Here is a 55,951-nt window from a genome sequence, read left to right as displayed (position 1 = left end):
CGCGGTCGACGACTTCGGCACCGGCTACTCGTCGCTGAACTACCTAAAGCAGTTCCCCATCGACGTGCTGAAGATCGACCGCACCTTCGTCGACGGCCTGCCCGAGGGCGAGCAGGACGCGCAGATCGCCCGGGCAATCATTGCCATGGCCCACAGCCTCAACCTGGCGGTGATCGCCGAGGGCGTGGAAACCCATGAGCAGCTGGAGTTCCTGCGCGAGCATGGTTGTGACGAGGTGCAGGGCTACCTGTTCGGGCGGCCGATGCCGGCCAGCCAGTTCGAGGCGCAGTTCGCCAACGAGACCCTGTTCATGTTCCAGTGACACCGCTGGACGCGATTGTTGTAGGAGCGGCCTTGTGTCGCGAAAGGGCCGCAAAGCGGCCCCAGGGTTTCAGCAGCGCGGCACAGATTGCCGGGGCTGCTCCGCAGCCCTTTCGCGACACAACGCCGCTCCTACAGGTATTGCGCAAAGACTGACCTTCGCGCCAGCAAAAAACGGACTTTTGAGTCAACTCCAATCCCCAGCCAGCCCAGACACGGCGCGGCATGCAACATGAGCCCCATTGGTCCGCGACTTGATGCCAGTTCATATGCCAGGCGCGGATCAATCGGTTAGAATGCCCCCCCAAATTACCCCGATCCTTGAGGACCGCCATGTTCAGCCGTGATTTGACCATTGCCAAGTACGACGCCGAGCTCTTCGAAGCCATGCAGCAAGAAGCCCTGCGCCAGGAAGAGCATATCGAGCTGATCGCTTCGGAAAACTACACCAGCCCGGCAGTCATGGAAGCCCAGGGCTCGGTCCTGACCAACAAGTACGCCGAAGGCTACCCAGGCAAGCGCTACTACGGTGGCTGCGAGTACGTCGACGTGGTCGAGCAACTGGCCATCGACCGCGCCAAGGAACTGTTCGGCGCCGACTACGCCAACGTCCAGCCGCACGCGGGCTCGCAAGCCAACGCCGCGGTCTACCTGGCTCTGCTGTCGGCCGGTGACACCATCCTGGGCATGAGCCTGGCCCACGGTGGCCACCTGACCCACGGTGCTTCGGTGAGCTCGTCGGGCAAGCTGTACAACGCCATCCAGTACGGCATTGACGGCAACGGCCTGATCGACTACGACGAAGTCGAGCGCCTGGCTGTCGAGCACAAGCCGAAGATGATCGTTGCCGGCTTCTCGGCTTACTCGCAGGTCCTGGACTTCGCTCGCTTCCGCGCTATCGCCGACAAGGTCGGTGCCTACCTGTTCGTCGACATGGCCCACGTTGCCGGCCTGGTTGCCGCTGGCGTGTACCCGAACCCTGTTCCGTTCGCTGACGTGGTCACCACCACCACCCACAAGACCCTGCGCGGTCCACGTGGCGGCCTGATCCTGGCCCGTGCCAACGCCGACATCGAGAAGAAGCTGAACTCCGCCGTCTTCCCAGGCGCCCAGGGCGGCCCGCTGGAGCACGTGATCGCCGCCAAGGCCATCTGCTTCAAGGAAGCACTGCAGCCTGAGTTCAAGGCTTACCAGCAGCAGGTCGTGAAAAACGCCCAGGCCATGGCCGAAGTGTTCATCGAGCGTGGTTTCGACGTCGTTTCCGGCGGTACCCAGAACCACCTGTTCCTGCTGTCGCTGATCAAGCAGGAAATCTCCGGTAAAGATGCTGACGCTGCCCTGGGCAAAGCCTTCATCACCGTCAACAAGAACTCGGTACCGAACGACCCACGTTCCCCGTTCGTCACCTCGGGCCTGCGTTTCGGCACCCCAGCCGTCACCACCCGTGGTTTCAAGGAAACCGAGTGCCGCGAGCTGGCCGGCTGGATCTGCGACATCCTGGCTGACCTGAACAACGAAGCGGTGATCGACGCCGTGCGTGAGAAGGTCAAGGCCATCTGCAAGAAGCTGCCGGTTTACGGTAACTGATTGGCGAAAGCCTGATGTGAGAAAGCCCGGCCTTGTGCCGGGCTTTTTCATGCCTGCGTGCTGGCGGGAACCGCTTCCGAATAGGCGGTGTGAACCAGACGGCCTAACCTGCCATCTCCTCTGACGAACGACCAGGAGGCCACCCATGGCCGATCACGTAGCACTGTCCTTCACCGCCACCTTGCAGGTCGCTGACGCATCGATCAATGTATTGGGCGACATGACCAGCGGGCCCGTAACGCTGGTGAGCCCGCATCAAGCGCTGGGTTACGTGGTTGAAGGCGCCACGACCCTCGGCATGTTGAATGGCACCGACAAGGACTGGCATCACGGCCAGGAGTCCGGGCTGATCACCTTCGAGCAAGCCGCCCAGCCAGTGGCGTTGCTGCTGTACTTCCGCCATGGCGAAGCGGGTTACCGCCTCTATCTGCGCAGCGGCCCCCGCCTCGGTGAGGGTGTGTTCACCACCGATGATGGCCGGGTGAGCGTACAGCCGATCAAAGCTAGAGATCCGAGCCTTTGGGCGCTGATCGATGCGCAAACGGGTGAGGCGTTCGACCTGACGCAGCTTGAAGATGGCCGCAGGGAAATTCAGATGGCCAGTGCAGATGGGCATCCACTGGAAGTGCACAATCTGTATCCGGTGGGCGGGTTTCTGGCCTGCTATCCGGCTGCGCAGCAAGGGACGTTGAGCCTGATCATTCAGGAACGCGGTGTCGATTGGCTCAAGCCGGCCTGATACGTCGTGCGCCACCCGTCGTCACGTATTAACCTGTGCCACCCCAGCACAACCCAGCACAGGCCCGGTCTTGACCAGAGAGCAACTCGAAACCCAGCAAATCCCGATCTACTTTGCCGCGGTGCTCGCTGCCGTTGCCTTCGGCCTGCTGGCCAGCGACGCCGCACAACACCTGCAAGCCCTGGTCACTCCCGCCATCGCCGTGCTGATGTATGCGATGTTCCTGCAGATCCCCTTCCTCGACCTGCGCCAGGGCCTGGGCAATCGCCGCTTCATGACCGCCCTGCTGCTCGCCAACTTCATCCTTGTGCCATTGCTGGTGTGGGGCCTCACCCGCGACCTGGCCGAGCACCCGGCGATCCTCATCGGCGCCCTGCTGGTGCTGCTCACGCCGTGCATCGACTATGTGGTGGTGTTCACCCACATTGGCAAAGGCGACTCGCGCCTGACCCTTGCCGCCACGCCCGTGCTATTGCTGGTGCAGCTGGTGCTGCTGCCGGTGTACCTGGCGCTGATGCTCGGCGACAGCAGCGACGTAGCCATCAACATCGCGCCGTTCGTGGAAGCCTTCGTGCTACTGATCGTGCTGCCGATGATCCTGGCCGTACTGACCAGTGCTGGCGCCCGCCGCTCCCCCGCTGTCTCGGCCTGGAATGGCGCCTGGGCATGGATGCCGGTGCCTGCGATGGCCCTGGTGCTGGTGGCGGTGATCGGGTCGCAGATCGCTGTGGTGTTACGGGATTTTGATCGGTTGCTTCCGGTAATTCCGGTGTACGTCGCCTTCATGCTGCTGGCGCCGGTGCTTGGGTTCGTCGCGGCGCGGCTGTTGCGCTTGCCAGTGGCCGAGGCACGCTCGGTGACCTTCAGTGCCGCGACGCGCAACTCGCTCGTAGTTTTGCCACTGGCACTGGCGTTGCCTGAGCACCTGCGCGGGTTGGCGGCAGCGGCAGTCATTACCCAAACACTGGTTGAGCTGGTAAGTGAATTGATTTACGTCCGGGCCATCCCGGCCCTCCTGCAAGCCCAATAGGCATCAACTCGAGCCCGAGCAGGAGCGGCCACACCGGAGCGCCGGGTCGGCCATAAGCCGTATTAGACACATCCAGCAAATCAGCCGATGAAGACTCAGTGCCCCTGAAGCAGGAAGATGATCCTGACGCGCGCATCAGCTCGCATTCGAGGAGCTCAAGGGCGAGTTCAATGATTTACGCCAAGGCCGGCTTGAATGCTGAGCGGCAACACAGCTCGCTTGGCCCGCCGAAATCAGCAAGGTGGTATGAAATGCGTGACATTGATATTGAAAGCGTTGCCAAAGCCATCGAGGCGGATGCTGGTGAGCCATTGCCTGACCTGCGCCAAGCGCTCAAAGAAGCCAAGATAGGCGCCGAGCGTGTCGCTACGCCAGTGGCGACGTTACGTGATTGGGAACAAGGCCGCTTCGTGCCCCCAGGTGGTGTTCTATGCCTGATGCGCTTAATCCTCAAGCATCCGGAACTGTCTCTGGAGCTGACTACGTCCTGAGCGCAGTTTTGCCTGTGTTTATCGCCGGCCACATGGCCGGCGATAAAGCTATGCTGTGTAACCAGTTGGTCCTTCGCCTCACAACGCCTTCATCTCCGCAATATCCCGCGCCACCTGATCAGCAGAATGGTCAAACATCGCCTGCTCCTGCCCATCCAGCGGCAACTCGATCACCCGGGCAATCCCCTCCCCCGCCAGCACACAGGGAACGCCCATGGCGATATCGGTTCGCCCGTATTCCCCTTCAAGAATCGCAACCGCCGGCAGAATGCGGTTACGCCGATTGGCGATCGCATCCACCATCTGCGCAATGGCCACGCCCGGTGCATCGCAAGCACTGCCGACCTTCTTCAAGCCCAGAATCTCACCACCACCTTTGCGTGTGCGCTCGACGATCCGCTCGATCTGTTCATCGGACAGGAAGTGCGACAGCGGCACCGAGCCGACCTGGCAGTAGCGCATCAGCGGCACCATGCTGTCGCCATGCCCGCCCAGCACCAGCGCCGTGATATCCCGGGCAGAAAACCCCGTCTCCTCAGCAATGAAGCATTTCATGCGTGCGGTATCCAGTACCCCCGCCTGGCCGAACACCTTGCCCCGCCCGAGTTTGCTCAGCGACCTAGCCCGATAGGTCAGCACGTCGACCGGGTTCGACACCACCAGCACCGTCGCGGCCGGCGCATAGCGATTGATGTCGTGCATGATGCCGTCGAGGATCGGCAGGTTGATGCTCAGCACGTCCTGCCGCGACTGACCAGGCTTGCGCGGCACGCCTGCGGTAATCACCACCAGGTCCGAGTCCTGCAGCATTTCGGCCTTGGCGCCACCGAGCACCCGGGTATCAGAGCCTGACTCGATGGCCGCCTGCCAGATGTCCAGCGCCTTGCCCTGGGCCAGTTCACCTTGCACATCGAGCAACATCAGCTCACGGCAGTACTCTTCCCGGGCAATGATCTGCGCCGCCGCCTCGCCCACGATCCCGGCACCCACGATTGATAGCTTGTTCACCTGACACCTCCCAGCGGCGCGCGCCACCAGGAGCACGCCTGCGTATACAGAGAAGTATTGCCTGCCAAGGCGAAAAGACCATGTGATGCGACCGCATGCTATTGACAGCATCCCACCGTCCCGGAAATACTTTGTAAAGATTCATATAGATGACCAAATAACAAGGTGAATCGCTCCATGACTGCACTGCCCAGCCCTACGCGTACGCCCGGCACGACACTTCCGTCCGCCAGCCCCATTCCTCCGAAGTTCGAAGTTTGCGCATCCAGTTGGCCATCTGCCCGCGACCGATAACGACTCGCTACTGCCCGCAGAACTCCTGTCATGCCTGCAATGCCTGAGTGCCGCTAGCGCGCCAGCCCAACCGAGATTCCCTGAATGACACCCTTAGATATACAGCTGTTGCTGACCGCATTGGTCAGTGTCCTGGTGCTGGTAGCGCTCATCGTGTCCCGCCTCAAGATGCACCCGCTGTTGGCCTTGCTGGTGGTGTCCATTGGCGTGGGCTTTGCCACCCGCATGGAGCCCGGCAGCATCGTCTCCCACCTGCTCACGGGCGCCGGCAAGACGCTGGGTGCGGTCGGGGTGGTGATCGCGCTGGGCGCGATGCTCGGCAAGATCCTGGCTGACGCTGGTGTCACTGAACAGGTCGCGGATGTGATCCTCAAGCGCACCTCGGACCGGATGATCCCTTGGGCGATGATGCTGGTTGCCTTTGTCATTGGCATCCCGATGTTCTTCGAAGTGGGCTTGGTGATCATGCTGCCGCTGATCTTCAGCGTGGCGCGAAAGCTGGAGAGCAAGGCCCGCTTCAAGGGCTCGGCGTATGTGTACGTCGGTGTGCCAGTGATTGCCGCGCTTGCCGCCATGCACGGCATGGTCCCGCCGCACCCAGGCCCCTTGACCGCCATCGCCGTGCTCAAGACCTCGGTCGGGCCTACCATGCTCTATGGCTTCCTGGCCGCGATCCCGGCCATGATCCTGGGCGGCCCGCTCTATGGCCTGTTCATTTCGCAGCGCATGAGCACGCGGCCCGATCAGGCTTTGCTCGACCAGTTCACACTGGCCGAGAAAGCCGACGATCAACCCCGCCCCAGCGTAGTGGTCGGCATGCTGGCCGCGTTGCTGCCGGCGATCCTGATGCTGGTGCATGCCGTCGCCGAGATGCTGCTACCCAAGGGCAACGCGCTGCTGGAATTGGCCAGCTTTCTGGGCAACCCATTGATTGCCATGCTGCTGGGCGTGCTGTTCGCTGGCGCTAGCCTGGTACTTGCCCGCGGCGGCGACGCCGAACAGCTGCGCGATGCGCTGGGCAAAAGCCTCAAGCCGATCGCCTCGATCATCATGATCATCGCCGGGGGCGGGGCCTTCCAGGAGATGCTGACCAGCGCCAAGGTCGGCGATGCCATTGTGCACCTGACCCAGCAATCGGCCTTCCCGCCGTTGATCCTGGGGTGGCTGATCGCGATGTTGCTGTCGGTGTCTACCGGCTCTGCCACGGTTGGCATCGTTGGTGCTGCCGGCTTGCTGGCGCCGCTGGCAGGTGCTGACCCGAGCCTGAACCTGCCGTTGCTGGCCCTGTCCATCGGCTGTGGTTCGCTGTTCTTCAACTATGCCAACCATGCCGGTTTCTGGATGGTGAAGGAGTCCTTTGGCATGACCATGGGCGAAGCCACCAAGACCATTTCGGTGGTGCAGTCCATCGTGGCGGTGGTTGGTTTGATCGTGGTGTTGATGCTGAATGCGGGGATTACGGTGGGCTGAGCCGGGAAAACCGGCCCAATCCATCAGCTTACTCAGCGTTTTTCTGCGACCAGGGTGTAGCACATGGGTATTTGTGCTGCGCCCTGCTCATAGACGTCGTAGACCTCCTCCCGATTGGAATGCGGGTATTCGTCGAATGCACGAAGGCTCAAGCCTGCGCCAGTAACGCTCATGAGCACATCGCTCAGCGGATGGAGATGCCAGTAAGACTGCAGCTCGTTGGGCTCGGCCTTGCCTTCGTAAACAATGGCGCCCGTTTCGACCAGCGGTTCAGCCTGGAAATACGACGTGCTGATGCGCCAAGGGTCGCTGGCTTCGGGGTCGAGCATTTCCAGGAAGGGGTGCGTTTCGTAGATCACTAGCGTGCCGCCCGGTTTCAGCGTTCTGGCAACATGGCTGAAGAACAGAGCGAGATTGGGCATCCAGTTCAGGACACCGATAGTGATCAGAGCGACATCGAAGCGCTCGTTGAGGTTTGCCGGGAGCTCGTGGATGTCGGCTTCGATGAAGTCCGGCGAGTAAGGGGAAATCTCGGCTAGCTCATGCGCTTGCTTGAGAAATTCCGAAGATTGATCGACACCCACCACTTCCAATGCGCCAAGGGCAAACATCGATATCGCTTCGCGGCCATTGTTGCAGCCCAGCTGGATAACGGACCTCCCCGTTACGCGTACCTGCTCCAACTGTTCCGTCAGGGTTGAATCCAGGCAAGAAAAGTCTTTGTGAGCCACGGCATCGATCAGCTGGCTCCAGGCCGCGCTTCGCCGATGGTGATCGGCTGATGCATTCCAGGCATCACGGTTTTTGGCGATGACATCCTTGTGAGAAACCATCTTTAACCTCATCTTTGGTTGTTGAGGCTTCTGACAGTAGCAGCTGCGCCAGCTATAGGCTGGCGACAGCACTGTTCCCATTCAATCGACCAGGTCGCTCAAGTCGCTGGGGTCGATCATCTTCCCGCATTGCTCACTGGCCAGCCGGCTGATGATCCGGATAGCCTGGTGGATGCCTGCAGTGTTGCGGAAGCTCAGGTGAGGGTTGTGTTCGCACTCCAGCACTTCATCGTGCTGGACCAAGGCTTCGCCGAGCAGTTCGAGGGTCCAGGCGTAGCTTTGGATAGTGGATAAGCGCTCCTGGTCAGTCATGGGGCACCACCTTTGAGTTGGAGGCGGGACGAGCCAGATCGCAGATTGGGTAGAAAAGGTGAGGTTTGGGAGCCGGCGCGGGGCGGCGGCGGAGAACGGATGCGAGGATCCTGAACGGATTTCTGGTGGTCATGCATGAGTTCCTTTCGTTGTGGAACTGCCACCGCTCGCGGCCAAGCAAGTTTAGGTGGCAGCAGTACGCGGGTTGGCCGACCGGGACGAAAGGAGCCCGGCACACCCGAAGGTGTCCCGCGCACCACCGCCATAACGCGACATCGCGGGCACAAAAAAAGCGCCTGCGATGAAGATTGGGCGCTGCTGCGCCTTTCGATTCCGACCGGCCAAGGTCGCATCGCCGATGCTTCGGCGACTGGGGGAATTTATCCTTATGTTCCTGCTTACGCAACCGTAGGCGGCTTGCGGGGTGGCCACACGCGTTGTAGGAAAGATTCTCGCCTCAGCGGGCACTTCGGAAATGCGGGATGGGGTAAACCACTGTCAGGACGGGACAGGTTCAAAAAAGGCCTACATCGCTGTAAGCCTTCATATGTGGGAGACAGGAATCGTACCAACACGAAAGTGTCTGAATTCAGTGGGCATTATTCTTAAGGGTACAACTCTTTATCCCTAAAATTATCCCCAGCCTATTTTCAGGATCCGGACCACTGCGAGAAAGGCATGACAGGATGATGGAAAACGTCTACCAATTCGCCAAATCCAGGCTCAAGCTCATCAGGCGAAAGGCAGCTATCGACCCATTGCGGACGTTCATTCAACCAATTGAAGCCACGTCTGCCCTACAGACTGCAATCGAGCCATGGCGAACGCGTGGATGTTGGAGCCGCTTCGCGGCCAATCGCCGGCAAGCGCTGCTCCTACAGATATGGCGCGGACCTGGAGGCTCCTTCTAATCTGACAGAATGGTGCCCGCGCAGGCTGGTTTCGTCCTGTAAAGACGGGCCCGATATGATGTATCCTTTAGAACCTTGCGCAATCTCAGGAAGGACCCTTTGAACCATTCATTTTCCGGTATTTTGGTTCGCTATCTCCTTAAAAAAAAGGACGGCACGGCAGTGGTAGCTGAGGCCCAGAGCGCAACTGGGACAGCGGTTACTACCGAAGTTGAAACTGCGGACTCAAAAGACGCGGCCCCTGCGCCACTACCGCTGCATTTACACGCAGCCCGAAAAGACGAGTTGCATGTCAACCTTTGGGAGACTGGTCAAGGGCACTTTTCGCCTTTTCTCGATATCGGCGTTATGGTCGGGATGCGTGCTGACGTTGAGGCCGTTGTGGTCGATCTTCCATGGCTGCTTGATGAAAAGCATGTCAGTGACCTTGGGTCGCGGCTGAATGGCGAGAAAAGCGTCGCAGCCATCTTCAACGAGGTTGTTCATTACGATGGTTTTGCGGAAGGAAATTTCGCAAATATTAGCTTTAGGAAAGATGGTCTCGATCACAAGCCATTTTCGCTTTTGAGGCTAAATTCGAACTCGTTTAATATTGAGCGAACCTACTGGAGTGAAGGTGGAAGCTGCAGTCGGCTGGTGGTCAAGCTTCCCGAGATGAATGAAGATACGGTGAAGAATGAAGATAGGCGAAAATCTGCATATATTCGCTTTCGTATAAGAAATATACCCCCATCAGTCTATTCGGTTAAGTTCAATCAAAAAGATCGAGCACTTATTAGTTCGACGAATGAGACAAGAATCATTGATTTTCGTATTAATGTTTTGCGTGGTGTGCCTGAAGAGCTAATAAGCACAAATGTGCCGCTGTCGTTCCCGAAATTTGAAAGGATTCACTGCTTTCTTACCACGTTGAGAGATGAGGAATGCGCGTCGGTAACCAATCATTATAAGGGATATAGGTCCCTGATGGATGAAGACGTCTGGAACGAATACATTCGCCTGGATAGCTCCGTCGCTATATCCGACTCGAACAATGTAAGGAATTATTTGGGTTATCAGTGGACCGCTTCGGCTGGAAAGGAGCCAGGTGCTTACGCGAAAGATCTGGTGGTTTTAGGAAGATTTACGAAGCTGCGCTCAAATTATTGGTCGATCGCCAGATTTATTTTCTTAGTAATTCTCTTCGGGGCGGCCGGAAGTGGCATATGGGACATTGGTACAGCTTGTGCGTTTGTCGATCATCCGTCTGAGACTGTCGACTGTTCGCGCAAATACAGTCTCCTAGCAACATATATTATCTGTGGTGTTGTAATTATCGGCGCTATGCCATTTTTACGTTATCTTTGGAATTCTGTTCGGCCTAAGCTTGCCGCTTGGTTGGAAGAATTAACCCGCTAGGGGTAATTCTGGAGCTGGCGGGCACGGGGATAAATTTGGGCTCAATTAGGCCATTGAAGCTGAGTTCGTCTTTCAATGGCCTGTAGTAGCTTTTGTATTCCTTCGCCAATTCAAAGCCATAGTGAGAAAAAAGCTTTTTGAAAGTGCCTCTTTGCTCTTCTGCGATGGAGAGAAGTGGCATATCGTTTTCTAGGTGTTCAAATGCTCGCTCAAATAGTCGAAGACCGGTGCCAGAGCCTTGGAACTCGGGCATGACTCGCAAGCAACAAAGCTTCTGCTCTATCCCGTCGTCCTTTATTATCGCCAAGCCCGAAAAGCGGCGCCGATAATATTCCATTAAGATGCATCTTTCGCCGGACAGTATTCCTGGCAATACTTTAGACTCCAGCCACTGATCGAAAAGCGGATAGTATCCGGATAGTCCGAATAGAGAAGTTCTTATAAAATCCCCTATTTGAGGGAAAGACTCCGGATTCGCAATTATGAAATCTCGATCAATAATTTTGGTCGAATTCAAAAGCAGGCGCAACTCCGAGTTAGTATTAAGTAATGACTGATTGGCCATGCTACACCTCGAGCTCTCGCTGTTTATGCCTGGCGAATTCATCACTCTTAATATATCGGAAAGACTGAGGAGGAGTAGTGCCAACTCCTAGTTCGGAAAGGCATTTTGGCTCTGCGTATTGTTTAACCTCTCCAACGGCAATCGCCACAGCTTGTTCTTTGCCATGGTAATACGAGTCGAAGAAATGCCTATCGATACCTGCGTGCTTCTTAGTGCACTCCCATATTTTAGAGGGCGAGTCAACGAGGATTCGAAGAATTTCGAACTCGCCAACAAGTTTTCCAACAGGTTTGGTGGCGTAAATAATAACTGTGCTAACGCTACTATCGTTAAATCCGACCTTTCTGAATTCGAACTTCTTCTCGCCGCTTAAAATTTTTCGAGCGTATTCAGGTTTAATCGATAATAATACTTTCATTAATTTCGCCCTTTTCCGCGATCCACCTAATTTGAGTTTCGTTGAGAGCAATAAAATCCCACCTAGTCCGGGTGCTAATATTGCATTCCTCAATGAGGCGGCCGCGAATGATTCTTTTTTTCAGGGCGGCACTATATGTAAAGCGTATTATATACGATCTTTGCTTGTTAGTAAAATATTCTTTTAATTGCTCAGTAGTGAATATGCTGTAAGGCTTGGTGTATTTAATGAATTGCGACTCAGTGGCGAAGGATTTTATCTGTCGCACTTCCTCTACCACTCCAATTGAAGAAACCACAGATCGATAAAACGCCTTTCCCTTTCCGTCGGATGTTCGATAAATGGCGACCGTATCGCCTGGTTTCATTACCTTGGTCCGTGAGATCCCTGAGATGTAAACCTTGTGAATGCTGTTGGTGTGTGACACATCCTGAACAATGTCGTGGTTTTCGTTGTTTAAGATTGAATCAGGGAGGAAAGATGAGTGGTACTCCGGGTAGATGGCTAACAAATAGTGTTTGCGGCCAGCAATGCTGAAGTGGGGAAAGTCCTTGGCCACATCACCAGTTAGTGTTTTGAGCCCTCGGACATAAACGTTTTCAATGCCGTTTTTCCCAATTTTGCTTCCGTGTAAAACAAAGCCATAGCGCTCAATCAATGAAATTAAGCCGCTATGTTTTTCAAAAATGGTAACGTACATATAGTCGGCACGTTCAATCATCGCATGGTCGAAGGCTTTTTTTAGAAAACGTTCTCCAAGCTTGGTGCCATGTGCGTTAATTTTTAACGTCCCGACTTTTACGCTAAGTCCGCCTGGCAGTGGCGGCGAAATCTTGTCGTCGGGCTGATCCTCTCTTTTGAGATAGAGGAAACCATCAAGACGGTTGCGAGAGTTGAAGAAAACGTACGCTTCGGCGTCGTCTTGGGCCTTTCTTTGGAACCACTCTTCAAATTCGGCGTAATCTGACTTCAACGAAGAGAAGAAGTCATCAGAAATATCAATATTGCTGAATTTTTCATATTTTAGACTTTTCAATCCCTAGCTCCTTGGATTGACGTTTTTTGACCATGCTGACACTTCGTACAGAAAACCATCGCCCATGTCAAGTGGCTTATCGCCACTACGAATTATGTAAGGGATTTCTCTGGATAGGCAGTATTTGATTGCCTGCCCCCTCTCCGCGTTCATTAGCTCAACTATTAGAGGGATTTTCCAGGTTGCCCTGTCTCGCAAGGTCAGTCGTTCGGCCACAATCTCAGGTGCCGACTGAACTAGGATGGTGCCGGTGATTTGCAGTTCGTCAAAAACTTTTGAGTCTATGTTTGTGGCTGTTCCATCACTGCTGAGTAGTACGAAATGACCGTCCAGTATGAAAAATGGGGTGTGGCGTTTTACTGCGTTCACAGCCGAAATCAGAGCGTGTTGGTTTTCTCTAATTTGACGTGCTCTCTTGTCCTCGCTCCATGACTGATCCTTACTCCATGCCTTTATGAGGGTGCTCGCGGAGTAGGTAGGTACCCCTAAAGCCTTTGATAGGCCAGAGCAGAAAGTCGTTTTGCCCGATCCATGAATTCCCGCAACGAATATCACATCCGCTTCCTTAGTCTGGAAAATCATATTATATAACTTTTGGCTCTAGCCAATTAGAAAAACAGGAATAACGGTGGCTATACATCTAATCGTATATTAATCGCTCAGCTTTTTGGATAGTTCACGATGTAGCTTGAGGTGAGCGCGTGCCTGCGACGCTTTGGTTCTAGGGCGCGAGGGGCGTGGCAGCGGATGCGCCATTTGGTACTCCGAGAGCTGATGGGAGGCTTTCGAGGCGCGTCCACTCTAGCTAAAAGAGAGCGCTGATTGAAACCTATGCGCAGGCCTGCGAGAAAGCCGAGAAAGGTATCGCGGCACGCGCGGCTCAATTCATTGATTTGGCGATCAGAGAAATCCGCAATACGGATGGATGAACCTGACCGAAGCCGCGAGCGCGGCAGATGAAAAAATCCCAGGCCGAAGCGGGGTGGCAGTTGATGCGCTTGATGGGCTGCTCCAGGCGGAGCTTAGCTGCTGGGCACCGTTCCGTCAGATTAGATGGAGCTTCCAGGTCCGCGCCCTATCTGTAGGAGCCGCGCTTGCCGGCGATTGGCCGCGAAGCGGCTCCAACATCTAGGCATTCGCCATGGCTCGATTGCAGTCTGTAGGGCGGGCGTGGCTTCAATTGGTTGAATAAACGTCCACAATGGGTCGAGAGGCGTCATTCAAGACTCGCCAGTTTTGCCCTAATGCGGTTTGTCGTGAATATCAATCACGTCTTTGGCACTTGAAGACCCATGGCTTTGCTAAACGAACTGCAAGCAGCCGCACGGTCAACAGGTAGTAATACTGAGTCGCCTCGCATCGTCTAGCCAAGCGATGCTCAAGAAACCATGCCACATGTTTTCTCCGCCAACCCCAAGGTGTTTCAAGCTGCCACCGTTCAGATATCTCCGCTTGGATGATCTTTGCTTGCCGTAAATGACGCTGCCGCGTTGCGTAGGACCCCGTCAGCACTGCAGACAAGAACAGTTCCATGTCGAATGGTTTACTCACGCGCGCCCTCCAATGTAAGCACCTACCACATCAACCCGAGCGTGCCCCAACTCGTAGCTGATCTGCCTCCGGGCCTCACGATCAAGGTTCTTATCTGCCTGGCATAAGTGGCCACCATTGACAGGCGCGCGGTATAGGGTGATGTGCTCGTAGCGCTCACAAGCGTATGCCGCTCGTAGCTCATGGAAGCCTTTGAGGTTGTGTGCATGCAGGACGTCCCGCGCTGGGCGGATGATTTCCTGCAGAACATTCAGATAGCTTTCGTCTGGCGCAATCAGGTTTCGGCTACTCGCAGGCGACACCTGCCGTGCAAACCTAAGTGCGTCTTGAACATGGTGGTCCACCGCAATCCATCGTGGCGCTGAGGCGCCAGCGCGGCCGCCTTTGGTGCCATCATGAATGTTAATCCTGCCTAGGTCGTTAGCCTCACGACTGAGCCGTGGCAGGTCAGCCAAGATGGCCTCGCGCAAGCGCATGCCGGTGGTTCGCGCTAGCAGAACGATCGCGGCGACCCGTCTCTGGTCAAGGCTGCAAAGCGCATCGACGATCTGCTTCACATGATCGCGGTCTTGGCCCTGCGGCACCGACTGGCGAACCCCAGAGCGCTGCATACCCAACGCCTTGCTCGGACTTGGCAAATTCACGTACTGATCACCGCGAAGCGCCGCCATGGTCCTGTTAACGCTGGATAGTCGGTTTTGTGCGGTACTGATGGCTAGGCTACCGTACTCAACCGCATCGCGCAGATACGCCGCATAGTCCGCCAATACCTTCCGATCAATCTGCCGCGCATCATTGATACCCGGTCCCTGTTCGGAGCGGCACCATTTGACGAATGCTTGCCATCGATCACAGTGCGCTTTGACCGTACCGAAATGACCGCCGCCGAACATATCTTTCAAACCCTGCGGCCCTGCGTAGCTCAATTGCCTACCGTAGCCGAAATTACGGCCGTCGCGTCTACCCACCAATGCCATGTCGGTCACCTCATCTACCGTTCTACGATCCTCGCCCCACGTTATCCCGCCAAGAATGTTGAGTGTTATCAGGGATCAAGGCCCCTGCGACCTGTGGGAAATGTCCACTACGCGGGACTGGCGGCTCCTTACGTCCGGGAGCAAGGGCATCTCATGATCTGGCCTCCTGAGCACCGTTACCGGTGGGCGGGTGGAGGCTGCCTTGGCTGACGAGACCAGTGCCGCGAGATCCTGAGCCGGGTGCAAGCAGCAATGCGATGACCGGGGCATGCCTGACTGTCAGTCAGGTGCAGTCCATTCCTTGGTCTGCGGCACCATCATCTACAGCGCTGTTGCTGGTGACATCGGCGTTTTTCACGCCGATTGTCACGAGGGGGATTGCCGCAAAGCCATGTGTGATAAGGGCTGCAGCAGTGGTAGAAGTGCCCGTCTCTTTCCAGAAGAAAGAGACGGGCACAGGTTGGCGCAATACTTGGCCAAGCGGATAGGTTGCTGCAGGGCAGCGAGGTACGGTGTGTCTGGCGCACGAGCGCTATATGTGTAAGAGCATCCATCACATGGGTAGTGACCGGGCGAGCTGCCGGATGCGAATCGCCCTTGGGGAGAACCACCGCGAGAGCGGCGTGACCTTCAAGGCTCGGGTCACCTGGGGTGCTGTCAACGACAGCCTTTGCACTGTCTTTTCTACGCCCGCAATCCGAGAGGGTCAAGCGACTCGCCCGCAGGATTTTGTGGTTGAAAATGACATTGGCCGTGTACGGAATCCCTTGGTTTCCAGTGGCCGATTTGGTGCTTTTTATTTTTTTAAGTGAGGTCCATCCAAACAGGGCGGCTTTGCAGCCCTGTTTGGATGGACCCGTATGGAAAGCAGATCACCGAAATTTCAAAGCCGTGCGCTCACTCGACTGCGCCACGCCTTGCTCTGAGGCTAGAAACGTTTGCCCCGGTCTGATTCGCGAACTCATGTGGCGAGATATGCTCCTGACGGTTCGCTTCAAGGTAACGGCTCCACCAACTCATGATCATTCGCCGTTCCTCCAGGAACTCGGCCTTGTGGATATACGCCGCCCGAACGTTGTTGCGCTCCATGTGGCTCATCTGCCGCTCGATAGCCGTCTCTGACCACAGCCCGGATTCGACCAAGGCACTGCACGCCATGGACCGAAAGCCATGCCCGCAGATTTCGGTCTTGGTGTCGTAGCCCATGTTCCGCAAAGCGCTGTTGACGGTGTTCTCGGACATAGGCTTCCACGAGCGAGCGTCACTGGTGAACACCAGATCAAAGTACCCCGTGATCGCATGAATCTTTTCGAGCAATGCCACTGCTTGCGGTGAAAGCGGGACAAGGTGGATGTCGCCCGCCATCTTCGTTCCTCTGGTCGAATACGGGACGCCGTCCAGCGCGGGTCGCGTGTCAGGTATTTCCCATATACCACGCTTCAGGTCGAACTCACTCCAGCGTGCGAAGCGCAATTCGCTGGACCGAACAAACACATGCAGCGACAGCATGACTGTCAGCCGAGTGAGCGTGCGTCCCTTGTAGTTCTCGATGCGGTCCATCAACTCAGGCAAACGAGAGAGCGGGAGTGCAGGCCTATGCGTAACCCGTGGCGCACTGATGAAGCCCTCAAGGTCATATGCAGGGTTCACCGTGATCAGCCGTTGCCGCTTAGCTTCACGCATGATGCTCTGTAGGTAGTTCTGCACCCTCAAGGCCACATCGATCGTGCCGCGTTTCTTGATCTCTTCCAGGGGCTGCATGAGGTCGAAGGTATCCAGATCAACAATGGCGCGTGCGCCGAGCAGCGGGAATACGTGAGTCTTCAAACGACTCAGCACGGTCCTCGAATGGCCAGGCGCCCACTTCACGGACATTTCCTTATGCCAGTCCAAGGCAACGCGTTCGAATGTGTGGCCTCTGACAACCGCCTCGGCCTTGGCCTGCTGCTTGGACGCAATGGGATCAATGCCTTCAGCCAGCATCCGCTTAGTCTCCAGACGTTTCTGCCGAGCATCTGCGAGACCGATGACGGGATAGTTGCCAAACGAGGTCAGCCCCTCTCGCCCATCCGGTTTCACATACCGGAAGCGCCAGCCTTTGCGGCCATTGGGGTAAACGAGGAGGTAAAGACCGTCACCGTCGAAAAGCTTGTATGGGCGGTCAGTAGGTTTGGCCGAGCGGCATGCGGTGTCGGTCAGGGGAGCAGTAGTACGAGCCATAAGGGTAAACCCCATTATCGAATCGACTTTATCCCAAACGTTACCCCTAAATCGGCTGGCAACTGTCGGAATCCGACGGAACGCCATAACGAAAAAACCCGCCAGAAGGCGGGTTTTACGGGGGTTCCAGAGATTTTGGTAGCCTTCACTGGAACCTGAACTGGTGCCGGAGACAGGAACGATAGGAATCGAACCCGGGTGCGGCGACCAATGAATTCGGGTGCAATCGCGTGCAGGGCTGGCGAGGTTACCACAGGATTACCACAGCGCTAACCTGATTCGAGGAAGGCCCAGCCTCCCTGCGCGCAGAAATCCAAATCTTCCCGCTTAACTGGAAGCCCCCTGTGAGCTAGGAGGCCAAGCCACCGACTCTGCGGAGGTTCGTTTGGTCAAGACACCACATGACCCGCTGAGATCTGACGCTCCATCTCCTGAGCCTGCTTAAGCGCGGCTTCACCAAAGCTTTTCCCCGTGAGGAGCGTATCTATGGCTTTAAATAGCAAAGCATCAAACTGGCTATGAAGCCATTGGTAGCGCCCGCCATTCAAGCTTTTAAACTCTCCTAGAAGCACAGCCCCGAATGCGGAGTGAACTAGCCGTAAAATATTTTGGTCCTCAAACCAAGCGAGCTTCTCACTTTGCTCACGGCCGCGCTTGATCAAAAATATAGACCTACCAAGAATGGAACGATAAGTAGCATAAAGCGCCCAGATATACTCCCCCAAGTGAGGGCGCATTAACTGCACAGCATCTAGACCTGCATTAAAAAACGAAAACTCGTCAACCTTTTCTATTTCCGCAGAATATTTATGCATCCGCGGATCCGTATAGAAAGATTGTAGCTCTTCATTGGTCAGTATATCTGTAATTGAAATCTGACTAGGGAACGCAGCACGCGACTGAATGATCCCAACCCAAACGGCATCTACTGCCTCGATTTTTTTTGTAATTGTTGCTTTTTGAACCTCAGAGAATGATGCTGAGGCGATTCTGAGTTTATCCGCCTGACGGTCCATTTCAGAACGGAGAATCGCCAAATTTGATTCTCCCTGTGCCCTAAGCTCAGATCTCAGCTGCTCTAGCCTTTCGTCATAGTCATATTTAATGCTGGCTTTTATCTTCTCTCCAATCCATGTTCTAAATAGCCATGCGAAGGCGAGCACTAGCGCTGCGGGCGGGACTGAGTCTTTTAATAGAGACCACGCCCAACTCATTAAATCTTCCATCTGCGAATCCATTACAAAGATGGCGCGACCAAGGCCCTCAAGAAGGCGCCGCGCCGTATAGTACAAGCCAAAAGCTCTTCGGACAGGATCAAGAAACCTAGGATTCGAAAAGCACTGCGGATAAAATTCTCTTGATATCCTAGTCCGATGAGGCCCCCGAACTATCGCACAATGAGCTTACCCTGTGCTCTCGCCGCTTGGACTATAGTACGGTTCGCGGTGAATACCGTAATTCCCGGAACTGTAGCGAAATCGCCATCATCCGTGATTACCTGAGTGACGCCGCTTGCGGCCATAGCTTCAAGGAGGAATAGGTCGTAACCGTCTACTGAGCAAGTCTGGAGATGTGAAAGCGCGGACTTCACCATGTCAGAGTTCACAGAAACGTCCATGGACTCACCGAGAGCAAGGACCTGCAAGCAAGCGGAATTTATTTCCAAGCAGACGCTTGCCCGCTCTGCCGGAAAATTGTGACGGTACTCCTTGGTGCTAACTTGTGGGTTAGCCTTATTGAAAATCTCGCGCTCCGACTTTTCAATAATATGGGAAAGTTCTGCAACACTAATGCCGGACTGGTAAATTGTAGAATTAGCCGCCAAAGCGCTATTAGTGTAAGAAGGATAGCTTCTTATCTGATAAACTTTCGCACCGGCCGTACTTGCGCGCGAGTAAGTCATCCAATACCAAACATTGGTATCGACAAGAAATACATCATTGGCTTTTGGGGTGTCACTCGAAATGTCAACAACGTTCGCATTAACCTTCAAGCTTATAGCCATTTCAGTCCTCCCCTCTCGCTTGCTGCTCAAGGATATCGTCGACTATCTTCCGATAATCTTCGTTACCTTGATATTTCGAAGCGTTCGCTATGACTCGCTCCACTACGATTCGGCCTGTTTCATTCAGCCCTTCCAAGTGGAGGAATTTTCGCAGGTTTGCTTCAGAAACATCATTCAACAACTGCCCTATGGAGAAGTTAAAGAATGGCGAAGCGAACTGCCTAACCTCCGAGAAATCAAGGAACACATCCTCGTTGTCGCGCAAATGCCCTACGACCGCATCATGGAGCCGCTGACCATCTTCGGCCACAATGCAACGAGCCCCTATAGTCTCGCTAATAACCAATCTCATACATCCCTCCTCAATTTGGAAATTCGCCTCGAAAATGATAGAGCGTTTCATCGCAGTTCAGCTTGATCAATACCGCCGTTCCTGCGAACCCACCGTTCATATCTTGGAAACGTTCACCGTTTCTATCGACTATGGCGTAAGCACTGTTGCTATAAATTTCCAAAGAACCTTGATTAACCCTAACAAACTCTTTAAGCAGATCTAGTCCCAACCCCCGCGCCACACCAGGTTTACGGCTGGTGGTGTTGCCACTCTGGAAAGCCCACTCAAGGCATGAGCTAGATAGCAGGTTGGCTGCACGCGGGTCACTTTGTAGGTAGCTACGGATTTTATTAGGTATGCCCATACCAAAATCGACCACAGTCAGGACTAGTTGGTTCATAGCCTGAAAATACTGACCACACGAGTAGACTCCCACACTCGACCCGCTGTGCTCGAAAGAGTTTGTGTAAATTTCCCACACCTTTCCGACTATCGCGTCTTTGAGCAAAGGACTTACCTGGACCCACCCCCGGCCCAGCCAGAGGTCAGTGAGGTAGTCGAGTATCGGATCCGTTGCCGAAACCCGATCCTCTCGGAAAGGGATCGAGTTTCCATTCCACCCTGGGGATGGGTGTCCAAAGCTGCTAGCGAACCCATTCTGACAAAGGTTTGCCATTACAGCGCCACAAACCGTTTCCCAAGCAAATGTCACCGGATAGCTATGATGCTCCGCGAGCCGCGCAAGGCCACCAAGGAACGCAACTGCACTCGGGCGCAGGAACGTGCAATTCGTGAAATCGAACCGAGTCCCCTGAGGGGCAGAGCTGACTTTCTCCCAAATCTGGAAGAGGCGGAGGAAGTCATACTGGCCGTCATTGAGAGTAGGCACCAGCACATTCTGCACGTTTCGCGCTCCTTCGTTATGCTCGCGGTGGATTCACCGATCTCCTTGCTAGAGCAGAATCTAGCAGTTCGCACGCAGGCTGTCTCTGGATCTATCGGCCCACCGTTACGAGAAAATAGGGGCTGCCGAACAAAAAAAACAGATAGTGAATCATTCACGCCTCAGCATTCTGGCGCGCCTTTATCAGCCTCAGTAGCGTGCTTCGAGAGGCGCCTGTGGCTGCACAGACCTCCGACCAACTGCTCCCCCTATCCAGCATTGCCAGAATGGCTGTATTGCGCTCATGGTTGGCTGGGCGGCCCTTGTAGGCCCTTTCCGCCTGAGGCTTGAGCTTGTCGCGCTCTTTAGCCTGGGCGATGCCCTGAGTGGTCCTACGACGTCTGTCCTCATAGTCCTTGCGGGCAATGGCGGCCAACATATCCAGCATCATCGAGTTCAGAGCATCCATCATCCGCATGGTCATCTCATCTTCCGCCTTCACCATCATGTGGGAGGTGGGGAGGTCCAGGGCGACCACACGAACCTTTCGGCCCAGTAACTCGGCCTTGAGGCGGTCCCAATCTTCGGCATTGAGGCGCGAAAGACGGTCCACCTGTTCAATCAAGAGCACGTCTCCAGGGTGACAATCCGCCAACAGCCGAAACAACTCAGGGCGCTTGAGATTGGCTCCAGATTCGTTCTCTGCGTACCAGGCTGCAATGCGCAAACCGCGCTCTTGGGCGAACGCTTCGAGATCTTCTCTGGCTCGTTGAGCGTCTTGGTCTTGGGTAGAGGCGCGGAGGTAGGCGCGGATGTACATTGAACGGCTCCGGTTCGCTTTGGATGGTTCGTATATTAGCGGTTCGTTTTGATTGGTCAACCACTAATTATCGAACCAGCTATCGAACCGCCCTCACTGGATCCGTAAAGGCATACCCATTTCGAACTGCTCACTATCCTCCCATTCCGATGAGCCTCAGGCCTGATCAGCACAGCCCTGGAAGCTTTCTCTGGGCCAGCCTGCCGAGATGCTTTTCTCGCTCCACCAGGCGGGCTACTGCCTCTCCCAGGAACAAGCGCGCGGCGATGTCTTCGATGTTCATCGCGTTGCGATTCCTTATTGGGAAGCGTCATGGCCAGTCTCCACAGCTCAGCACCGAGTCCCTGCTACAAGGCATTGGCGTGGTTCCGGAAGGTTCGCCAATGAGGCTAGGGAGTGTGAGTGATGACCAGCAACTGGGCGGCCGGACTAACGTTCGGTCAGAGATTGGCGAGACACACCTGGGATTTGAGAGCGAGTGTTGTGGTGTCGTTCAGTAGGCTTGCTATGGGCACCGGGGGGTAGTCACGGCCTATCAATTTTCGAAGTGGGCTCTCAAATTTTTTCAGAAAAATCATTTGAGGTCCTTAACAGTGCGTGACCAATTCCGCCTAAGTTCAAGCAATTTTGGTGTGAGCTTTTCCACGACCACTTATAGCCCACACACAAACTAGCAGCGCTACGAGAGCACTTGCAGCAAAGAGCAATGAGGTATCACCTTGAGGAAACAATTCAATTGCAGAGCACAGGAACTGCCCTGAAAATATAGCCATAGACAAATAAGCGAGATTTCTCCCACGGACTTGTGGATGGCTCTGTTCAACCGTCATGTGATTTACAAGAGGGACCGAAAAACCAAACCCCACCCCCATAAAAATCCCGCCCACGGCCATAACACTGACACTGCCACCGAAAACAAACACCAAGTGGGCAGCAGAGTAGCAGAAGAATGCCACAGCAAGGGCTGAGTGCTCACTAGTACGCGTCACTAGCTTTGGCATTCCAGCAGCGGCCAGAACTGCCACGAAGGAAACAAAGGAAAGGAAATATCCAGTTTCCGCTTCGGTGAGTGCCATTTCCTGGAGCCTTAACGGCAGCAGGATAATTGCCGTAAAGAAGGCGAGCATTGAGAAAACTGCAGCAATGAAAACACGCTTGAGTGCTGCGGGCACCGGCTGCCTGTTACTGACGGCCTCAGATTCGCGGCCTGCTGGATCAACACCTGCCCTGGGGACAAATGCAAGAAGCATCGCAAGCATCAACCAGGACACTAGGTAGAGAACGAAGGGCCACTGCCAGCTTATGGTTGCAAGTAATCCGCCAATAAAGAGGAAGATAACCCCACCCAGTTCGATGGACATTCCCTGCTTGGCGATCATGCCTAACCGTGCTTTCCCGCTGTAGAGCGCGGAGATGAGCCCCGTACCTCCAGCCATCACCAGTGCAGTCGCCCCGCCTAACAGAAGGCGGTCAGCGAAAACCCAGGTGTATCCGTGAAGGAACACTCCACCCGCACCTAAAGCGCCATAGAAGAACAGGCCAATGCACACGGCCTTGTAGAGCCCCACACGGTCAATCAACTTCCCCGCTACAGGCCCGAAGATGACAACCCCCAAGGAAGGGATCGTTACAAGAAGGCCCGCAGCATCGGGGGTGCCAAGCTGTGAGGCAATTGAAGGCAGGGCCGGGACGATGACGCAGCCCACCATGATTGTAAGGCAGGCAATCGCCAGAAGCGTAAATGCCCCCAATGAAGAAACTCTCTGCATGGGATTTCCTTTTGTCCATTTGGCGGAACGGTTGTCCACCTGACGGAACAGTGTTGGCGATTGGCTGCTTTAATGTCAAGGTGGTGCCGATGAATGACTTTCGCCTTGAGGAGCACGCAGTGAACGAGGAAATTGATGGGGCTAGCGGGAAGCAGGTCATCGCTAGAGCGGCTTCAGTCCTGCACGCGCTCGAGAATCAGCGAGAGGGGCTGAGCCTATCCCAACTGTCGAAGCTCACTGGGCTGCCGCGAACCACAGTGCACCGTCTAGTGAGCAATCTAGAAGCACAGCAATTTGTGATTTCAGGGGCCGATGGGGTACGGCTTGGCCCTGCCTTGCTTAGATTGGCAGCATCTGCGCACACTGACATTATTGGAATCTCGCGGCCCTTTATCGAGACTCTAGGACGAGCCACTCGCGAGACTGTTGACTTGTGTGTCTATCGAGGAAGTCATTCTGTATTAGTGGATCAGTATGTTTCCGATAGGGAACTGAGGGTCGTTTCAGCAGTAGGAACTGCATTCCCAATCCACTGCACCGCTCACGGCAAGGCTATATTAGCCGCCCTTCCAAAAGACATCTTAGAGAACTCCCCACCAGACTTGAGCGATCCTAGGACAAAGTTCAGCATAACAGACCATGAGGCCCTTCGGACCGAGTTAGACAAAATCAGAATGCTTGGCTATGCGCTAGATTGCCAGGAACATGCAGAAGGTGTTTATGGCGTAGGCATATGGTTGAACACAGGACTAGGGGAGCACTACTCTATTTCAGTCGCTCTACCAGAATTGAGGCATAGGAACATTACAGACCAGGTGTTACCGGCGCTAATTAAATGCAAAGTGGAGATTGAGTCAGTATTGGGTTCTAAAAGACCTAACAAAGTTGCATCTCCATGATCGACCAGCAGGAGCCCCAGTATGCCCCCCTACCCCCCATAATCGGTGGTGTAGGTGGTCAGTGGTCTCAGTGGTCGCTCAGGGATACATAGCCCATGATCAGACGCAGCGAGGTTGCCCACAGTCCGGACCAAGTCCGGCACCACGTTGAACGTGATGAAGCCCCCGGATCACAGCTGGGTGATCCTAATGTGGTCCCTCGGGAGTAATTGGCCTGTAGCGGCTACGCGTGCCAGGCCCATCGTGGACTATCTCCAGGGATCAGGGAGTAGTATTTCCTCCCGTCCTTCCTCGATCTCCATGCTCAACACTGCCCCGAGAGTGTTCGCCACTGTCTCCCAGTGCGCAGCTTTGGCCTTGTACTGGTCAACGTCAGTCCAGCCCCCTCGCTCTGCGCTCAGTGCGGCGATAGCAGAGGTGGATGATCGTTCACAAGCGGCCCCGTATGCAGACAGTAAGCGCCGATTCTGGGGGGTATCGGGCCATTCCTGATTCTGCTCGAAGTCATGCCTGCTGACTGCGTGGGTGCTTCCTGCTAGGGATAAGGTCGACATATCTGTACTCCTTCCATGATGGAGTGCTTCTGAGGCCGGCAAATGCCCCCCCATCTAAGCCAAGTACACGACCGCAGTATTTCTAGTGCCGCTTGTCGTGGGCGGAGGTGTGCATGAACTGAGCCTCTCCTGGGAGCTGACATAGCTAGCCCAGGACGCTCTCAGCCCGGAACGAGCCCCGCAAGCCCCCCGGATCACTGCTTGGCGGTCCTTCAGGCACATCATCTCGACAAGACAGGTAGATCGCGTCCCCTTGCTTAATCGCGGCGTTGTATAGTCTGAACCCTAACTCGAATGGATGCGGCGCCAAATGGAAGACCTAGCCACCAAAGTCCTACCCCTCGTCCAGACTTTGGTACCTGGCTTCATCATGACCATGATTTTCTATTGGCTATCGGAGTCACCGAAACCTAGCCAGTTTGAGCGGAGCATTCAGGCGCTCATCGGTACAGCCATCATTAGCCTCGTAGTCGCTGGCATTAAGTTGGGTTTGTTCTATGTAGGCCACCACTGGTTCATCGTCGGTGACTGGAGTTCCACAGTCGAGACCACCTGGGCCGTAGGTATCGCAGTCATCATTGGGTTCGGGCTTTCCTATGCCGCAAACCATGACACCTTGTATCGAATAGCGCGGGACAAGGGCCTAACGTCCCGTGCCTCTTACCGAGAGTGGATCTACGCGTTCAGAAAATTTCCAGGACGCGCCGTGGTCCTCAATTTTTTAGATGGCCGCAGACTTTTTGGCTACCCTTTGGTCTGGCCTACCGATCCGAAAGACGGGCACTTTATGATGCAGTACCCCGCCTGGATCGTGGATGATGAATACGTTGACTCACCGGGTGTGGAGTTTCTCTTGGTCTGCAACGTCGATGTCTATTTTGTGGAATTCTTGATCCCACCGGAGAATTGAAAATGAGTGATCAGAAACGTCCTTCGAATGGGGGAAGACGCATTCACGTAAACGATGGCATGAATGTGAATCCACCCGCTCCCACGAATATACGCCCCTCTGTGGCGCCTAAAGCCCCGCCACCCCCGCCTAAGAAAAAGTGACAGGGCTGGTTCAGGCCCCGACCAAGGCATTCTTCAGAAGCCATTCGCGCATGACTTGAAGGGAGTACCCCTTCCCGTAGCGGCTCGCCACATCAGCGCTAGCCCAACCGCCGATGCTTTTACGAATGTCCTCAGGGCACTGAACCTCTCGAAGCCTATCAGCCATCGTGTGACGAAGCTCATGAGCGGTGTGAGCAACACCCTGCCCCCTCAACCACTTGGCGATGGTGGCAGAAGCACTGTTGGCATTGCACCCCTTCGCAGACGTGTATTTCGGGAACGCAAAGACCGCACCCGGCAGGGAGCTTGCCACAGCACGCTGGGCTGCCCACAGGGACGCCCCAACGAGCGGAACAACACGCTTGCTGTCTTTGTTCTTGAGCGAACGCCATGGGTGCTCCTGGATGACGATATGAGGCACCTCAGCGTCCAGTTTGATGTCATCGAGGGGCAGACCTACGACCTCCGCCAAACGGGCTCCAGTGTCCGCTAGTATCGCGGTGATCCAGCGCGGTTCATCGTCCTTTTCCCTGCACCTCGCTACCGTCCTTTGAAGCTCTTCCGGGGTGAATGGTTGGCGCTCTTTCGAGTCGTTGCCCTCGCCCATAATCTTTAGCTCAGCAAACGGGTTCGGTCTCGATAGCTCATGCTCCCGCGCATAACGAGTGAACACCGCTACGATGGTGGACAGCCTGCGGCGAACGCTGGTAGTGGCAGAGCCGCGAGCCAGCTCAGCATCAACGAAAGCCCTCGCATCCGCCCGCGTGACCGACTCAAAGGGCTTGTCACCAATCACATTCATCAGTCCATCGAACACCCGCCGAGCATCTGCGGAGAACTTGGCATCGTCACGCTTCGTGTGGGTGTTCAGGTAGAACTCCAGTGCATCACTCAGACTTACCTCAACCCGTCCAGCCAGCAGCTTTGCCGCTTCCCGCTCAGTGGGTGAGAGGTAGTCCATGGGGTTGGGTTGCGCACGCTGATCTTCATCTTCCACTGCGTGATTTGGCCGCTTGCCATCCAGGAAGTCGAAAAACACCTCGACGATGGAAGGGTCATTCTTCGCGGGCTGATCGGCAAGCCCCCAATCACGGAGGAGAGACACGGCGTGGGCCCTGAGAGCTTGTGGGGAGGATGTCGGCTCCGCCCTCAGGCGCTCCCACTCTGCCTCAACCTGTCGGTTCAAGCGATCCACTTCACGGCTAGCCAGGAGCACATCCGCGCTCTTGAGCTTCACCTTCACGAGTTTTTTGCCGTATCGAGACTGGAGTTCTTTCGGAATGGGCCGCTGATAGTACAGCGTCCCTTTGCGGGAGTAGGTGTAACGGAGGTTCACTTGGAGGGGGCCAAAGCTAGCTTTCATCGAGTAGTTACCACAAAGGTTACCACGCGAGAGGGGCTTTAGAGGCCGCAAACCCTTGATTTAAAAGGGTTTCATGGAGATTTCATGGTGCCGGAGACAGGAATCGAACCTGCGACCTTCGCGTTACGAGTGCGCTGCTCTACCGACTGAGCTACACCGGCGTGTAGCGCAACGTACCACTGCCGCACCCGCCGCGTAAACCCCTGTTTCCCCGGCCTTATTCCCCTCCCGTCAAGGCGCTTTGCAGCCCTTCGGCGCGAGGTCTTCCTCGATGTTCGTCGTGCAGCTCCAGCCAGCAGGCGAGCGGGTCAGGGTCAGGCTCTTGCCCACCACATTGGCCGGCGCATCAGCCAGGGTGCACGCGATCGTGCCGGTTCCGTCAGCCGCCTTGCTGCTGACCGTGATCGCACAGTTCGCCGTAGCCGGCTGGCCGCCCAACTCGGCCACACTCCCCACTTCCTTCCCTTCATTCAGCCGGATTTCCATCGCCGTCTTCAGCGCGCTGATCTCCAGCAACCCGGCCGCAGCCTTGGTGCGGGACTGGTGGTTGGTGTACATCGGGATGGCGATGGTCGCCAGAATGCCGATGATCGCGACGACGATCATCAGTTCGATCAGGGTGATACCGCGTTGCCCTTTCATGAACAATTTCCTTTTGATACGTGTACTCGTGGAGGTCAGGTTCGCCCCCAGCTGGCAGCGGCGCAGTAGGCCTGAACAGACACCTTTTGTCACCCCTGGCCGGCAGGGCGTCATCTTCGCTGAACTACTCTAGTGAGCATCACGGACGCACGCCCGCTCATGGACGCGGCAAGCTGTTTCCAGGCTTGTCGCACGAGCTTTAAAAGGACCTTTGCATGAACCCATCCACACACCTCTATACCTGGCGCGGCACCGATGCCAGTGGCGCTGCGGTCAGCGGCCAGGTCAGCGGGCGCAGCCCGGCCTATGCGCGGGCCGGCTTGCAGCGCCAGGGCATTCGCGTGGTCAGCCTGCGGGCGGCTGGCGGGTTTGAGTGGCGTTTGCCGAAGGCTCGGGAAAAGACCGACCCGGCGGGCTTCAGCCGGCAGCTGGCGACCTTGCTCAAGGCCGGGGTGCCGCTGTTGCAGGCCTTCGAGGTGATGGGGCGCAGCGGCTGCAGTGCGGGGCAAGCAGCGTTGCTGGATAAATTGAAACGGGATGTAGCCTCGGGCCTGGGGCTGGCGGATGCGTTGCAGCGGCATCCGGCGTGGTTCGATGGGTTGTACTGCAACCTGATTCGCGTGGGCGAGCAGTCCGGCACGCTCGATCGGCAGCTGGAACAACTGGCGGGGATGCTGGAGCAGCGCCAGCTGCTGCGTAAACGCGTGCGCAAGGCGATGCTCTATCCGTTGCTGCTGTTGCTGACCGGGTTGGGGGTTTCGGCGGTGTTGTTGCTGGAGGTGATTCCGCGTTTCGAGAGCCTGTTTGCCGGTTTCGATGCAGCGTTGCCGGCCTTCACGCAGTGGGTGATCGACTTGTCCACAGGGCTGGGGCGTTATGCGCCGCTGCTGTTGATAACCGCGCTTGCCCTGGGATTTGCCGTGACCCGGCTGTATCAGAAGCATGCGCCAGCACGCCTGTGGATAACTGCACAAACCTTGCGCGTTCCCGTGTTCGGCAAGCTCTTGAGCCAGGCGGCCCTGGCGCGCTTCGCTCGCACCTTGGCCACCTCCTATGCTGCCGGGGTACCGTTGCTGGATGCGCTGGTCACCGTGGCCAAGGCCTGCGGCAATGACCTGCACGAGCAGGCGGTGCATCGCTTGCGCCAGGGAATGGCCAACGGGCAGGCGCTGAATCAGGCGATGGCGATTGAACCGCTGTTTCCGCCATTGTTGGTACAACTTATAGCCATCGGTGAATCCAGCGGCACGCTGGACCAGATGCTGGAGAAATCCGCCAGCCATTACGAGGAACAGGTCAGCCAGACGCTGGACCAGTTGACCAGCCTGCTGGAGCCGGCCATCGTGCTGATCCTGGGCCTGCTGGTAGGCGGCCTGGTGGTGGCGATGTACCTGCCGATCTTCCAGTTGGGTAGCTTGATCTGAACATGACTTCATGGACTTTGCTGGCCGAGCAGCCGGCGTACTTCATTACCCTGGCGGCTGTGCTCGGCCTGTTGGTGGGCAGCTTCCTCAACGTGGTGGTGCATCGCCTGCCAATCATGCTCGAGCGCCAGTGGCAGCGTGAGGCCCAGGAGGTGCTGGGCCTGCCGACCACCGAGCACGAGCGCTTCAACCTGTCCCTCCCCGCCTCCCACTGCCCGCATTGCAACCACGCGATCCGCGCCTGGGAGAACATTCCCGTACTGAGCTACCTGGCATTGCGCGGGCGCTGCTCGGCATGCAAGCAGCCGATCAGCGCCCGTTATCCGCTGGTCGAGCTGGCCTGTGCGCTGTTGTCGATGGTGGTGGCCTGGCATGCCGGCACAGGCATCGAGGCGCTGGCCCTGCTGCTGCTGACCTGGAGCCTGCTGGCACTGAGCCTGATCGACCATGACCAGCAGATATTGCCCGATGTGCTGGTGCTGCCGACGCTGTGGCTGGGCCTGATCGTCAATGCCTTCGACACCGTGGTGCCGTTGCCCGATGCGCTGTGGGGCGCGGTGGCCGGCTACCTGAGCCTGTGGTCGGTGTACTGGGTGTTCAAGCTGGTCACCGGCAAGGAAGGCATGGGCTATGGCGACTTCAAGCTGCTGGCGCTGATCGGTGCCTGGGGCGGCTGGCAGGTATTGCCGGTGACCTTGCTGCTGTCATCGGTGATCGGCGTGGTGGCGGGCCTGTGCCTGTTGCGCGTGCGCAGGCAATCCGTCGGCACTGCCATACCCTTTGGCCCTTATCTGGCCATTGCGGGGTGGATTGCCGTGCTCTGGGGTGATGAAATATACGCCTTCTACCTGCAACTGTTTGGAATGTGATGACCACCAAGGCCTTCACCCCCTGGATTCTCGGGCTGACCGGCGGCATCGGCAGCGGCAAGAGCGCCGCCGCCGAGCGCTTCGTCGAACTTGGCGTGCACCTGGTCGACGCCGACCAGGCGGCGCGCTGGGTGGTCGAACCCGGCCGCCCGGCACTGGCGAGCATCGTCGAGCGCTTCGGCCCCGGCGTGCTGCTGGACGATGGCCAGCTTGATCGTGCGGCCTTGCGCCATCTGATCTTCGCCGACCCAGCGCAGCGCAAGTGGCTGGAGCAACTGCTGCACCCGTTGATCGGGCAGGAGATCTTCAGTTACCTGGCCAAGGCCGAGTCGCCCTATGCGGTGTACGTGTCACCGCTGCTGATCGAGTCGGGCCAGCATCAGAAGGTCCAGCGCGTGCTGGTGATCGATGTGCCGCAGGAGTTGCAGGTGGCGCGTACCCTGGCGCGTGACAACACCAGCCCTGAGCAGGTGCAGGCCATTCTCAAGGCCCAGCTGGCCCGTGAGGAACGCCTGGGCCATGCCGACGATGTGGTGGTCAATGACGGCGATTTGGCCGCACTGTACGAGCAGATTGACCGCCTGCACCACTTTTACCTGACTTTACGAGGAGGCCAGCCATGAGCCAGCCATTGACCGTCGATTGCCCGACCTGTGGCGCACCCGTGGAATGGAACGAGAAGAGCACGTTCCGGCCGTTCTGTTCCGATCGCTGCAAGCTGATCGACCTGGGCGCTTGGGCGGCTGAGGAGCACAAGATTCCGGTGGCGCCGGATGCCGAGGATGAGCTGTTTTCCGGGGAGCTGGAGCCGCGGCATTGACCTGAGCACACGCGGCCCCTGTAGGAGCGGCCTTGTGTCGCGAAAGGGCCGCGAAGCGGCCCCGGCAATCTCCGCATCTGTGCTGAAATCCTGGGGCCGCTTCGCAGCCCCTTTCGCGACACAAGGCCGCTCCTACAACGACCGCGCTCGTCGAATGTTTAGCGCTCTTCATCCTTCCACGGCGCCTGCAGGTACCGGGTGCGGTTGAACGTCTCCAGCCACTCCGGGCAAAACACCACCAGCGCGCTGATCACCATGCCGTTGATGAACGCCTCCGGGAACATCATCAACCACAGGTAGCCGACAAAGTCGCTGAGCCACTCCGGCATCGCAAAGCGACCATCCAGCCATAGCACTCCCAGCGCCACCGGCACGCAAATCAGCACTGTCAGCGCAGCGGGAAAGAACCCCGAACAGAAGATGTACACGAACAGGTTCCGCGGTTGCGCCCGCTCGACCAGGATCGCGCATACCTCGGTAATCAGCACCGGCAAACCCACCAGCAGCAAACCGTTAACCCCAAGCGCAGCGAGGTCCTGTCGGCCCAGCGCCAGCAAGCCAAGCTGCGCGAGGAAACCGCCCAGAACGGCCAGCGGCCAGTCCAGCAGCAAGGTCACCGCCGTCATGCCAATGAAGTGATACGACACACCCGTATCGAAATCGCGCCTGACCAGCCACAGGGCAAACAGGCAGAACACTGTGCCAAACAAAAGGTGCTGGCGGCGTCGGTCGGTCACCAACTCGACCCAGCGCGTGCGGCTGGCTGCCCAGACCAGCAACGGCACGTAGCCAAGCCAGCCCACGGCAAGGCTGGTTGTGGATAAAACCTGCGCGCTGATCACCTGGAACATATCCCTTTCGGCCGTGTGGACAAACTGAGTCTACACCCTGCCCCGTTTCCCACGCACAAACAGCATCTTAACGTCATCGATTAGCGGCTAAGCTTGTTCCCATGGATGACTCAGACTACCTGCGCCTGCTTACCATCCAGGCCGAACAAGCCAATGCCTTCCTCTCCAACGCCCGCAAGTGGGAGCGGGAGCGGTGGGTGTGCCAGCGCCTGTTGCAAGGGCTGAATATCCCCTACCGCAGCGAGGACTTCACCCCGGCCGGCCAGGAGCCACCGGACGTGCTGTTCCGCGATGCGGCATTCGAGGTTTTTTTCGTGCTCGACGAAGGCCGCCGCCTCAACGACGAGTGGCGAGAAGAGCTGCAGCGCCGGCGCAGTGCCTTTTCCCTGGCCCAGCTGGTGCGCCGCGAAGCCCGCCCCCGGCGCATCGCCGCCGCCGAGCTGCTCGGGCGCCTGGCGCCGACCCTGCGCAAGAAGGCGCACAACTACCGCGAGCGCGGGCTGGACTTGAGTGAGTTGGACATCATCGCCTTCGCCAGCCTCAAGCGCGAAGTGCTCGACCTCAACACCCATTTCCCGCCACCCACCGAATACCTGCGCCAGGGCTGGCGCTCGCTGTCGCTGGTCGGGCCGACGTTCGCCCGGGTGCTGTTCGCCCACCCCGATGCGGCGGACTTTCTACGCGGCAACCTGGGGCGCAGCATCGTCTTCGACGTGGGCATCAGTCTTTGATCCACTGCCGAGAGTCTTTGCGATGGCGTAAACTCGGCGCCAGGTATAGAAAGCATTATCATTTGTTCGAAGCGCTTGCCTGAACGCTGTGGCGTTCGGGCAGTCACAAACGTCTACCTGACGAGGCCCACCATGACCAGTCGCCTGACCCCGGAAGATCAGCGTCGTGTCGATGAGTATCTGCGAGCCCCCCAGCACCAAGTCGAGCGCCGGCCTTTTCGGCCCTGGCTGCTCCTTGTGCTGGTACTGGCCGTGACCATCGGGTTGGGTCTCATCAGCCGCCTGCTGAGTGGACTGGTGCTATGAGCTGCGTTGCGCTCGCCCTCCCCTCGTGCAGTTTGCGGCCGGCCCTTGGGGCCACGAATTCCGTAAACCTTATGAGATATCCCCATGACTCATCGCATCGTGATTGTCGGCGGCGGCGCCGGCGGCCTGGAACTGGCGACCCGCCTGGGTAAAAGCCTGGGCAAGCGCAAGCAGGCCGAGATCACCCTGGTCGACGCCAACCTCACGCACATCTGGAAACCGCTGCTGCACGAAGTGGCCGCCGGCTCGCTGAACTCTTCGGAAGACGAACTGAACTACGTGGCCCAGGCCAAGTGGAACCACTTCAACTTCCAGCTGGGGCGCATGAGCGGCCTGGACCGTGAAGGCAAGCAGATCCAATTGGCCGCCACCCTCGATGAAGAGGGCCGCGAGTTGCTGCCTGCGCGCACCCTGGGCTACGACACCCTGGTCATTGCCGTGGGTTCCAACACCAACGACTTCGGCACCCTGGGTGCGGCGCAACACTGCCTGTTCCTCGACACCCGCAAGCAGGCCGAGCGCTTTCACCAGCAGCTGCTGAACCACTATCTGCGTGCCCACGCCGGTGACGTGGCCAGCGAACAGATCAGCGTGGCCATCGTCGGCGCCGGTGCCACCGGTGTGGAACTGGCCGCAGAGCTGCACCACGCCGCCCACGAACTGGCAGCCTATGGCCTGGACCGCATCCAGCCCAAGGACATGCACATCACCATCATCGAGGCCGGCCCACGCGTGCTGCCGGCGCTGCCGGAGCGCATCAGCGTGCCGGTGCACAAGACCCTGGAAAAACTCGGGGTGAAGGTGATGACCAATGCTGCGGTCAGTGAAGTGACCGAGGATGGCCTGAAGACCAAAGACGGTGAAGTGATCCAGGCGAGCCTCAAGGTGTGGGCGGCGGGTATTCGTGCGCCGGGCTTCCTCAAGGATATCGACGGCCTGGAAACCAACCGCATCAACCAGCTGGTGGTGCGCCCTACCCTGCAGACCACCCGCGATGACAATATCTTCGCCTTCGGTGACTGTGCCGCGTGCCCGCAGCCGGGCAGCGACCGCAACGTGCCGCCACGGGCTCAGGCCGCGCACCAGCAGGCTTCGATGCTGGCGCAGAGCCTGAAGGCGCGGCTGGAGAACAAGGCGCTGCCGACTTACGAGTACAAGGACTACGGTTCGCTGGTGTCGCTGTCGCGCTTCTCGGCAGTGGGCAACCTGATGGGTAACCTGATGGGCAGCGTGAAGCTGGAAGGCTGGCTGGCGCGGATGTTCTACGTGTCGCTGTACCGCATGCACCAGATGGCGCTGTATGGCTTCTTCCGCACGGCGTTGATGATGCTGGGCAGCAAGATTGGCCGGGGCACTGAGCCGCGATTGAAGCTGCACTGATCGAAGATGAAGGGTCGCCTAGGCGGTCCTTCTTTTTGCCCATTTTTTCGAGGCAAAAGAAAAAGGGCATCTCATGCGAGATGCCCTTTGTTCTTGGTGGGTCGTGTAGGATTCGAACCTACGACCAATTGGTTAAAAGCCAACTGCTCTACCAACTGAGCTAACGACCCAAAAATGGTCGGGGTGAGGGGATTCGAACTCCTGACATCCTGCTCCCAAAGCAGGCGCGCTACCGGACTGCGCTACACCCCGAGGTCTTGCTTAAAAAAAAGGGCACCTCGATCGAGATGCCCCTTTTTACATGGTGGGTCGTGTAGGATTCGAACCTACGACCAATTGGTTAAAAGCCAACTGCTCTACCAACTGAGCTAACGACCCGGAAAATGGTCGGGGTGAGGGGATTCGAACTCCTGACATCCTGCTCCCAAAGCAGGCGCGCTACCGGACTGCGCTACACCCCGAGATTGGCTCCGCGACCTGGACTCGAACCAGGGACCCAATGATTAACAGTCATTTGCTCTACCGACTGAGCTATCGCGGAACTGAACTTCGGCACATCTTTACAGCTTCGAAGCTTGTGTTAGCTTCGGTCTCTTTGGCTATCCGCTTTCGCGTTGTCGCTGCTGAGGCCGGCTATTCTACATTCTTCGTTTTGCTTGTCAACCACTTTTTTTCATTCAACTTACTGATTTGTAAGTTGTTTTGCGGTCACCGATGTTTCTGGTGATTCGCTTAGTGCCTGACAACGCGGCGTATATTAGGGGCACACGTTTTTTGATGCAAGCAGAAATTTCAAAAATTTCAGCAAGTTATCCAAGAAGGCCGGAAAGCCCCGGATTTGCTGGGCCTGTGCCGGCCTCTTCGCGGGCTCGCCCGCTCCCACAGGAGATCGCATTACCCTGTAGGAGCGGGTTTACCCGCGAAGAGGCCGGTAAAGGAAGACACAAAAAAGCCCCGCCGAAGCGGGGCTCATTTGCAGGAACAATCAGGCAAATACGATTTCGTCGCCTTCCACCTTGGCGGTAATCGCCGTCCCTGGGATGAACTTGCCAGCCAGGATCAGCTGCGCCAGCGGGTTTTCGATCCAGCGCTGGATCGCCCGCTTCAGCGGCCGTGCGCCATATACGGGGTCGTAACCCACGGCGATCAACTTGTCCAAGGCCTCTGGGCTCAGGCTCAGCGACAGTTCGCGTTCGAGCAGGCGGCTGCGCAGGCGGCCAAGCTGGATCTCGGTGATACCGGCGATCTGCTCGCGGCCCAGCGGCTCGAACACCACCACCTCGTCGATCCGGTTGATGAACTCCGGACGGAAGTGCGAACCCACTGCATCCATTACCGCCGCACGCTGCGCCTCGCGATCCCCCACCAGTTCCTGGATCTGCGCCGAGCCCAGGTTGGAGGTCATCACGATCACCGTGTTGCGGAAGTCCACGGTGCGGCCATGGCTGTCAGTCAGGCGGCCGTCTTCCAGCACCTGCAACAGCACGTTGAACACATCCGGGTGAGCCTTCTCTACTTCATCCAGCAGCACAACCGAGTACGGCTTGCGGCGCACGGCCTCGGTCAGGTAACCGCCCTCTTCGTAACCGACGTAGCCTGGCGGGGCGCCGATCAGGCGAGCCACGGAGTGTTTCTCCATGAACTCGGACATATCGATGCGCACCATGGCCTCTTCGGTATCGAACAGGAACTCGGCCAACGCCTTGCACAGCTCGGTCTTGCCCACACCGGTCGGGCCCAGGAACAGGAACGAACCACTTGGCCGGTTGGGGTCGGACAGCCCGGCACGCGAACGGCGTACGGCGTTGGCAACAGCAGTGACTGCCTCGCCCTGGCCGATCACCCGCTGATGCAGCAAGTCTTCCATCTTCAGCAGCTTCTCGCGCTCGCCTTCGAGCATCTTCGCCACTGGGATGCCGGTCCACTTGGACACCACTTCGGCAATCTCTTCCTCTGTGACCTTGTTGCGCAGCAACTGGTTCTCGGTCTTGCCGTGCTGGTCGACCATCTGCAGGCTGCGCTCCAGGTCCGGGATCACCCCGTACTGCAGCTCGGCCATGCGGCTCAGGTCACCTTTGCGACGGGCGCTTTCCAGTTCCTGGCGGGCCTGCTCAATCTTTTGCTGAATCTGCGCCGAGCCCTGCACTTCGGCTTTTTCCGACGCCCAGATCTCTTCCAGGTCGGAATACTCGCGCTCCAGCCGCTCGATTTCTTCGGTGAGCTTCTCGAGGCGCTTCTTCGCCGCCTCGTCTTCTTCTTTCTTCAGCGCCTGGGATTCCACCTTCAGCTGGATCAGGCGACGGTCGAGGCGGTCGAGCACTTCCGGCTTGGAGTCGATCTCCATGCGGATGCGGCTGGCCGCTTCGTCGATCAGGTCGATGGCCTTGTCCGGCAGCTGGCGATCGGTGATGTAGCGGTGGCTGAGCTTGGCCGCGGCAATGATCGCACCGTCGGTGATGGCCACCTTGTGGTGCACTTCATAGCGCTCTTTCAGGCCACGCAGGATGGCGATGGTGTCTTCCTCGCTCGGCTCTTCCACCAGCACTTTCTGGAAGCGCCGCTCCAGCGCCGCGTCCTTCTCGATGAACTGGCGGTATTCGTTGAGCGTGGTGGCACCGACGCAGTGCAGCTCGCCACGGGCCAGGGCCGGTTTGAGCATGTTGCCGGCGTCCATGGCGCCCTCGCCTTTGCCGGCGCCGACCATGGTGTGCAGTTCGTCGATGAACAGGATGATCTGCCCTTCCTGCTTGGACAGCTCGTTGAGCAGGCCTTTGAGGCGCTCTTCGAACTCGCCGCGGTACTTGGCACCGGCGATCAGCGCGCCCATGTCCAGCGCCAGCAGGCGCTTGCCTTTCAGGCCATCGGGCACTTCACCGTTGATGATGCGCTGGGCGAGGCCCTCGGCGATGGCGGTTTTACCCACGCCAGGCTCGCCGATCAGCACCGGGTTGTTCTTGGTGCGACGCTGCAGCACCTGCACGGTGCGGCGAATTTCGTCGTCACGGCCGATCACCGGGTCGAGCTTGCCTTCCTCGGCGCGCTTGGTCAGGTCGACGGTGTACTTGTCCAGGGCCTGACGCGACTCTTCTGCGTTGGCGTCATTCACCGCCGCACCGCCGCGCAGGTTGTTGATGGCGTTTTCCAAGGCCTTCTTGGTCACGCCCTGGCTGAGCAACAGCTTGCCGAGCTTGCTGTTCTCGTCCATGGCGGCGAGCACCACCAGTTCGCTGGAAATGAACTGGTCACCCTTCTGCTGGGCCAGGCGGTCGGCCTGGTTGAGCAGGCGCGCCAGGTCCTGCGACATGTTCACGTCGCCAGTGGGGTTCTGGATTTTCGGCAACTGGTCGAGTTCTTTCACCAATGCCTGGCGCAGGTTGTTGATGTCGAAGCCGACCTGCATCAGCAGCGGCTTGATGGAACCGCCCTGCTGTTCGAGCAGTGCCTGCAGCAGGTGCACGGGCTCGATGGCTGGGTGGTCCATGCCAACAGCCAGGGATTGGGCATCGGATATTGCAAGCTGGAGCTTGCTGGTCAAACGGTCTATTCGCATGGTGTACCTTCCTTTAAAGGGCAGGTCGGAGCGATGGACAGCGCCTGTTTATGAAGAAACCTGCCTGAGATGACCTTATAGATAAGGCTGATTCTGGAAGATTCAAGCGTAGCGGGATTGACCGGGGTCAGCTTTCTGGATTAGCGCGGGGCCAACCAGACCAACGAGGCGAAGCGACCACCTTGAGGGGTACGGCGATAGGAGAAGAAGCGGGCATCACTGACCGTGCAGTAACCACCGCCATAAACAGCCGTCACCCCACGCGCCGCCAGGCGAATGCGCGCCAGCTCATAGATGTCCGCCATCAACTTGCCCGGCCGTTCGCCATCGACGAACGCCCTGACCGCCTCAGGATGCACGGCAGTGAAGGCATCGCGCACCTCCAGCCCCACCTCGAAAGCCTTGGGGCCAATGGCCGGCCCGAGCCACACCAGCACCTCTTCAGGCGCCAGCGCCAGGCGATCAAGGGTCGCCTCGAGCACACCACCCGCCAGCCCGCGCCAGCCGGCATGGGCTGCCGCCACGCGGGTACCGGCGCGATCACAGAACAGCGCTGGCAGGCAATCGGCCGTCATCACGGTACAGGCAATGCCAGGCTGGTCAGTCCAGCTGGCATCGGCCTCGGCCACCACCGCCGGGTCGGCATCCGCCACCACCAGGCCATGCACCTGCTTGAGCCAGGCTGGCTGGATGCTGAATACGTCGTTGAGGCGACGGCGATTCTCGGCGACGGCGAGCGGGTCATCGCCCACGTGGTCGCCTAGATTGAAGGATTCGTAAGGCGGCAGGCTGACGCCGCCCTCACGGGTAGTGACGCAGGCGCGAACCGAGGCCGGGGCTGGCCAGTCGGGGATCAGCAGCGACTGCGTCAGGCCGTTCATCCGATAAAGCTCTCGCGGTCCTGGTTGAGCAGCGACAGCAACCAGACGAAGTCGTCCGGCAGTGGCGACTCCCACTTCATCTTCTCACCGGTGATCGGATGGACCAAAGCCAGGAACCGCGCATGCAGCGCCTGGCGTGGGAAGTTCTTGACCGCCTCGACCATGGTTGGGCTCGCTGCCGGCGGAATACGGAAACGCACGCCGTACGTCTGGTCGCCGACCAGCGGATAACCGACATGCGCCATGTGCACGCGGATCTGGTGAGTACGACCGGTTTCCAGCTTGACCCGCACATGGGTGTGCGAACGGAAGCGCTTGAGCACCCGGTAGTGGCTGACCGCAGGCTTGCCGCCGTCAGTCACCGCCATGCGCTGGCGCAGCCCGCCGTGACGGCCGATCGGGGCGTCGATCTTGCCGCCGGCGATCACCACCCCAACCACGATGCATTCGTAGATGCGGCTGACAGTGCGGCTCTGCAACTGCTCGACCAGCTTGGTCTGCGCCTGCAGGGTCTTGGCCACCACCATCAGACCGGTGGTGTCCTTGTCCAGGCGGTGAACGATGCCGGCGCGCGGCACGTTGATGATGTCTGGCACATGGTGCAGCAGCGCATTGAGCAGCGTACCGCTGGCATGCCCGGCGGCCGGGTGTACAACCAGCCCGGCAGGCTTGTTGATCACCATGATGTGGTCGTCTTCGTAGACGATATCGAGTTCGATATCTTCTGCGACCCACTCACCCTGGGCCTCTTGCTCGGCCTCCAGGATAAGTTGCGAACCACCATGGACGGGGTCCCGAGGGCGCACGACCGCGCCATCGACCGTCAGGCGGCCTTCTTTGATCCACGAAGTAAGCCGCGAACGCGAATACTCGGCGAACAATTGGGCGGCGACCTGGTCGAGGCGTTGGCCGCCCAGTTCGGACGGGACCTCTGCGCTAAGTTGAATGATCTCGGACATGCTCGATTCGGCGGGCGCACAGCCTTTGGTTTCGGCTGCGAGCTTGTGGTTAAATACGGCTTCTTTTGTCCCGGGGTTGGCCGGGGCGCTCATCATAACAGGACGGCACCGCCCAAGACAGCGGCCGTCAAAGGGACGCAAGCCGCCATGCAAGTGAAACACCTGCTGCTGATCGCCATCCTCGGGCTCACCGCGGCCTGTTCCTCCAATAAGGAAGTCATTGACGAGAACCTCAGTGAGGCCGAGCTGTATCAACAGGCTCAGGCTGATCTGGACAACTCCAGCTACACCAGTGCCGTGAACAAGCTCAAGGCCCTGGAGTCGCGCTATCCGTTCGGCCGCTACGCCGACCAGGCGCAGCTCGAGCTGATCTACGCCAACTACAAGAACTCCGAGCCTGAGGCTGCCAAATCGGCTGCCGAACGCTTCATTCGCCTGCATCCGCAGCACCCGAACGTCGACTACGCCTACTACCTCAAGGGCCTGACTTCGTTCGACCAGGACCGTGGCCTGCTGGCGCGTTTCCTGCCGCTGGACATGACCAAGCGTGACCCGGGTGCCGCCCGTGACTCGTACAACGAGTTCGCCCAGCTGACCAGCCGCTTCCCCAACAGCCGCTACTCCCCGGACGCCAAGCAGCGCATGATCTACCTGCGCAACCTGCTGGCTTCCTACGAGATTCACGTGGCCGACTACTACCTGAGCCGCCAGGCCTACGTGGCCGCTGCCAACCGTGGCCGCTACGTGGTCGAGAACTTCCAGGAAACCCCATCGGTCGGCGACGGCCTGGCGGTCATGGTCGAGTCGTACCAGAAGATGCACCTGGACGAGCTGGCGGCCACCAGCCTGGAAACCCTCAAGCTCAATTACCCCGACCACCCGAGCCTGGTCGATGGCCAGTTCCAGCCCAAGCAGACCGAGTCTGACGGCCGCGGCTGGCTGTCCAAGGCCACCCTGGGCCTGATCGAGACCGAAACCCCGCTGCCGCCGGGTGAAACCCGCGCCAACCAGGACGTGGTCAAGCAGTTCCAGGACGCGCGCGACGAGATGCCGCAAGAGCTGCTGCCAAAGGACGAGAACGGCGACCCGATCGTGCCGGCAGGCCCCAAAGAAGCCGAGAAAGACCGCTCGTGGTTCAGCTACATGACCTTTGGTCTGTTCGACTGATCCAGGTGCAATGAGAAAGGGAGGCCCGAGGCCTCCCTTTTTTTATGCCCGCGTCCTAGACTGTCGGCTTCTACAACCAACAAGCTGGACACCATGGTTCGCCTACTTTTCTGGATCGCCCTGATCGCCGCCGCGTTCTGGCTGTGGCGCAAGTTCAAAGTCAGCCAGCAGACGCACTCCGAGCCGAAGCTCGACGCGCCATTGAAGATGGTGCGCTGCGCCCACTGCGGCGTGCACCTGCCCGACGACCGGGCGCTGCAGCAGGGGAATGACTGGTACTGCAGCCAGGCGCACTTGCAGCGGGGGCCTGGCCAATAAGGCAGAGGCTATCTCAGTTCAGGCCCTTTCGCGGGTGAACCCGCTCCCACACAGACCTGTGAGATCCCTGTGGGAGCGGGTTTACCCGCGAAGAGGCCCTCAGCCCAAACGCCCCGCTGGTGCATACGGTGCCAGATCGATGATCGGCTTGGCCCCGGTCAGCAGGTCGGTGAACAACTGACACGAAGCCGGCGCCAACACCAACCCGTTGCGATAATGACCGCAGTTCAGCCACAAACCGTCATGCCCCGGCACCGGCCCGATGTAGGGAATGCCTTCCGGCGAGCCAGGCCGCAGCCCTGCCCAATGCCCCACCACCGTGGCATCCTTCAGCTCTGGCAGCAGTTCGATGGCTGAAGCCTTGAGGCTGGCCAGCGCGTCCTCGGTCGGGGTCTTGTCGTAACCGGCATGCTCCAGCGTACTACCCACCAGAATGTGCCCGTCACGACGCGGGATCGCATAGCGCCCCTTGGCCAGCACCATGCTCGGCAGGAAATCTTCGGCGCACTTGAACAGGATCATCTGGCCCTTCACCGGCTCGACCGGCAGCTCGAGCCCCAGGGTGCGCAGCAGGTCACCGCTCCAGGCGCCAGCGCTGAGCACCACTTCATCTGCCGAGAGCACACCGCCAGCCGTCTGTACACCAGTTACGCGCCCGTTTTCATGAACGAAGCCGCTGACCTGGCAGTGCTCGCGCAAGGTCACGTTGGGCAGTGCCAGCAACGCCGCCTTGAGCGACTTCACCAGGCGAGGGTTACGCACATTGGCTACACCGGCCATGAAGATCGCGTGCTTGAAACCCGGGCCAAGCACCGGCACCGCATCGTAGGCGGCGGAGATATCCACAGCGCTGAGTGGCCGCCGTTCACGCTCGGCCCAGGCCAGCGCGTCGGCTTCGTCATCCAGATCGAGCCAGTACAGGCCAGTAGTGTGCACCTCCGGATCGACGCCAGTGCTGGCGAACAGGCGTTCGCCCAGCTGTGGATAAAAATCCTGCGACCAATGCGCCAGTGCGGTTACCGCCGGGCTGTAGCGCCAGGGGTACAGCGGCGAGACGATGCCGCCACCCGCCCATGAAGACTCACGGCCTACTTCGCCCTGATCACACACCACCACCTGGCCGACCGTCGCCGCCAGGTTGAACGCGGTCAGCAGGCCGATGACCCCGCCGCCGACCACCACTACTTGCTTGCTCATCTGTCGATCCAACACCTGAAGTAAATCCGCGATGCCTGGGCATCATTTAACCTTCAGCTCCCCCAGCAGCGCTCGCTGCCTTGCATGGCGCCCGGATTGCTCTGCACACCGGCCTGGTCGAGCTGGAAGTCGCCGCAGCGGTCCTCGGCCATCAGGCCGTCGGGCAGTCGCCGGGCGATCAGCGTGAAGGTGTCGCTGTCGCGTTGGGCCTGTAGGCGGTAGTGGCGGTTGCCGGCCGGCAACTGTGGGTCGCCCTCGGCATACTGGCCGGTGCGCACGCGATGGCGCTCCAGGCGCAGGGCAGCGTCATGCAGCAGGCCAACCACTTCGCTGCGTGCGGCTCGCCTGAGCTGGTCGCTGTAACTGGGGTAGGCAATGGCTGCCAGAATGCCGGTCACGGCCACGACAATCAACAACTCGATCAGGGTCATACCTTGCTGCATGTCAGTCCTGCCTCAGTCTTTGCCGCCAGAGGATGCGCTGGGGCGCCTGTGCTTGAGCGGTCGGAATGGCGTAGACGGCCTCCAGGACCTGGCGGGCTGCCAGTTGCTGGCTGACGGCTGTTACGCGGTACAAGGTGACCGGCTCACCCTCCGGCATATGGGCGGCTCGGGTGGTTGTACCCAGGTTCTGCAAGTGAAAGTAGCCACCTGTGACGCTTTGCCATTGGCCTTGCAGGTCGTGTGGACGTGATGGTGGTTGGCAGTCGCCGCACTGGCCTGGCGGAGCACGCAGGAGTTCTTCGGCGCCGGCCTGCAGTGCAGCTTCCGCCTCCTCGAATGCCCTCAGCCCCTCACGCACGATGGCGGTCATGCGCGTTTCGACCAGCGCATCGCGCAGGGCTGAAGCTGCAAGCAAAGCCAGCAGCAAACTGAGCACAAGCGACAGCAGCAGCACCACTCCGCGTTGACGGATCATGACTCGGAAACCAGATTGCGCAGCGCCACGCTCAGTTGATGGCGCTGCTCAATTTGTAGTGTCGGCTCAAACAGCGTCAGTTGCAGATCCACCCTTCCCCCCTCGGATGCATCAACCTGCGTCACCTGCATCTCACGCACATGGTTGGCGAGCGGCTGTGAGTTTTGGCCACGTATGAAATAGAGGGTTGAACCGCGCAGCTCGTAACGATGACGGCTGATTCGCACGGCCATGAGCGTGCCGGCTTGCGAAGGAGGGTCTTTGTACACGACGGCTCCATCACGGCAGTCCGTCAGCAATGTCCACTCCGGCTTCCCTGCGTACCCCGATGACTCAGCGACCACCAACTCCAGGCTGGACGACCCAATTACCAGTGGCTGCACGAACGCCTGCCGAGCTATCGGGTCCATGAAGTCATCGGGCTTCAGTCGCAGGCAACCGAACATGCCTGCCATTCGGATATCTTGAGCTATCCGTAGCATCGCCAACCGTGCATCATCCTGAAGGCGCAATGCAGCGCCTTGAAGGCGCCATGTTTGATGGGCAGAGACAAAGAGCTGACCAGCAGCGGCCAGCACCATGAGCCCGATTGCCATCGCCAGCATCACCTCCAGAAACCCGAAGCCGACTTGCTTGCGCATCATGGCCGGCTCCGCTCGTGTTCACTGTGCATCGCAAACGCCGCCTGCCCATCACGGCGCGCATTGTCCGTCACTTGCAATGCTTTCAGCTGCATCGCTGCCGAAGCGAATATGCCAACAGCCACCACTACGACAGCCAACAGTACTTCCAGAAGCGTCATGCCCCGCTGCTTCTTGTGCATCCTTGCACCTCCTGCGAGTTTTCCCGCCACTACCTTGAACTAGGTCGACTGGACCTCCTGTCCAATGACCGTGAAGCTATAGCCAAGCACTTCCAGGGAGGAATGCACGGTGAAGCAACGTGGTGTAACACTGATTCAAATGATGTTCGCCCTGGCCATGGCCGCCCTGCTGACGCAGCTCGGCATGCCGGCCTACGCGAGGTTGAGCGATGACCTACACAGAGCAGCGGCAGCCCGAGATCTGGCCCAGGCACTGCGCAGTGCGCGCAGCCACGCCATGCTGCAGAGCCAGGCTGTGCTAGTGCAGCCTCTGGAAAATGATTGGGGCAAGGGCTGGCGTGTGCAGCTGGAGCACAATCAGCAAGTGCTGCGCGAACACCGGCTAACGCGTTCGATGAGGATCGTCGAAAACACCAAGGGACAGGTGAAATTCGGTGCTCTGGGAATGCCAGTGGGCCAGTTCGGCGCGACGCTGGAGGTTTGTGAGCATTCCCCTGCGAGCAACAAGTATCAGGTAGTGATATCAAGCGCTGGCAGGGTCGACCTGCGCACAGTCAATGAAGCAGACTCCCTGTGCGCAGGCCGCTGATTCAGATCAGCGAGCGAACCCGCAGCTCTTTAGGCATGGAGAACGTGATGTTCTCCGGCCGTCCATCCAGCTCTTCGGCGCCGGTAGCGCCCCAGGCCTTGAGCTGTTCGATCACACCCTGCACCAGCACTTCGGGAGCCGAAGCACCGGCGGTGATACCCACCCGTTGCGCCTTTTCAAACCAGGCACGCTGCATGTCCTCGGCGCCATCGATCAGATAGGCCGGGGTCCCCATGCGCTCGGCCAGCTCGCGCAGGCGGTTGGAGTTGGAGCTGTTGGGGCTGCCAACTACCAGCAATACATCACTTTCGCTGGCCAGCTGCTTGACCGCATCCTGACGGTTTTGCGTGGCGTAGCAGATGTCGTCCTTGCGTGGGCCGCCAATATTCGGGAAGCGTGCGCGCAGGGCATCGATCACGCGGCTGGTGTCGTCCATCGACAGCGTGGTCTGGGTGACGAAGGCCAGGTGGTCCGGGTCGTTCACCTGCAGCTGAGCAACATCTTCCTCGTCCTCGACAAGGTAGATGGCACCGCCGTTGCTGGCGTCATATTGCCCCATGGTGCCTTCGACTTCCGGGTGCCCTTCGTGACCGATGAGAATGCACTCACGGCCATCGCGGCTGTACTTGGCCACTTCGATGTGCACCTTGGTGACCAGCGGGCAGGTCGCGTCGAACACCTTCAGGCCCCGGCCGGCGGCCTCCTGGCGCACGGCCTGGGAAACACCGTGGGCACTGAAGATGACGATGACGTCGTCCGGTACCTGGTCCAGTTCTTCGACGAAGATGGCGCCACGGTTGCGCAGGTCTTCCACCACGAACTTGTTGTGCACCACTTCGTGACGCACATAGATCGGCGGGCCGAAGACTTCCAGCGCACGGTTGACGATTTCGATCGCCCGGTCGACCCCCGCGCAGAAACCGCGCGGGTTGGCGAGTTTGATTTGCATGCTCGGCTCCAGGCTTACAGGGCCTTCACCTCGAGGATCTCCACCTCGAAGGTCAGGGTCTTGCCAGCCAGTGGGTGGTTGAAGTCGATGGTCACCTGGTTGTCATCGAACGCTTTGACCACACCCGGCAGCTCGGTGTTGGCGGCGTCGTTGAAGATGATCAGCAGCCCGTCGGACAACTCCATGCCCTCGAACTGGGGCCGCGGCATGACTTGCACGTTCTGCGGGTTGGGCTGGCCGAAAGCGTTTTCCGGGGCCACCACCACAGTGCGCTTGTCGCCGGCTTTGAAGCCGAACAGCGCGCTCTCGAAGCCTGGCAGCAGGTTGCCGTCGCCGACCTTGAAGGTGGCCGGGGCCTTGTCGAACGTACTGTCGACGGTGTCGCCGTTTTCCAGGTGCAGCGCGAAGTGCAGGGTGACTTCGGTGTTCTGGCCGATACGGGTGTCAGTCATGGACCGGATCCTCGGACTTCTTGCTCTTGAACATATCCAGCGCCAGCATCACCGCACCAACGGTGATGGCGCTGTCGGCCAGGTTGAAGGCCGGGAAGTAATGACGGTTCTGCCAGTGCACCAGGATGAAGTCGACCACATGGCCGAGCACGATGCGGTCGTACAGGTTGCCGATCGCACCGCCCAGTACCAATGCCAGCGCCACCGCCAGCCAGGTCTCGCCGCGCCCCAGTCGCTTGAGCCAGACCACCAGCACCGCACTGACCACCACGGCGATCAAGGCGAACAGCCAGCGCTGCCAGCCGGCGCCATCAGCGAGGAAGCTGAACGCTGCACCGGTGTTGTAGGCCAGGGTCCAGCTGAAGTAGTCGGGGATGACGACGATCTGCTGGTACATGGTCAGGGCATTGTTGAAGTACAGCTTGGTGGCCTGGTCGAGGACCAGGACCAGCAAGCTCAGCCACAGCCATGCAAGGCGCCCGAAGCGCCCCGCTGCAGGGTTAGGCATAGTGGCGCACCTCACCGGAACCGGTCAGGTTGTCGACGCAACGGCCACAGATTTCCGGGTGCTCCGGGTGGCTGCCGACGTCAGCGCGGAAGTGCCAGCAACGGCCGCACTTGACGTGGCCAGACTTGACCACCTGCAGTTTTAGGCCTTCGACTTCGGTGGCCACGGCTTCGGCCGGCGCCTGGGCGAACGGCACCACGCTGGCGGCCGAAGTGATCAGCACGAAGCGCAGCTCGTCGCCCAGCTTGCTCAGGTCTGCGCTCAGGCCTTCCTCGGCGAACAGGGTGACTTCGGCCTGCAGGTTGCCGCCGATGACCTTGGCAGTACGCTGGTTCTCCAGCTCCTTGTTGACCGCGGCCTTGACGGCCATCACGCGGTCCCAGTAGGCGCGGTCCAGCTCAGTGCTTTCCGGCAGTTCGGTCAGGCCCTGGTACCAGCCATTGAGCATGACCGATTCGTTGCGCTCGCCTGGCAGGTACTGCCAGATTTCGTCGGCGGTGAACGCCAGGATCGGTGCGATCCAGCGCACCAGCGCCTCGCTGATGTGGTACAGCGCGGTCTGGCAGGAACGGCGGGCGACACTGTTGGCGCCGGTGGTGTACTGGCGGTCCTTGATGATGTCGAGGTAGAAGCCACCCAGCTCCTGCACGCAGAAGTTGTGGATCTTCGAGTAGACGTTCCAGAAGCGGTATTCGCCGTAGTGCTCTTCCAGCTCGCGCTGCAACAGCAGGGTACGGTCCACCGCCCAGCGGTCCAGGGCCAGCATGTCTTCCGGGGCCAGCAGGTCGCGGGCCGGGTCGAAGCCGGACAGGTTGGAGAGCAGGAAGCGCGCGGTGTTGCGGATACGACGGTAGGCATCGGCGCTGCGCTGCAGGATCTGCTCGGAAACAGCCATCTCGCCCGAGTAGTCGGTCGCGGAAACCCACAGGCGCAGGATGTCGGCACCCAGGGTGTTGTTGACCTTTTCAGGCTCGATGGTGTTGCCCAGCGACTTGGACATCTTGCGGCCGCTTTCGTCCACGGTGAAGCCGTGGGTCAGCAATTCGCGGTACGGCGCGTGGCCGTCGATGGCGCAACCAGTCAGCAAGGACGAGTGGAACCAGCCGCGGTGCTGGTCGGAACCCTCCAGGTACAGGTCGGCGCGCGGGCCGGTGGCGTGGCCGATGTCGTGCGAGCCACGCAGCACGTGCCAGTGAGTGGTACCGGAGTCGAACCAGACGTCCAGGGTATCGGCGATCTTGTCGTACTGGCCGGCTTCGTCACCCAGCAGTTCGGCGGCGTCGAGCTTGAACCAGGCTTCGATGCCCTCTTGCTCGACGCGCTTGGCCACGGCTTCCATCAGTTCGACGGTGCGCGGATGCAGCTCGCCAGTCTGCTTGTGCAGGAAGAACGGGATCGGCACGCCCCAGTTACGCTGACGCGAGATGCACCAGTCGGGGCGGTTGGCGATCATCGAGTGCAGGCGCGCCTGGCCCCACGCCGGGACGAACTTGGTGTCTTCGATGGCTTTCAGCGCACGCTCGCGCAGCGGCTCACCGGTACTCGGCTGCTTGTCCATGCCGACGAACCACTGCGCAGTGGCGCGGTAGATCAGCGGGGTCTTGTGGCGCCAGCAGTGCATGTAGCTGTGGCTGATGGTTTCGGTGTGCATCAGCGCGCCGACTTCGCTCAGCTTGTCGACGATGGCCGGGTTGGCCTTCCAGATGAACTGGCCGCCAAAGAATGGCAGCGACTCGACGTACACGCCGTTGCTCTGCACTGGGGTGAGGATGTCGTCGTTGACCATGCCGTAGCGCTTGCAGGTGACGAAGTCGTCTTCACCGTAGGCAGGCGCCGAGTGCACCACGCCGGTACCGGCGCCCAGCTCGACGTAGTCGGCCAGGTAGATTGGCGACAGGCGGTCGTAGAACGGGTGGCGGAAGTTGACCAGCTCAAGGGCCGAGCCTGGGGCGGTGGCGATCACCGAACCTTCCAGGTTGTAGCGCTTGAGGCACGATTCGACCAGCTCTTCAGCCAGCACCAGCAGGCGCTCGCCGGTATCGACCAGCGCGTACTTGAACTCCGGGTGGATGTTCAGCGCCTGGTTGGCCGGGATGGTCCACGGGGTGGTGGTCCAGATCACGATGGCGGCTGGCTTGGCCAGCGAAGCCAGGCCGAAGGCGGCAGCCAGCTTGGCCTCGTCGGCGACCGGGAAGGCCACGTCGATGGTCTGGGATTTCTTGTCGGCGTATTCGACTTCGGCTTCAGCCAGGGCGGAACCGCAATCGAAACACCAGTTCACAGGCTTGAGGCCCTTGAACACGAAGCCTTGCTTGACCATCTCGGCCAGGGCACGGATTTCACCGGCCTCGTTGGCGAAGTTCATGGTCTTGTAAGGGTTGTCCCAGTCACCCAGGACGCCCAGGCGGATGAACTCGGTCTTCTGCCCCTCGATCTGCTCGGCGGCATACTCGCGGCACAGCTCGCGGGTGCGGTCGGCAGTCAGGTGCTTGCCGTGGGTGACCTCGACCTTGTGTTCGATCGGCAGGCCGTGGCAGTCCCAGCCCGGTACGTACGGCGCGTCGAAGCCCGACAGGGTCTTGGAACGGACGATCATGTCCTTGAGGATCTTGTTCAGCGCATGACCGATATGAATCTTGCCGTTGGCATAGGGCGGGCCGTCGTGCAGGACGAACTTCGGACGATCCTTGCCAATTTCGCGCAGCTTCTGGTACAGGCCAATGCTGTCCCAGCGCTGCAGGATCTGCGGTTCGCGCTGAGGCAGGCCGGCCTTCATGGGGAAGGCGGTGTCCGGAAGGTTTAGCGTGGCTTTGTAGTCGGTCATTTCAGGCTCTTCGTTAGCGGTTGAGCGTGCCAATGTGCACGTGCGGCGGCGATATCCGCATCGATCGCCGACTTCAGCGCCTCGAGGGAGGCGAATCGCTGCTCTTCACGCAGCTTGTGGTGGAATTCCACCGTCAGGCGCCGGCCATACAGATCGCCGGCATAATCCAGTAGATGAATCTCGAGGTGCGGGCGGCCGTCGCCGGCCACGGTGGGGCGCACCCCGATGTTGCCGACACCCGGCCAGGCCTTGCCGTCGATCTCGATGCTGGCCAGGTAGACCCCGGACAGCGGTACACGGCGGCGCTTGAGCTGGATGTTGGCGGTTGGCGTGCCGAGCTGGCGAGCCAGCTTCTGGCCATGCAGCACACGGCCGGTAATACGGTATGGGCGGCCCAGCAGGTGCTCGGCCAACTCGAAGTTGCCTTCGGACAGCGCCTTGCGCACCTCGGTGCTGCTGACCCGCAGGCCGTCCTGGATCACCGTGTTGGCAGCCTCGACGGTAAACCCGTATTGCTCGCCGGCAGCGACCAGGAAGGCGAAGTCGCCGGCACGGTCGCAACCGAAGCGGAAGTCATCGCCTACTTCGAGGTGGCGCACGCCCAGGCCATCGACCAGGATCGCCTTGACGAACGCATCGGCGCTGAGTTTGCTCAGGCGCTGATTGAACGCCAGGCACAGCACCCGGTCGATGCCTTCGGCGGCCAGCAGTTCGACCTTGTCGCGCAGGCGCGCCAGGCGGGCGGGTGCAGTGTCCGGGGCGAAGTACTCGCGCGGCTGCGGCTCGAAGATCACCACGCAGGTCGGCAGGCCCAACGCCTGGCCGCGCTCGCGCAGGCGCGCCAGGATCGCCTGGTGGCCGCGGTGAACCCCGTCGAAGTTGCCAATGGTGGCGACACAGCCCCGGTGCTCGGGGCGCAGGTTGTGAAGACCTCGAACCAGCTGCATAACGCGCTTCTTGCTCATAAAGTGGCCGATTATAACCACACCCGGGCGCTGGTGACAGGCAGCAGCGCCAAGGGGTGGCGTGGAATGCGAAAAACCGACGCCTGACCCGCCCTCTGCCTCAGTGCAGGGCCTTGCGGGCGAAATGCCGGGGCCGGAAACCACACAGGTAAAGGCAGCCGAAATAGGTCACCACACCCGCCGCGATCAACGCACCGAGGCGCAGGAACCGTTCAAGCATGTTGCCCTGTTCCCAGGCTGGCAGGTAGTGCATGCCCACCAGCAACACCGCCGCCATCAATGTGACTGCCAGCACCAGCTTGAGTAGATACATCGCCCAGCCCGGTTGGGGCTGGAACAATTGCTGGCTGCGCAGCTTCCAGAACAGAAGGCCCGCGTTCAGGCACGCACCCAGGCTGATCGCCAGGGCCAGGCCGGCGTGCTGCAGCGGGCCGATCAGCGCCAGGTTGAACAGCTGGGTGCAGACCAGGGTGAAGATCGCGATCTTCACCGGCGTACGGATATTCTGCTGCGCATAGAAGCCCGGTGCCAGTACCTTGACCAGGATGATCGCCAGCAGGCCGACCGAATAGGCGATCAGCGCGCGCTGGGTCATCGCGGCGTCGAAGGCACTGAACTTGCCGTACTGGAACAGCGCCACGGTCAGCGGCTCGGCGAGGATCGCCAGGGCCAGGGTGCACGGCAGTACCAGCAGGAAGCACAGGCGCAGGCCCCAGTCCATGATCCGCGAATACTCCTCGCGGTCCTTGTTGGCGTAGGTCTTGGCCAGGGTCGGCAGCAGGATGGTGCCCAGGGCAACGCCCAGCACCCCCGAAGGCAACTCCATGAGGCGGTCGGCGTAGTACATCCATGACACCGAGCCGGCGACCAGGAACGAGGCGAAGATAGTGTTGATGATCAACGAGATCTGGCTCACCGACACCCCGAGGATCGCCGGCAGCATCTGCTTGAGCACCCGCCATACGCCGGCATCGCGCAGATTGAGGCGCGGCAGCACAAGCATGCCGATCTTCTTCAGCGCTGGCAGCTGGTACAGCAACTGCGCCAGGCCACCGGCCAGCACGCCCCAGGCCAGGGCCATGATCGGTGGGTTGAAGTACGGCGTCAGCAGCACGGCGAAGATGATCATCGCCACGTTGAGCAGGGTCGGGGTGAACGCCGGGACCGAAAAGCGGTTCCAGGTGTTGAGAATCGCACCGGCCAGGGACGACAGCGAGATCAGCAGTATATAAGGGAACGTCACCCGCAGCAGGTCCGTGGTCAGCGCGTACTTCTCGGCGCTGTCGACAAAACCCGGGGCAGTGGCCCAGACCACCCACGGCGCGGCGAGGATGCCGACTGCCGTGACCAGGGCCAGCACCAGGGTCAGCAGGCCGCTGACATAGGCGATGAAGGTCCGTGTCGCCTCCTCGCCTTGCTGAGTCTTGTACTCGGCCAGAATCGGCACGAACGCCTGGGAGAATGCCCCTTCGGCAAATATCCGCCGCAGCAGGTTGGGCAGCTTGAAGGCGATGAAGAAGGCGTCGGTGGCGATTCCGGCACCGAAAACACGGGCCAGGATGGTGTCGCGCACGAAGCCCAACACCCGCGAAATCATGGTGATGGAGCTGACTGCAGCCAAGGATTTGAGCAGATTCATCGAAAAGATTCACGCCAGAGACAGAGGGCGCTGCCAGACAGCGTCCGAATGTGCGATACTCCCGCGCCTTCGCAGGGGAGCCAAAAATTCCCGAGTTTACAGGTAGCACGGCAGAAAGGAATATTTCCCGCCTGTTGCTGAACCACTCGGCGGAACCCTGCAGGTGGCCTTGACATCCGGTCGACTCATCGGCATGATTCGCGGCCTATTTTGTTTGCTATTTACCTAAAGTCTTTCGAGGAGCTCGACGGTGGCCAACACACCTTCCGCCAAGAAACGTGCAAAACAGGCTGAGAAGCGTCGCAGCCACAACGCCAGCCTGCGTTCCATGGTCCGCACCTACATCAAGAATGTAGTTAAAGCCATCGACGCAAAAGACGCCGAAAAAGCGCAAGCCGCTTACGTTCTGGCTGTACCTGTAATCGACCGTATGGCCGACAAAGGTATCATCCACAAGAACAAAGCTGCTCGCCACAAAGGCCGTCTGAATGGCCACATCAAGGCACTGAAAGAAGCTGCAGCTGCCTAAGCGACGCTTGTCGAAAAAACCGACCCTAGGGTCGGTTTTTTTATGCCTGCAGTTTAATGCCGCCTCCAGGCGTACGCTGTATTTGTGGGAGCCGCGCTTGCCGGCTCCCACAGGGGTTGCGCCAGCTTTAAGAATCAGAAAAGGCCGCTCGTGGCGGCCCCGTCTACTGTTACTTCGCGATCTGGATCTTCGGCGCCCACTGCAGCCAGGCATCTTCGGGCTTGTCGAACAAGGCGAAGGTCTGCTGCGGCCGTGCCGGGTTGCCCATCTGCTCGCCTTCAGGCGTGGCGAATGCAATACCGCCATCGATGAGCGTTTGCAGCGACTCGGTACGCACTGTCGCGCCCTTGAACAGCCCCCAGTCAAAGCCGAAGCCACTGCTGTTCCAGAACCGGCTGCCGCCGCGCACCAGGGCGGCATAACGTGGCTCAATCAGAATGTGGATCAACACGCGATCTGCAGTCTGGCCCAGCTCGAAACCGGTCACCTTGCCAACCGCCACCTCGCGATAGGTAACGGGCACCCCCGGCTTGATCGAACCACGCCTCGGCGCACTCAGGGTCAACGGCAGGCCCACTTCCTCTCCGACGATTTCAGGTGCCTCGCCCAGCGCAATGAAATCACGCTGCGGCCCTTTGTCCTTCGCCGCCGGCTGCACTTCGATGTACTGCCCACCAATCAAGGTATCGAGGTTCTCGGTGCGCACCAACCCAAGCGCCGGCTTTACCACCCAGAACTGCGTGCCTGCCCGGGCAATGCGATCAGCCGCTTCGGTGATGCGCGCTCGCAGCAATACAGCCTGCAAGTCTTTTGTCAGGTCCACGCTCTCGACGCTACCGACATCCAGGCCTCGGAAGCGGATTGGCGTACCCGGCTTGAGGCCGTCGGCACGATCTACTCGAATGGTGACCAGGGTACCGGTGCGGTTCACCGCCTCTTGGCTCTCCAGCAGGCGGAAGCGTGGAATATGGCGCTTGAGCGCAACATTCGGCGTAGGCGTATCGAAAGCGATACCGCCGGCCATCAGGGTCTGCAGCGACTCACTCTTGATCTTGATACCCGAAAGGCCACCGGTCAGGGTAATACCGCTGACGTTCCAGAAGCGCGAGGAACCGTTGACAAGGTTTTCGTATTCCTTCTCGATGTGCACTCCGATCAGGATCCGCTTGCTGTTGCGGGCAAACTGGTAGCTCTGCACGCTGCCGACTTTCACCTGGCGATACATCACCGGGCTACCGATCTCCAGAGAACCCAGAGTGTCGGCGAATAGCACCAGGTGCAAACCTGGCGCCTTCAGGTCCAGGGGCGGAGCCTTGGGCCGCGCCTCGAACTCGCGCTGCGGCTTGGCGCCCTTCTCGCCAGGGCGAATGGCAATGTAGTTACCTTTGACCAGCGCTTCCAGACCGGTGATACCGGCCAGGGAAATCGACGGTTTGACTACCCAGAACTGCGTGCCGTCGACCAGATAGTCCTCGGTAAGTGGATCCAGCGTCAGCTCCGCCGTGGCGCTGGCCAGATTGTCTTCCATCTTCAGGGTTTTCAACGAGCCGACTTGAATACCCTTGTACATGACCGGCGTACGGCCGGCCTGCAGGCCCTCATAGTCGCTCAACTTCACTTTGACACGGATACCCGCCTGGGCCGCATCGAAGTCTTCATACAAGCGGAACGGCAGGCTCGGGTCGGTCGGCGGGCTGTCCTTTCGATATTCCGGCGTGGCGAAGGCGATACCACCCGCCACGATGCTCGACAGCGACTCGCTGCGCACCTTAACACCCGATAGATCAGCGTCGATGCTGATGCCGCTGGCGTTCCAGAAACGCGTGTGCTTGCGCACCAGGCTGGCGTAGGCAGGCTCGATGAACACTTTGACCTCGACCGTGCTCTGGTCATCGGACAGGCGATAGCTTTTCACCCGGCCGACCTGGATCTGCTTGTAGAACACCGGGCTGTCCCGATTGAGCGAACCCAGGCGCTCGGCCTTGAGGGTCAGGTGCAGGCCAGGCTCGGTGTCGGACAGCGGTGGCGCAACCTTCAGTGCTTTGAAGCGCTTGGTCCGCTCGCCCTCACCAGGGCTGACCGCGATATAGTTGCCGGACACCAATGTTTCCAGGCCTGAGATACCAGCCAGGCTGACACTCGGCTTGACCAGCCAGAAGCGCGTACCCTTGGTCAGGTGCGGCTCGGCGGCCTTGTTCATTTCGATGGTGGCGATCACCCCCTGGTTCTCACCCTCGGCGTCGAGCACCAGCTTCGTGACCTTGCCGACCGACATACCCTTGTAGATCACCTCGGTCTTGTTGGCAACGATGCCTTCGCCGGTCTCGAAGCGCACCTCGATCTCCACGCCAGCATCGCGATAGGCCTGCCAGGCCAGCCAGCCACCGATCATTAGCGCGATCAGCGGCAGGATCCAGATGGCCGACCAGTTCGAGGCAGGGCGGGTTTTAGCCGTTGGCATGTCACTCATGGTCGTCATCCGACTCCGTGTTATCCCAGATCAGTCGGGGATCGAAAGTTAAAGCAGCAAGCATCGTGAGGATCACCACAGTTGCGAAGGCGACAGCGCCCAGGTTGGCTTCGACACTGGCGATGCGACCGAAATTCACCACTGCCACCAGAATGGCAATGACGAAGATGTCCAGCATGGACCAGCGCCCTATGAACTCGATGAAGCGGTACATCAGTATCCGTTGCCTTGCCGACAGCGGTTGGCGGCGCTGGACCGAATACAGCAACAGACCGATACCCACCAACTTGAAGGTAGGCACCAGGATGCTGGCAATGAACACCACCGCGGCGATTGGCACCATGCCGTGCTTGAGCAAGGTGATGACGCCGGACATGATGGTGTCGCCGCTGCCCTGCCCCAAGGTACTGATGGTCATGATCGGCAACAGGTTGGCAGGGATGTACAGAATCGCGGCGGTGATCAGCAGTGCCCAGGTACGGATGATGCTGTTGGGTCGGCGCGCATGCACGATGGCGCCGCAGCGTGTACAGGTCTGCGAATCGCTGTCGTCATCCTGACGGTTCAGTTCATGACATTCATTGCAGACCAGAATGCCTGCATCAATCGCCCGCATGGAGATCCTCCCCCGACAATGCACTCCATATCTGGTGTGGCGACATCACCACTTCGAGCCAGACCTGGACCAGCAATAGGCTGATGAAACAGAACAGGCCCAGGCCAACGGTCAGTTCAGCCAGGTCCACGAGTTTGACGATCGCCACCAGCACGCCCATGAAGTAGACCTCGAGCATGCCCCAGTCACGCAGATGATGATAAAAGCGGTAGAACACCAGCCCGTAATCACGCCCCACATTCAGGCGGATACTCAGCAACACGGCCAACTGGCACAGCAGCTTGATTAGGGGAATGGCCATGCTGCAGAGGAACACCACCACGGCAACGCCGCGCATCTCTGAGTTGTACAGGCCTAGCACCCCACTCCAGACGGTATCGTCCGAAGTCTGGCCGAGCAGGTGCAGCTGCATGATGGGCAGGAAGTTGGCCGGTACGAACAGCAGCAGAGCCGTCAGCACCAAGGCCAGGCTGCGGTTGACCACATTGTGCCGGTGGGCGTATAGCTCGTAGCCACAGCGTGGGCATTGGGCTTTTTCGTCATGCTGCAACACCGGCTTGCGCATCAGCAGGTCGCACTCGTGGCAGGCGACCAGCTCGTCCAGCGGCAGCTGCTCTAGGGCTTGGGTTTCGACGGGATCGGGCATCTTGGTATTCTGAATAGGTACGTCGGCTCTATTCTAGTGTTCCCAGCTCGAAATGTGGGAGACGACTAATGCCTGCAATGGATCCAG

The 55,951-nt window shown here is 59.0% G+C and carries 55 protein-coding genes, 6 tRNA genes and 1 pseudogene (1 of these 62 cut by a window edge); 20 read left to right on the top strand and 42 right to left on the bottom strand.

What is annotated here, in order from left to right:
• The 5 genes and pseudogenes from ACLEJU_RS14945 to ACLEJU_RS14925 form a co-directional block, all read left to right on the top strand.
• Positions 1–322: pseudogene (locus ACLEJU_RS14945) on the top strand (sensor domain-containing protein) (its annotated part extends 2,810 nt beyond the left edge of the window); the annotation flags it as partial.
• Between the two features lie 332 nt (positions 323–654).
• Positions 655–1,908: a serine hydroxymethyltransferase gene (gene glyA / locus ACLEJU_RS14940; protein WP_027918253.1), complete on the top strand. Its 1,254-nt coding sequence runs from the start codon at positions 655–657 to the stop codon at positions 1,906–1,908.
• 145 nt (positions 1,909–2,053) lie between these two features.
• Entirely contained in the window at positions 2,054–2,647 is a 594-nt protein-coding gene (locus ACLEJU_RS14935; RefSeq protein ID WP_435424189.1) for a hypothetical protein, read from the top strand.
• Between the two features lie 70 nt (positions 2,648–2,717).
• Entirely contained in the window at positions 2,718–3,677 is a 960-nt protein-coding gene (locus ACLEJU_RS14930; RefSeq protein WP_435424188.1) for an arsenic resistance protein, read from the top strand.
• 170 nt (positions 3,678–3,847) lie between these two features.
• Positions 3,848–4,168 carry a helix-turn-helix domain-containing protein gene (locus tag ACLEJU_RS14925; protein ID WP_435424187.1) on the top strand — a complete coding sequence of 107 codons (321 nt, stop codon included), beginning with the start codon at positions 3,848–3,850 and terminating at the stop codon, positions 4,166–4,168.
• A 78-nt stretch (positions 4,169–4,246) separates the two neighbouring features.
• Here the strand turns inward: ACLEJU_RS14925 and ACLEJU_RS14920 are convergent, their stop codons facing one another.
• On the bottom strand, positions 4,247–5,176 hold the full coding sequence (locus ACLEJU_RS14920) for a malate dehydrogenase (protein WP_435424186.1): 930 nt from the start codon (positions 5,174–5,176) through the stop codon (positions 4,247–4,249).
• 378 nt (positions 5,177–5,554) lie between these two features.
• Here ACLEJU_RS14920 and ACLEJU_RS14915 point away from each other — a divergent pair, with 378 nt between their 5' ends.
• Positions 5,555–6,940, top strand: coding sequence for a GntP family permease (locus tag ACLEJU_RS14915; protein ID WP_435424185.1), 1,386 nt, complete (start codon positions 5,555–5,557; stop codon positions 6,938–6,940).
• A 32-nt stretch (positions 6,941–6,972) separates the two neighbouring features.
• On the opposite strand, the gene ACLEJU_RS14910 is transcribed toward ACLEJU_RS14915, so the two are convergent.
• Together ACLEJU_RS14910 and ACLEJU_RS14905 are read right to left on the bottom strand one after the other, a co-directional pair.
• Positions 6,973–7,773, bottom strand: a complete 801-nt coding sequence (locus ACLEJU_RS14910; RefSeq protein WP_435424184.1) for a class I SAM-dependent methyltransferase — start codon at positions 7,771–7,773, stop codon at positions 6,973–6,975.
• Positions 7,774–7,854: 81 nt separating this feature from the next.
• Positions 7,855–8,085 (bottom strand): hypothetical protein, encoded by a 231-nt coding sequence (locus tag ACLEJU_RS14905; protein ID WP_110639746.1) that lies wholly within the window; start codon positions 8,083–8,085, stop codon positions 7,855–7,857.
• Positions 8,086–9,095: 1,010 nt separating this feature from the next.
• On the opposite strand from ACLEJU_RS14905, the gene ACLEJU_RS14900 reads away from it, so the two are divergent.
• Positions 9,096–10,394: a hypothetical protein gene (locus ACLEJU_RS14900; RefSeq protein ID WP_435424183.1), complete on the top strand. Its 1,299-nt coding sequence runs from the start codon at positions 9,096–9,098 to the stop codon at positions 10,392–10,394.
• Here ACLEJU_RS14900 and ACLEJU_RS14895 read toward each other — a convergent pair.
• The 13 genes from ACLEJU_RS14895 to ACLEJU_RS14835 form a co-directional block, all read right to left on the bottom strand.
• Positions 10,357–10,959, bottom strand: coding sequence for a GNAT family N-acetyltransferase (locus ACLEJU_RS14895; protein ID WP_435424182.1), 603 nt, complete (start codon positions 10,957–10,959; stop codon positions 10,357–10,359). The two genes, ACLEJU_RS14900 and ACLEJU_RS14895, sit on opposite strands and share 38 nt — an antisense overlap.
• A 1-nt stretch (position 10,960) precedes the next feature.
• Positions 10,961–11,377: an ASCH domain-containing protein gene (locus tag ACLEJU_RS14890; RefSeq protein WP_435424181.1), complete on the bottom strand. Its 417-nt coding sequence runs from the start codon at positions 11,375–11,377 to the stop codon at positions 10,961–10,963.
• Positions 11,355–12,413: an N-acetyltransferase gene (locus ACLEJU_RS14885; protein WP_435424180.1), complete on the bottom strand. Its 1,059-nt coding sequence runs from the start codon at positions 12,411–12,413 to the stop codon at positions 11,355–11,357. The genes ACLEJU_RS14890 and ACLEJU_RS14885 overlap by 23 nt, the downstream gene beginning before the upstream one ends.
• 3 nt (positions 12,414–12,416) lie before the next feature.
• Positions 12,417–12,995: an ATP-binding protein gene (locus tag ACLEJU_RS14880; protein WP_435424179.1), complete on the bottom strand. Its 579-nt coding sequence runs from the start codon at positions 12,993–12,995 to the stop codon at positions 12,417–12,419.
• A gap of 681 nt (positions 12,996–13,676) precedes the next feature.
• Positions 13,677–13,964 (bottom strand): hypothetical protein, encoded by a 288-nt coding sequence (locus tag ACLEJU_RS14875; protein ID WP_435424178.1) that lies wholly within the window; start codon positions 13,962–13,964, stop codon positions 13,677–13,679.
• Entirely contained in the window at positions 13,961–14,941 is a 981-nt protein-coding gene (locus ACLEJU_RS14870) for an integrase domain-containing protein (RefSeq protein WP_435424177.1), read from the bottom strand. Before ACLEJU_RS14870 ends, ACLEJU_RS14875 begins: the two co-directional genes overlap by 4 nt.
• Positions 14,942–15,838: 897 nt before the next feature.
• On the bottom strand, positions 15,839–17,161 hold the full coding sequence (locus ACLEJU_RS14865; RefSeq protein WP_435424176.1) for a tyrosine-type recombinase/integrase: 1,323 nt from the start codon (positions 17,159–17,161) through the stop codon (positions 15,839–15,841).
• Between the two features lie 389 nt (positions 17,162–17,550).
• Positions 17,551–18,387 (bottom strand): hypothetical protein, encoded by an 837-nt coding sequence (locus tag ACLEJU_RS14860; RefSeq protein WP_435424175.1) that lies wholly within the window; start codon positions 18,385–18,387, stop codon positions 17,551–17,553.
• 161 nt (positions 18,388–18,548) lie between these two features.
• Positions 18,549–19,166, bottom strand: coding sequence for a hypothetical protein (locus tag ACLEJU_RS14855; RefSeq protein ID WP_435424174.1), 618 nt, complete (start codon positions 19,164–19,166; stop codon positions 18,549–18,551).
• 1 nt (position 19,167) lies between these two features.
• The gene (locus ACLEJU_RS14850) at positions 19,168–19,518 is read right to left on the bottom strand and encodes an STAS-like domain-containing protein (protein WP_435424173.1); all 351 of its coding nucleotides are present in this window, start codon (positions 19,516–19,518) and stop codon (positions 19,168–19,170) included.
• 10 nt (positions 19,519–19,528) lie between these two features.
• Positions 19,529–19,900, bottom strand: coding sequence for a hypothetical protein (locus ACLEJU_RS14845; protein WP_435424172.1), 372 nt, complete (start codon positions 19,898–19,900; stop codon positions 19,529–19,531).
• 658 nt (positions 19,901–20,558) lie between these two features.
• Positions 20,559–21,203 carry a recombinase family protein gene (locus ACLEJU_RS14840; RefSeq protein WP_435424171.1) on the bottom strand — a complete coding sequence of 215 codons (645 nt, stop codon included), beginning with the start codon at positions 21,201–21,203 and terminating at the stop codon, positions 20,559–20,561.
• A 617-nt stretch (positions 21,204–21,820) separates the two neighbouring features.
• Positions 21,821–22,972 (bottom strand): MFS transporter, encoded by a 1,152-nt coding sequence (locus ACLEJU_RS14835; protein ID WP_435424170.1) that lies wholly within the window; start codon positions 22,970–22,972, stop codon positions 21,821–21,823.
• On the opposite strand from ACLEJU_RS14835, the gene ACLEJU_RS14830 reads away from it, so the two are divergent.
• Positions 22,945–23,871 (top strand): IclR family transcriptional regulator, encoded by a 927-nt coding sequence (locus tag ACLEJU_RS14830; protein ID WP_435424169.1) that lies wholly within the window; start codon positions 22,945–22,947, stop codon positions 23,869–23,871. The genes ACLEJU_RS14835 and ACLEJU_RS14830 overlap by 28 nt on opposite strands.
• A gap of 864 nt (positions 23,872–24,735) precedes the next feature.
• Complete coding sequence (locus ACLEJU_RS14825; RefSeq protein WP_435424168.1) at positions 24,736–25,335, top strand: DUF6338 family protein; 600 nt, start codon at positions 24,736–24,738, stop codon at positions 25,333–25,335.
• A 153-nt stretch (positions 25,336–25,488) separates the two neighbouring features.
• On the opposite strand, the gene ACLEJU_RS14820 is transcribed toward ACLEJU_RS14825, so the two are convergent.
• The 3 genes from ACLEJU_RS14820 to ACLEJU_RS14810 form a co-directional block, all read right to left on the bottom strand.
• Positions 25,489–26,841: a tyrosine-type recombinase/integrase gene (locus ACLEJU_RS14820; protein ID WP_435424167.1), complete on the bottom strand. Its 1,353-nt coding sequence runs from the start codon at positions 26,839–26,841 to the stop codon at positions 25,489–25,491.
• Between the two features lie 85 nt (positions 26,842–26,926).
• A tRNA-Thr gene (locus tag ACLEJU_RS14815) sits at positions 26,927–27,002 on the bottom strand.
• Between the two features lie 70 nt (positions 27,003–27,072).
• Positions 27,073–27,483, bottom strand: a complete 411-nt coding sequence (locus ACLEJU_RS14810; protein ID WP_435424166.1) for a pilin — start codon at positions 27,481–27,483, stop codon at positions 27,073–27,075.
• A gap of 215 nt (positions 27,484–27,698) precedes the next feature.
• Between ACLEJU_RS14810 and ACLEJU_RS14805 the strand changes: the two genes are divergently transcribed.
• From ACLEJU_RS14805 to yacG, 4 genes are read left to right on the top strand one after another with little or no spacing between them, the layout of a single operon-like run.
• Positions 27,699–28,907: a type II secretion system F family protein gene (locus ACLEJU_RS14805; protein WP_435424165.1), complete on the top strand. Its 1,209-nt coding sequence runs from the start codon at positions 27,699–27,701 to the stop codon at positions 28,905–28,907.
• A 2-nt stretch (positions 28,908–28,909) separates the two neighbouring features.
• A complete protein-coding gene (locus tag ACLEJU_RS14800) occupies positions 28,910–29,776 on the top strand; it encodes a prepilin peptidase (protein ID WP_435424164.1) in 867 nt (288 codons plus the stop codon).
• Positions 29,776–30,399, top strand: coding sequence for a dephospho-CoA kinase (gene coaE, locus ACLEJU_RS14795; RefSeq protein WP_435424163.1), 624 nt, complete (start codon positions 29,776–29,778; stop codon positions 30,397–30,399). The genes ACLEJU_RS14800 and coaE overlap by 1 nt, the downstream gene beginning before the upstream one ends.
• On the top strand, positions 30,396–30,596 hold the full coding sequence (yacG, locus tag ACLEJU_RS14790; RefSeq protein ID WP_435424162.1) for a DNA gyrase inhibitor YacG: 201 nt from the start codon (positions 30,396–30,398) through the stop codon (positions 30,594–30,596). The genes coaE and yacG overlap by 4 nt, the downstream gene beginning before the upstream one ends.
• 158 nt (positions 30,597–30,754) lie before the next feature.
• On the opposite strand, the gene ACLEJU_RS14785 is transcribed toward yacG, so the two are convergent.
• The gene (locus ACLEJU_RS14785; RefSeq protein WP_435424161.1) at positions 30,755–31,447 is read right to left on the bottom strand and encodes an energy-coupling factor ABC transporter permease; all 693 of its coding nucleotides are present in this window, start codon (positions 31,445–31,447) and stop codon (positions 30,755–30,757) included.
• A gap of 101 nt (positions 31,448–31,548) precedes the next feature.
• Between ACLEJU_RS14785 and ACLEJU_RS14780 the strand changes: the two genes are divergently transcribed.
• From ACLEJU_RS14780 to ACLEJU_RS14770, 3 genes are all read left to right on the top strand, one after another.
• Entirely contained in the window at positions 31,549–32,178 is a 630-nt protein-coding gene (locus ACLEJU_RS14780; protein WP_435424160.1) for a DUF1780 domain-containing protein, read from the top strand.
• Positions 32,179–32,310: 132 nt separating this feature from the next.
• A complete protein-coding gene (locus tag ACLEJU_RS14775; RefSeq protein WP_435424159.1) occupies positions 32,311–32,484 on the top strand; it encodes a DUF3094 domain-containing protein in 174 nt (57 codons plus the stop codon).
• Between the two features lie 84 nt (positions 32,485–32,568).
• Positions 32,569–33,864 carry an NAD(P)/FAD-dependent oxidoreductase gene (locus ACLEJU_RS14770; protein ID WP_110639969.1) on the top strand — a complete coding sequence of 432 codons (1,296 nt, stop codon included), beginning with the start codon at positions 32,569–32,571 and terminating at the stop codon, positions 33,862–33,864.
• A 94-nt stretch (positions 33,865–33,958) separates the two neighbouring features.
• Here ACLEJU_RS14770 and ACLEJU_RS14765 read toward each other — a convergent pair.
• The 8 genes from ACLEJU_RS14765 to rluD all read right to left on the bottom strand — a co-directional run bounded on the left by ACLEJU_RS14765 (position 33,959) and on the right by rluD (position 39,254).
• Positions 33,959–34,034: transfer RNA gene (locus tag ACLEJU_RS14765), tRNA-Lys, on the bottom strand.
• A 5-nt stretch (positions 34,035–34,039) separates the two neighbouring features.
• Positions 34,040–34,116 (bottom strand) — tRNA-Pro (locus tag ACLEJU_RS14760).
• Positions 34,117–34,166: 50 nt separating this feature from the next.
• Positions 34,167–34,242: transfer RNA gene (locus ACLEJU_RS14755), tRNA-Lys, on the bottom strand.
• A 6-nt stretch (positions 34,243–34,248) separates the two neighbouring features.
• Positions 34,249–34,325, bottom strand: a tRNA-Pro gene (locus ACLEJU_RS14750).
• Between the two features lie 4 nt (positions 34,326–34,329).
• Positions 34,330–34,405, bottom strand: a tRNA-Asn gene (locus tag ACLEJU_RS14745).
• A 444-nt stretch (positions 34,406–34,849) separates the two neighbouring features.
• On the bottom strand, positions 34,850–37,414 hold the full coding sequence (gene clpB / locus ACLEJU_RS14740) for an ATP-dependent chaperone ClpB (protein ID WP_294339501.1): 2,565 nt from the start codon (positions 37,412–37,414) through the stop codon (positions 34,850–34,852).
• A gap of 140 nt (positions 37,415–37,554) precedes the next feature.
• Positions 37,555–38,295 (bottom strand): peptidoglycan editing factor PgeF, encoded by a 741-nt coding sequence (gene pgeF, locus ACLEJU_RS14735; RefSeq protein WP_435425132.1) that lies wholly within the window; start codon positions 38,293–38,295, stop codon positions 37,555–37,557.
• Positions 38,292–39,254, bottom strand: coding sequence for a 23S rRNA pseudouridine(1911/1915/1917) synthase RluD (rluD, locus tag ACLEJU_RS14730; RefSeq protein WP_159412195.1), 963 nt, complete (start codon positions 39,252–39,254; stop codon positions 38,292–38,294). Before rluD ends, pgeF begins: the two co-directional genes overlap by 4 nt.
• A 147-nt stretch (positions 39,255–39,401) precedes the next feature.
• Between rluD and ACLEJU_RS14725 the strand changes: the two genes are divergently transcribed.
• On the top strand, positions 39,402–40,421 hold the full coding sequence (locus ACLEJU_RS14725; protein WP_060512985.1) for an outer membrane protein assembly factor BamD: 1,020 nt from the start codon (positions 39,402–39,404) through the stop codon (positions 40,419–40,421).
• 93 nt (positions 40,422–40,514) lie between these two features.
• Positions 40,515–40,739, top strand: a complete 225-nt coding sequence (locus ACLEJU_RS14720; protein WP_435425131.1) for a PP0621 family protein — start codon at positions 40,515–40,517, stop codon at positions 40,737–40,739.
• 99 nt (positions 40,740–40,838) lie between these two features.
• Here ACLEJU_RS14720 and thiO read toward each other — a convergent pair whose 3' ends face one another.
• Genes thiO through ACLEJU_RS14695 form a run of 5 tightly spaced genes read right to left on the bottom strand, consistent with a single transcriptional unit; the run spans position 40,839 to position 43,677 of the window.
• Entirely contained in the window at positions 40,839–41,936 is a 1,098-nt protein-coding gene (gene thiO, locus ACLEJU_RS14715) for a glycine oxidase ThiO (protein WP_435425130.1), read from the bottom strand.
• A gap of 53 nt (positions 41,937–41,989) precedes the next feature.
• On the bottom strand, positions 41,990–42,379 hold the full coding sequence (locus ACLEJU_RS14710; RefSeq protein WP_435425129.1) for a type IV pilin protein: 390 nt from the start codon (positions 42,377–42,379) through the stop codon (positions 41,990–41,992).
• 1 nt (position 42,380) lies between these two features.
• Complete coding sequence (locus tag ACLEJU_RS14705) at positions 42,381–42,854, bottom strand: hypothetical protein (RefSeq protein ID WP_435425128.1); 474 nt, start codon at positions 42,852–42,854, stop codon at positions 42,381–42,383.
• Positions 42,851–43,498: a PilW family protein gene (locus ACLEJU_RS14700; RefSeq protein WP_435425127.1), complete on the bottom strand. Its 648-nt coding sequence runs from the start codon at positions 43,496–43,498 to the stop codon at positions 42,851–42,853. The genes ACLEJU_RS14705 and ACLEJU_RS14700 overlap by 4 nt, the downstream gene beginning before the upstream one ends.
• A complete protein-coding gene (locus tag ACLEJU_RS14695; RefSeq protein WP_435425126.1) occupies positions 43,495–43,677 on the bottom strand; it encodes a prepilin-type N-terminal cleavage/methylation domain-containing protein in 183 nt (60 codons plus the stop codon). The genes ACLEJU_RS14700 and ACLEJU_RS14695 overlap by 4 nt, the downstream gene beginning before the upstream one ends.
• A 109-nt stretch (positions 43,678–43,786) precedes the next feature.
• On the opposite strand from ACLEJU_RS14695, the gene ACLEJU_RS14690 reads away from it, so the two are divergent.
• Positions 43,787–44,266, top strand: coding sequence for a GspH/FimT family pseudopilin (locus ACLEJU_RS14690; protein ID WP_435425125.1), 480 nt, complete (start codon positions 43,787–43,789; stop codon positions 44,264–44,266).
• A 1-nt stretch (position 44,267) separates the two neighbouring features.
• Here the strand turns inward: ACLEJU_RS14690 and ispH are convergent, their stop codons facing one another.
• The 6 genes from ispH to murJ form a co-directional block, all read right to left on the bottom strand.
• Positions 44,268–45,215 carry a 4-hydroxy-3-methylbut-2-enyl diphosphate reductase gene (ispH, locus tag ACLEJU_RS14685; RefSeq protein WP_435425124.1) on the bottom strand — a complete coding sequence of 316 codons (948 nt, stop codon included), beginning with the start codon at positions 45,213–45,215 and terminating at the stop codon, positions 44,268–44,270.
• Positions 45,216–45,229: 14 nt separating this feature from the next.
• Positions 45,230–45,667 carry an FKBP-type peptidyl-prolyl cis-trans isomerase gene (gene fkpB / locus ACLEJU_RS14680; protein ID WP_435425123.1) on the bottom strand — a complete coding sequence of 146 codons (438 nt, stop codon included), beginning with the start codon at positions 45,665–45,667 and terminating at the stop codon, positions 45,230–45,232.
• Positions 45,660–46,175 (bottom strand): signal peptidase II, encoded by a 516-nt coding sequence (gene lspA / locus ACLEJU_RS14675; RefSeq protein ID WP_054886101.1) that lies wholly within the window; start codon positions 46,173–46,175, stop codon positions 45,660–45,662. Before lspA ends, fkpB begins: the two co-directional genes overlap by 8 nt.
• On the bottom strand, positions 46,168–48,999 hold the full coding sequence (ileS, locus tag ACLEJU_RS14670) for an isoleucine--tRNA ligase (RefSeq protein WP_435425122.1): 2,832 nt from the start codon (positions 48,997–48,999) through the stop codon (positions 46,168–46,170). The genes lspA and ileS overlap by 8 nt, the downstream gene beginning before the upstream one ends.
• Positions 48,996–49,946 carry a bifunctional riboflavin kinase/FAD synthetase gene (gene ribF / locus ACLEJU_RS14665; RefSeq protein ID WP_103445786.1) on the bottom strand — a complete coding sequence of 317 codons (951 nt, stop codon included), beginning with the start codon at positions 49,944–49,946 and terminating at the stop codon, positions 48,996–48,998. The genes ileS and ribF overlap by 4 nt, the downstream gene beginning before the upstream one ends.
• 118 nt (positions 49,947–50,064) lie before the next feature.
• Positions 50,065–51,603: a murein biosynthesis integral membrane protein MurJ gene (murJ, locus tag ACLEJU_RS14660; RefSeq protein ID WP_103445787.1), complete on the bottom strand. Its 1,539-nt coding sequence runs from the start codon at positions 51,601–51,603 to the stop codon at positions 50,065–50,067.
• Between the two features lie 250 nt (positions 51,604–51,853).
• Between murJ and rpsT the strand changes: the two genes are divergently transcribed.
• Positions 51,854–52,132, top strand: a complete 279-nt coding sequence (rpsT, locus tag ACLEJU_RS14655) for a 30S ribosomal protein S20 (protein WP_003247625.1) — start codon at positions 51,854–51,856, stop codon at positions 52,130–52,132.
• A 169-nt stretch (positions 52,133–52,301) separates the two neighbouring features.
• Here the strand turns inward: rpsT and ACLEJU_RS14650 are convergent, their stop codons facing one another.
• From ACLEJU_RS14650 to ACLEJU_RS14640, 3 genes are read right to left on the bottom strand one after another with little or no spacing between them, the layout of a single operon-like run.
• On the bottom strand, positions 52,302–54,602 hold the full coding sequence (locus tag ACLEJU_RS14650) for an MlaD family protein (protein WP_435425121.1): 2,301 nt from the start codon (positions 54,600–54,602) through the stop codon (positions 52,302–52,304).
• Positions 54,595–55,218 (bottom strand): paraquat-inducible protein A, encoded by a 624-nt coding sequence (locus ACLEJU_RS14645; protein WP_435425120.1) that lies wholly within the window; start codon positions 55,216–55,218, stop codon positions 54,595–54,597. Before ACLEJU_RS14645 ends, ACLEJU_RS14650 begins: the two co-directional genes overlap by 8 nt.
• Complete coding sequence (locus ACLEJU_RS14640) at positions 55,205–55,864, bottom strand: paraquat-inducible protein A (protein ID WP_435425119.1); 660 nt, start codon at positions 55,862–55,864, stop codon at positions 55,205–55,207. Before ACLEJU_RS14640 ends, ACLEJU_RS14645 begins: the two co-directional genes overlap by 14 nt.
• Positions 55,865–55,951: the final 87 nt, after the last annotated feature.

The sequence above is a fragment of the Pseudomonas sp. SMN11 genome (genome assembly GCF_052041945.1).
Taxonomy (GTDB): Bacteria; Pseudomonadota; Gammaproteobacteria; order Pseudomonadales; family Pseudomonadaceae; genus Aquipseudomonas.
Note: the sequence above shows the minus strand (reverse complement) of the source record. Positions and strands in the feature narration are given on the sequence as shown.

Coding starts and splice junctions, on each gene's coding strand:
- ACLEJU_RS14705 (WP_435425128.1), bottom strand. CDS start 42,854: ATGATCCGTCAACGCGGAGTGGTGCTGCTGCTGTCGCTTGTGCTCAGT.
- ACLEJU_RS14810 (WP_435424166.1), bottom strand. CDS start 27,483: ATGAAAGGGCAACGCGGTATCACCCTGATCGAACTGATGATCGTCGTC.
- ACLEJU_RS14645 (WP_435425120.1), bottom strand. CDS start 55,218: ATGCGGGCGATTGATGCAGGCATTCTGGTCTGCAATGAATGTCATGAA.
- fkpB (WP_435425123.1), bottom strand. CDS start 45,667: ATGACTGACACCCGTATCGGCCAGAACACCGAAGTCACCCTGCACTTC.
- ACLEJU_RS14725 (WP_060512985.1), top strand. CDS start 39,402: ATGCAAGTGAAACACCTGCTGCTGATCGCCATCCTCGGGCTCACCGCG.
- ACLEJU_RS14820 (WP_435424167.1), bottom strand. CDS start 26,841: ATGAAAGCTAGCTTTGGCCCCCTCCAAGTGAACCTCCGTTACACCTAC.
- ACLEJU_RS14890 (WP_435424181.1), bottom strand. CDS start 11,377: ATGAAAGTATTATTATCGATTAAACCTGAATACGCTCGAAAAATTTTA.
- ileS (WP_435425122.1), bottom strand. CDS start 48,999: ATGACCGACTACAAAGCCACGCTAAACCTTCCGGACACCGCCTTCCCC.
- ACLEJU_RS14865 (WP_435424176.1), bottom strand. CDS start 17,161: ATGGCTCGTACTACTGCTCCCCTGACCGACACCGCATGCCGCTCGGCC.
- yacG (WP_435424162.1), top strand. CDS start 30,396: ATGAGCCAGCCATTGACCGTCGATTGCCCGACCTGTGGCGCACCCGTG.
- ACLEJU_RS14935 (WP_435424189.1), top strand. CDS start 2,054: ATGGCCGATCACGTAGCACTGTCCTTCACCGCCACCTTGCAGGTCGCT.
- ACLEJU_RS14830 (WP_435424169.1), top strand. CDS start 22,945: ATGCCCCCAATGAAGAAACTCTCTGCATGGGATTTCCTTTTGTCCATT.
- ACLEJU_RS14840 (WP_435424171.1), bottom strand. CDS start 21,203: ATGTACATCCGCGCCTACCTCCGCGCCTCTACCCAAGACCAAGACGCT.
- ACLEJU_RS14905 (WP_110639746.1), bottom strand. CDS start 8,085: ATGACTGACCAGGAGCGCTTATCCACTATCCAAAGCTACGCCTGGACC.
- ACLEJU_RS14860 (WP_435424175.1), bottom strand. CDS start 18,387: ATGGAAGATTTAATGAGTTGGGCGTGGTCTCTATTAAAAGACTCAGTC.
- ACLEJU_RS14640 (WP_435425119.1), bottom strand. CDS start 55,864: ATGCCCGATCCCGTCGAAACCCAAGCCCTAGAGCAGCTGCCGCTGGAC.
- ACLEJU_RS14710 (WP_435425129.1), bottom strand. CDS start 42,379: ATGCAGCAAGGTATGACCCTGATCGAGTTGTTGATTGTCGTGGCCGTG.
- ACLEJU_RS14770 (WP_110639969.1), top strand. CDS start 32,569: ATGACTCATCGCATCGTGATTGTCGGCGGCGGCGCCGGCGGCCTGGAA.
- ACLEJU_RS14785 (WP_435424161.1), bottom strand. CDS start 31,447: ATGTTCCAGGTGATCAGCGCGCAGGTTTTATCCACAACCAGCCTTGCC.
- ACLEJU_RS14925 (WP_435424187.1), top strand. CDS start 3,848: ATGATTTACGCCAAGGCCGGCTTGAATGCTGAGCGGCAACACAGCTCG.
- ACLEJU_RS14895 (WP_435424182.1), bottom strand. CDS start 10,959: ATGGCCAATCAGTCATTACTTAATACTAACTCGGAGTTGCGCCTGCTT.
- glyA (WP_027918253.1), top strand. CDS start 655: ATGTTCAGCCGTGATTTGACCATTGCCAAGTACGACGCCGAGCTCTTC.
- ribF (WP_103445786.1), bottom strand. CDS start 49,946: ATGCAGCTGGTTCGAGGTCTTCACAACCTGCGCCCCGAGCACCGGGGC.
- ACLEJU_RS14780 (WP_435424160.1), top strand. CDS start 31,549: ATGGATGACTCAGACTACCTGCGCCTGCTTACCATCCAGGCCGAACAA.
- ACLEJU_RS14845 (WP_435424172.1), bottom strand. CDS start 19,900: ATGAACCAACTAGTCCTGACTGTGGTCGATTTTGGTATGGGCATACCT.
- ACLEJU_RS14805 (WP_435424165.1), top strand. CDS start 27,699: ATGAACCCATCCACACACCTCTATACCTGGCGCGGCACCGATGCCAGT.
- ACLEJU_RS14910 (WP_435424184.1), bottom strand. CDS start 7,773: ATGGTTTCTCACAAGGATGTCATCGCCAAAAACCGTGATGCCTGGAAT.
- ACLEJU_RS14800 (WP_435424164.1), top strand. CDS start 28,910: ATGACTTCATGGACTTTGCTGGCCGAGCAGCCGGCGTACTTCATTACC.
- ACLEJU_RS14855 (WP_435424174.1), bottom strand. CDS start 19,166: ATGGCTATAAGCTTGAAGGTTAATGCGAACGTTGTTGACATTTCGAGT.
- ACLEJU_RS14880 (WP_435424179.1), bottom strand. CDS start 12,995: ATGATTTTCCAGACTAAGGAAGCGGATGTGATATTCGTTGCGGGAATT.
- ACLEJU_RS14650 (WP_435425121.1), bottom strand. CDS start 54,602: ATGAGTGACATGCCAACGGCTAAAACCCGCCCTGCCTCGAACTGGTCG.
- ACLEJU_RS14720 (WP_435425131.1), top strand. CDS start 40,515: ATGGTTCGCCTACTTTTCTGGATCGCCCTGATCGCCGCCGCGTTCTGG.
- murJ (WP_103445787.1), bottom strand. CDS start 51,603: ATGAATCTGCTCAAATCCTTGGCTGCAGTCAGCTCCATCACCATGATT.
- ACLEJU_RS14835 (WP_435424170.1), bottom strand. CDS start 22,972: ATGCAGAGAGTTTCTTCATTGGGGGCATTTACGCTTCTGGCGATTGCC.
- ACLEJU_RS14825 (WP_435424168.1), top strand. CDS start 24,736: ATGGAAGACCTAGCCACCAAAGTCCTACCCCTCGTCCAGACTTTGGTA.
- ACLEJU_RS14775 (WP_435424159.1), top strand. CDS start 32,311: ATGACCAGTCGCCTGACCCCGGAAGATCAGCGTCGTGTCGATGAGTAT.
- pgeF (WP_435425132.1), bottom strand. CDS start 38,295: ATGAACGGCCTGACGCAGTCGCTGCTGATCCCCGACTGGCCAGCCCCG.
- coaE (WP_435424163.1), top strand. CDS start 29,776: ATGACCACCAAGGCCTTCACCCCCTGGATTCTCGGGCTGACCGGCGGC.
- ACLEJU_RS14700 (WP_435425127.1), bottom strand. CDS start 43,498: ATGATGCGCAAGCAAGTCGGCTTCGGGTTTCTGGAGGTGATGCTGGCG.
- rluD (WP_159412195.1), bottom strand. CDS start 39,254: ATGTCCGAGATCATTCAACTTAGCGCAGAGGTCCCGTCCGAACTGGGC.
- ACLEJU_RS14915 (WP_435424185.1), top strand. CDS start 5,555: ATGACACCCTTAGATATACAGCTGTTGCTGACCGCATTGGTCAGTGTC.
- ACLEJU_RS14695 (WP_435425126.1), bottom strand. CDS start 43,677: ATGCACAAGAAGCAGCGGGGCATGACGCTTCTGGAAGTACTGTTGGCT.
- ispH (WP_435425124.1), bottom strand. CDS start 45,215: ATGCAAATCAAACTCGCCAACCCGCGCGGTTTCTGCGCGGGGGTCGAC.
- ACLEJU_RS14870 (WP_435424177.1), bottom strand. CDS start 14,941: ATGGCATTGGTGGGTAGACGCGACGGCCGTAATTTCGGCTACGGTAGG.
- clpB (WP_294339501.1), bottom strand. CDS start 37,414: ATGCGAATAGACCGTTTGACCAGCAAGCTCCAGCTTGCAATATCCGAT.
- ACLEJU_RS14850 (WP_435424173.1), bottom strand. CDS start 19,518: ATGAGATTGGTTATTAGCGAGACTATAGGGGCTCGTTGCATTGTGGCC.
- lspA (WP_054886101.1), bottom strand. CDS start 46,175: ATGCCTAACCCTGCAGCGGGGCGCTTCGGGCGCCTTGCATGGCTGTGG.
- thiO (WP_435425130.1), bottom strand. CDS start 41,936: ATGAGCAAGCAAGTAGTGGTGGTCGGCGGCGGGGTCATCGGCCTGCTG.